General features: G+C 72.8%; 48 protein-coding genes. 37 read left to right on the top strand and 11 right to left on the bottom strand.

Annotated elements, in window-relative coordinates:
* The first annotated feature begins 198 nt into the window (after positions 1 to 198).
* Genes ABD330_RS19370 through ABD330_RS19350 form a run of 5 tightly spaced genes read left to right on the top strand, consistent with a single transcriptional unit; the run spans position 199 to position 7,818 of the window.
* Complete coding sequence (locus tag ABD330_RS19370; RefSeq protein WP_344466724.1) at positions 199 to 1,977, top strand: IucA/IucC family protein; 1,779 nt, start codon at positions 199 to 201, stop codon at positions 1,975 to 1,977.
* On the top strand, positions 1,869 to 2,516 hold the full coding sequence (locus ABD330_RS19365) for a GNAT family N-acetyltransferase (RefSeq protein ID WP_344466791.1): 648 nt from the start codon (positions 1,869 to 1,871) through the stop codon (positions 2,514 to 2,516). Before ABD330_RS19370 ends, ABD330_RS19365 begins: the two co-directional genes overlap by 109 nt.
* A 54-nt stretch (positions 2,517 to 2,570) precedes the next feature.
* Positions 2,571 to 3,932, top strand: a complete 1,362-nt coding sequence (locus ABD330_RS19360) for a lysine N(6)-hydroxylase/L-ornithine N(5)-oxygenase family protein (protein ID WP_344466722.1) — start codon at positions 2,571 to 2,573, stop codon at positions 3,930 to 3,932.
* A 58-nt stretch (positions 3,933 to 3,990) separates the two neighbouring features.
* Positions 3,991 to 5,709, top strand: a complete 1,719-nt coding sequence (locus ABD330_RS19355) for an IucA/IucC family protein (protein ID WP_344466789.1) — start codon at positions 3,991 to 3,993, stop codon at positions 5,707 to 5,709.
* Positions 5,710 to 5,721: 12 nt separating this feature from the next.
* Entirely contained in the window at positions 5,722 to 7,818 is a 2,097-nt protein-coding gene (locus ABD330_RS19350) for an ATP-dependent DNA helicase (protein ID WP_344466720.1), read from the top strand.
* Between the two features lie 246 nt (positions 7,819 to 8,064).
* On the opposite strand, the gene lexA is transcribed toward ABD330_RS19350, so the two are convergent.
* Positions 8,065 to 8,943, bottom strand: coding sequence for a transcriptional repressor LexA (gene lexA, locus ABD330_RS19345; RefSeq protein ID WP_425555580.1), 879 nt, complete (start codon positions 8,941 to 8,943; stop codon positions 8,065 to 8,067).
* Positions 8,944 to 9,255: 312 nt separating this feature from the next.
* Between lexA and nrdR the strand changes: the two genes are divergently transcribed.
* Both nrdR and ABD330_RS19335 read left to right on the top strand, forming a co-directional pair.
* The gene (gene nrdR, locus ABD330_RS19340) at positions 9,256 to 9,753 is read left to right on the top strand and encodes a transcriptional regulator NrdR (protein ID WP_344466718.1); all 498 of its coding nucleotides are present in this window, start codon (positions 9,256 to 9,258) and stop codon (positions 9,751 to 9,753) included.
* A gap of 173 nt (positions 9,754 to 9,926) precedes the next feature.
* Positions 9,927 to 12,803: a vitamin B12-dependent ribonucleotide reductase gene (locus tag ABD330_RS19335; protein WP_344466715.1), complete on the top strand. Its 2,877-nt coding sequence runs from the start codon at positions 9,927 to 9,929 to the stop codon at positions 12,801 to 12,803.
* Between the two features lie 94 nt (positions 12,804 to 12,897).
* Here the strand turns inward: ABD330_RS19335 and ABD330_RS19330 are convergent, their stop codons facing one another.
* Both ABD330_RS19330 and ABD330_RS19325 read right to left on the bottom strand, forming a co-directional pair.
* Positions 12,898 to 13,197 (bottom strand): YrdB family protein, encoded by a 300-nt coding sequence (locus tag ABD330_RS19330; protein ID WP_344466713.1) that lies wholly within the window; start codon positions 13,195 to 13,197, stop codon positions 12,898 to 12,900.
* A complete protein-coding gene (locus ABD330_RS19325; RefSeq protein ID WP_344466711.1) occupies positions 13,191 to 13,595 on the bottom strand; it encodes a hypothetical protein in 405 nt (134 codons plus the stop codon). The genes ABD330_RS19330 and ABD330_RS19325 overlap by 7 nt, the downstream gene beginning before the upstream one ends.
* A 60-nt stretch (positions 13,596 to 13,655) precedes the next feature.
* On the opposite strand from ABD330_RS19325, the gene ABD330_RS19320 reads away from it, so the two are divergent.
* The 14 genes from ABD330_RS19320 (at position 13,656) to ABD330_RS19255 (ending at position 26,114) form a co-directional block, all read left to right on the top strand.
* Complete coding sequence (locus ABD330_RS19320; RefSeq protein ID WP_344466709.1) at positions 13,656 to 14,105, top strand: MarR family winged helix-turn-helix transcriptional regulator; 450 nt, start codon at positions 13,656 to 13,658, stop codon at positions 14,103 to 14,105.
* A 78-nt stretch (positions 14,106 to 14,183) separates the two neighbouring features.
* Positions 14,184 to 14,414 (top strand): RNA polymerase subunit sigma-70, encoded by a 231-nt coding sequence (locus ABD330_RS19315; RefSeq protein WP_280716125.1) that lies wholly within the window; start codon positions 14,184 to 14,186, stop codon positions 14,412 to 14,414.
* 2 nt (positions 14,415 to 14,416) lie between these two features.
* Positions 14,417 to 14,977 carry a Clp protease N-terminal domain-containing protein gene (locus tag ABD330_RS19310; protein ID WP_344466705.1) on the top strand — a complete coding sequence of 187 codons (561 nt, stop codon included), beginning with the start codon at positions 14,417 to 14,419 and terminating at the stop codon, positions 14,975 to 14,977.
* A gap of 209 nt (positions 14,978 to 15,186) precedes the next feature.
* Positions 15,187 to 16,866 carry a sensor histidine kinase gene (locus ABD330_RS19305; RefSeq protein ID WP_344466703.1) on the top strand — a complete coding sequence of 560 codons (1,680 nt, stop codon included), beginning with the start codon at positions 15,187 to 15,189 and terminating at the stop codon, positions 16,864 to 16,866.
* Positions 16,866 to 17,309 (top strand): roadblock/LC7 domain-containing protein, encoded by a 444-nt coding sequence (locus tag ABD330_RS19300; RefSeq protein ID WP_344466701.1) that lies wholly within the window; start codon positions 16,866 to 16,868, stop codon positions 17,307 to 17,309. The genes ABD330_RS19305 and ABD330_RS19300 overlap by 1 nt, the downstream gene beginning before the upstream one ends.
* Complete coding sequence (locus tag ABD330_RS19295) at positions 17,306 to 17,674, top strand: DUF742 domain-containing protein (protein ID WP_344466700.1); 369 nt, start codon at positions 17,306 to 17,308, stop codon at positions 17,672 to 17,674. The genes ABD330_RS19300 and ABD330_RS19295 overlap by 4 nt, the downstream gene beginning before the upstream one ends.
* Positions 17,655 to 18,446 (top strand): GTP-binding protein, encoded by a 792-nt coding sequence (locus ABD330_RS19290; protein ID WP_425555579.1) that lies wholly within the window; start codon positions 17,655 to 17,657, stop codon positions 18,444 to 18,446. The genes ABD330_RS19295 and ABD330_RS19290 overlap by 20 nt, the downstream gene beginning before the upstream one ends.
* Entirely contained in the window at positions 18,443 to 19,687 is a 1,245-nt protein-coding gene (locus tag ABD330_RS19285) for a cytochrome P450 (RefSeq protein WP_344466698.1), read from the top strand. The genes ABD330_RS19290 and ABD330_RS19285 overlap by 4 nt, the downstream gene beginning before the upstream one ends.
* Before the next feature lie 27 nt (positions 19,688 to 19,714).
* Positions 19,715 to 20,926: a cytochrome P450 family protein gene (locus ABD330_RS19280; RefSeq protein WP_344466696.1), complete on the top strand. Its 1,212-nt coding sequence runs from the start codon at positions 19,715 to 19,717 to the stop codon at positions 20,924 to 20,926.
* A gap of 178 nt (positions 20,927 to 21,104) precedes the next feature.
* On the top strand, positions 21,105 to 22,484 hold the full coding sequence (locus tag ABD330_RS19275) for an ABC transporter substrate-binding protein (RefSeq protein ID WP_344466694.1): 1,380 nt from the start codon (positions 21,105 to 21,107) through the stop codon (positions 22,482 to 22,484).
* Between the two features lie 126 nt (positions 22,485 to 22,610).
* Positions 22,611 to 23,612, top strand: a complete 1,002-nt coding sequence (locus ABD330_RS19270; protein WP_344466692.1) for a carbohydrate ABC transporter permease — start codon at positions 22,611 to 22,613, stop codon at positions 23,610 to 23,612.
* Entirely contained in the window at positions 23,609 to 24,556 is a 948-nt protein-coding gene (locus ABD330_RS19265) for a carbohydrate ABC transporter permease (protein WP_344466690.1), read from the top strand. Before ABD330_RS19270 ends, ABD330_RS19265 begins: the two co-directional genes overlap by 4 nt.
* 199 nt (positions 24,557 to 24,755) lie before the next feature.
* Complete coding sequence (locus ABD330_RS19260) at positions 24,756 to 25,439, top strand: ribonuclease HII (RefSeq protein ID WP_344466688.1); 684 nt, start codon at positions 24,756 to 24,758, stop codon at positions 25,437 to 25,439.
* Between the two features lie 117 nt (positions 25,440 to 25,556).
* Entirely contained in the window at positions 25,557 to 26,114 is a 558-nt protein-coding gene (locus ABD330_RS19255; RefSeq protein ID WP_344466686.1) for a hypothetical protein, read from the top strand.
* 199 nt (positions 26,115 to 26,313) lie between these two features.
* On the opposite strand, the gene ABD330_RS19250 is transcribed toward ABD330_RS19255, so the two are convergent.
* Together ABD330_RS19250 and ABD330_RS19245 are read right to left on the bottom strand one after the other, a co-directional pair.
* Positions 26,314 to 26,946, bottom strand: coding sequence for a hypothetical protein (locus ABD330_RS19250; protein ID WP_344466684.1), 633 nt, complete (start codon positions 26,944 to 26,946; stop codon positions 26,314 to 26,316).
* Between the two features lie 311 nt (positions 26,947 to 27,257).
* Positions 27,258 to 29,504: a RecQ family ATP-dependent DNA helicase gene (locus tag ABD330_RS19245; protein ID WP_344466682.1), complete on the bottom strand. Its 2,247-nt coding sequence runs from the start codon at positions 29,502 to 29,504 to the stop codon at positions 27,258 to 27,260.
* Between the two features lie 220 nt (positions 29,505 to 29,724).
* On the opposite strand from ABD330_RS19245, the gene ABD330_RS19240 reads away from it, so the two are divergent.
* Positions 29,725 to 31,275, top strand: coding sequence for a DUF4192 domain-containing protein (locus ABD330_RS19240; RefSeq protein ID WP_344466680.1), 1,551 nt, complete (start codon positions 29,725 to 29,727; stop codon positions 31,273 to 31,275).
* 137 nt (positions 31,276 to 31,412) lie between these two features.
* Here the strand turns inward: ABD330_RS19240 and ABD330_RS19235 are convergent, their stop codons facing one another.
* Positions 31,413 to 32,726, bottom strand: a complete 1,314-nt coding sequence (locus ABD330_RS19235) for an alpha/beta fold hydrolase (protein WP_344466678.1) — start codon at positions 32,724 to 32,726, stop codon at positions 31,413 to 31,415.
* A 537-nt stretch (positions 32,727 to 33,263) separates the two neighbouring features.
* Here ABD330_RS19235 and ABD330_RS19230 point away from each other — a divergent pair.
* The 7 genes from ABD330_RS19230 to ABD330_RS19200 all read left to right on the top strand — a co-directional run bounded on the left by ABD330_RS19230 (position 33,264) and on the right by ABD330_RS19200 (position 42,970).
* Entirely contained in the window at positions 33,264 to 35,573 is a 2,310-nt protein-coding gene (locus ABD330_RS19230; RefSeq protein ID WP_344466782.1) for an amylo-alpha-1,6-glucosidase, read from the top strand.
* An 87-nt stretch (positions 35,574 to 35,660) separates the two neighbouring features.
* Positions 35,661 to 36,449 (top strand): NUDIX hydrolase, encoded by a 789-nt coding sequence (locus ABD330_RS19225; RefSeq protein ID WP_344466676.1) that lies wholly within the window; start codon positions 35,661 to 35,663, stop codon positions 36,447 to 36,449.
* A gap of 212 nt (positions 36,450 to 36,661) precedes the next feature.
* On the top strand, positions 36,662 to 37,966 hold the full coding sequence (locus ABD330_RS19220) for an ATP-binding cassette domain-containing protein (protein ID WP_344466674.1): 1,305 nt from the start codon (positions 36,662 to 36,664) through the stop codon (positions 37,964 to 37,966).
* Positions 37,967 to 37,969: 3 nt separating this feature from the next.
* Positions 37,970 to 38,779 (top strand): hypothetical protein, encoded by an 810-nt coding sequence (locus ABD330_RS19215; protein WP_344466672.1) that lies wholly within the window; start codon positions 37,970 to 37,972, stop codon positions 38,777 to 38,779.
* A gap of 281 nt (positions 38,780 to 39,060) precedes the next feature.
* Complete coding sequence (locus tag ABD330_RS19210) at positions 39,061 to 39,933, top strand: FadR/GntR family transcriptional regulator (RefSeq protein WP_344466670.1); 873 nt, start codon at positions 39,061 to 39,063, stop codon at positions 39,931 to 39,933.
* Between the two features lie 303 nt (positions 39,934 to 40,236).
* Positions 40,237 to 41,838 (top strand): RNA polymerase sigma factor, encoded by a 1,602-nt coding sequence (locus ABD330_RS19205; protein ID WP_344466668.1) that lies wholly within the window; start codon positions 40,237 to 40,239, stop codon positions 41,836 to 41,838.
* A 262-nt stretch (positions 41,839 to 42,100) separates the two neighbouring features.
* A complete protein-coding gene (locus ABD330_RS19200; RefSeq protein WP_344466666.1) occupies positions 42,101 to 42,970 on the top strand; it encodes a S1 family peptidase in 870 nt (289 codons plus the stop codon).
* Positions 42,971 to 43,231: 261 nt separating this feature from the next.
* Here ABD330_RS19200 and ABD330_RS19195 read toward each other — a convergent pair whose 3' ends face one another.
* Positions 43,232 to 43,462 (bottom strand): DUF7455 domain-containing protein, encoded by a 231-nt coding sequence (locus tag ABD330_RS19195; protein ID WP_344466664.1) that lies wholly within the window; start codon positions 43,460 to 43,462, stop codon positions 43,232 to 43,234.
* Between the two features lie 580 nt (positions 43,463 to 44,042).
* Between ABD330_RS19195 and ABD330_RS19190 the strand changes: the two genes are divergently transcribed.
* The 6 genes from ABD330_RS19190 to ABD330_RS19165 all read left to right on the top strand — a co-directional run bounded on the left by ABD330_RS19190 (position 44,043) and on the right by ABD330_RS19165 (position 51,019).
* On the top strand, positions 44,043 to 46,142 hold the full coding sequence (locus ABD330_RS19190; protein WP_344466662.1) for a DNA gyrase/topoisomerase IV subunit B: 2,100 nt from the start codon (positions 44,043 to 44,045) through the stop codon (positions 46,140 to 46,142).
* A 146-nt stretch (positions 46,143 to 46,288) separates the two neighbouring features.
* The gene (locus ABD330_RS19185) at positions 46,289 to 46,774 is read left to right on the top strand and encodes a DUF1453 domain-containing protein (RefSeq protein ID WP_344466660.1); all 486 of its coding nucleotides are present in this window, start codon (positions 46,289 to 46,291) and stop codon (positions 46,772 to 46,774) included.
* A gap of 21 nt (positions 46,775 to 46,795) precedes the next feature.
* A complete protein-coding gene (locus ABD330_RS19180) occupies positions 46,796 to 47,974 on the top strand; it encodes a sensor histidine kinase (protein ID WP_344466658.1) in 1,179 nt (392 codons plus the stop codon).
* Positions 47,971 to 48,627, top strand: a complete 657-nt coding sequence (locus ABD330_RS19175; RefSeq protein WP_344466656.1) for a response regulator transcription factor — start codon at positions 47,971 to 47,973, stop codon at positions 48,625 to 48,627. Before ABD330_RS19180 ends, ABD330_RS19175 begins: the two co-directional genes overlap by 4 nt.
* A gap of 194 nt (positions 48,628 to 48,821) precedes the next feature.
* Complete coding sequence (locus ABD330_RS19170; RefSeq protein ID WP_344466654.1) at positions 48,822 to 49,328, top strand: DUF485 domain-containing protein; 507 nt, start codon at positions 48,822 to 48,824, stop codon at positions 49,326 to 49,328.
* Entirely contained in the window at positions 49,325 to 51,019 is a 1,695-nt protein-coding gene (locus tag ABD330_RS19165; protein WP_344466652.1) for a solute symporter family protein, read from the top strand. Before ABD330_RS19170 ends, ABD330_RS19165 begins: the two co-directional genes overlap by 4 nt.
* 165 nt (positions 51,020 to 51,184) lie before the next feature.
* Here the strand turns inward: ABD330_RS19165 and ABD330_RS19160 are convergent, their stop codons facing one another.
* From ABD330_RS19160 to ABD330_RS19150, 3 genes are all read right to left on the bottom strand, one after another.
* Positions 51,185 to 52,261 carry an ABC transporter substrate-binding protein gene (locus ABD330_RS19160; protein WP_344466650.1) on the bottom strand — a complete coding sequence of 359 codons (1,077 nt, stop codon included), beginning with the start codon at positions 52,259 to 52,261 and terminating at the stop codon, positions 51,185 to 51,187.
* A gap of 75 nt (positions 52,262 to 52,336) precedes the next feature.
* Entirely contained in the window at positions 52,337 to 53,221 is an 885-nt protein-coding gene (locus ABD330_RS19155) for an ABC transporter permease (RefSeq protein WP_344466648.1), read from the bottom strand.
* A complete protein-coding gene (locus ABD330_RS19150) occupies positions 53,218 to 54,078 on the bottom strand; it encodes an ABC transporter ATP-binding protein (protein ID WP_344466646.1) in 861 nt (286 codons plus the stop codon). The genes ABD330_RS19155 and ABD330_RS19150 overlap by 4 nt, the downstream gene beginning before the upstream one ends.
* A 251-nt stretch (positions 54,079 to 54,329) precedes the next feature.
* Between ABD330_RS19150 and ABD330_RS19145 the strand changes: the two genes are divergently transcribed.
* Both ABD330_RS19145 and ABD330_RS19140 read left to right on the top strand, forming a co-directional pair.
* Complete coding sequence (locus ABD330_RS19145) at positions 54,330 to 55,964, top strand: ATP-binding protein (protein ID WP_344466644.1); 1,635 nt, start codon at positions 54,330 to 54,332, stop codon at positions 55,962 to 55,964.
* A complete protein-coding gene (locus tag ABD330_RS19140; protein WP_344466642.1) occupies positions 55,961 to 56,647 on the top strand; it encodes a response regulator in 687 nt (228 codons plus the stop codon). Before ABD330_RS19145 ends, ABD330_RS19140 begins: the two co-directional genes overlap by 4 nt.
* A 44-nt stretch (positions 56,648 to 56,691) precedes the next feature.
* On the opposite strand, the gene ABD330_RS19135 is transcribed toward ABD330_RS19140, so the two are convergent.
* Positions 56,692 to 57,588, bottom strand: a complete 897-nt coding sequence (locus ABD330_RS19135; protein WP_344466640.1) for a ferredoxin family protein — start codon at positions 57,586 to 57,588, stop codon at positions 56,692 to 56,694.
* Positions 57,589 to 57,671 lie beyond the last annotated feature (83 nt).

Below are 57,671 nucleotides of genomic sequence, written 5' to 3'. Positions count from 1 at the left end.
ACCCTTGGAACATCCACCAGGAGAGCCCGGGGGCCCACGTCCCACTCAGGGGTGCGGCGCCGGCACCCCAGCGCCCCGCGCCCCTGAGGTGCTGCCTGGCGGGCCTACTGGCGGAGCCTCCTGCCTGTCGCGTACCGGGCCGGTGCCCGTACGCCCGACTCCCAGCGCCCGCAGCCCCACGCGCCCCAAGGAGCAGCCTTGAGCACCGCCCTCACCGGAGCCCCGCCCGCCCTCCCGCAGCAGCCGCACCGACCCGGGCCGACGGACCAACTGCTCCATCCGGACCCGGCCGTGGCGGCCGAGCAGGCCGGGGTGGAGAGCCTGCTGCGCTGCTGGGTACGGGAGACCGGCGCCCGGCCCGCCGCCGACGGGCAGCTGCTGATCCCGGTGCTGGGCGGCGCCGCGCGGCTCGCCGTGCCCGTCCGGCACTGGTCGCCCTGCGGCTGGCACCGCTTCGGCCAGGTCACCCTGCTGGGAGCCGACGGCCGGGCGGACGCCCCGGTCGACGCCGTCACCATCGCCGCCCTGGTCGCCAGCGCCGCCGCCGAGCGCCCCGACCCGGGCCGGATCGCCGACCTCGCGGCCCGGGTCGCCGACTCGGTGGTCCGCACCGCCGACGTGCTCGCCTACCGCCGCCGCGCCCAGGAGCCGACCGACTGGCCCTTCCTGCGGGCCGAGCAGGCCCTGCTGCTCGGACACCCGCTGCACCCGACCCCGAAGAGCCGGGACGGCCTCGGCCCCGCGCAGAGCGCGGCGTACTCGCCCGAACTGCACGGCTCCTTCCGCCTGCACTGGTACGCCGTGGACCGCGAACTGCTCGCCGCCGACTCGGCGGCCGGCCTGGACGCCGACCAGCTGACCGGGCAACTCCTCGGCGACCCGGGCCTGTTGCCGCCCGGCACCGCCGCCCTGCCGCTGCACCCCTGGCAGGCCCGCGAGCTCGCCCTGCGCCCCGCCGTCGCCGAACTGCTCGCGGCCGGACGGCTGCGCGACCTCGGCCCGCAGGGCGAGCCCTGGCACCCCACCTCCTCCGTCCGCACGGTCTGCCGCCCCGGCACCCCCTGGATGCTCAAGCTCTCGCTCGGCCTGCGGATCACCAACTCCCGTCGGGAGAACCTGCGCAAGGAGCTGCACCGGGGCGTCGAGGTGCACCGGCTGCTGGAGAGCGGCCTCGGCGCCCAGTGGCGCGCCGCCCACCCCGGCTTCGACATCGTCCGCGACCCGGCCTGGATCGGCGTCGACCTGCCCGGACTCGGCGACCCGAACGGGCTGGACGCCGTCCTGCGGCAGCAGCCCTTCGGGCCGGACGAGCGGGTGTTCTGCGTCGCCGGGCTGGTCGCCGAGCGGCCGTTCGAGCGCCTGGACTCGCAGCTCGGCGACGTCCTGCGGACACTGTCCGCCCGCTGCGGGCGCCCGCAGCGGACCGTCGCCGCCGAGTGGTTCCTGCGCTACCTGGACGCCATGGTGCTCCCGGTGCTCTGGCTCGACGGCCGGGCCGGCATCGCCCTGGAGGCCCACCAGCAGAACAGCCTGGTACTGCTGGACGCGGCGGGCTGGCCGGTCGGCGGCCGCTACCGGGACAACCAGGGCTACTACTTCCGCGACTCGCACGCCGCCCGGCTGGACGCCCGGCTCCCGGGGATCGGCCGGGCCAGCGACACCTTCGTCGACGACCACGTGATCGACAAGCACTTCGCCTACTACCTCGCCATCAACCACGTCCTCGGGCTGATCGGCGCGTTCGGCTCGCAGGGGCTCGCCGACGAGCGGGTGCTGCTCGCCGCGCTGCGCCGCTTCCTGGCCGGCCCCGACGCGGCCGCCACCGGCTCGGCCCTGCCGGGCCTCCTACTGGGGTCGCCGACCCTGCACTGCAAGGCGAACCTGCTGACCCGGCTGAACGGCATGGACGAACTGGTCGGCCCGGTCGCCGGGCAGTCGGTCTACGTCGACATCCCCAACCCGCTGGCCGCGCCGTGACCCCGGCGGGCCCGGGCACGATGGCGACCGCCGCCGGGGTGTTCGAGCTGCGCCCCGTCCGGCTCCCGGCCGACCTGCCGCTGCTGGCCGAGTGGATGAACGACCCGGCGGTCGCGGCCTTCTGGCACCTGGCCGGGCCGCCCGCCACCACCGAGCGGCACCTGCGCGGGCTCCTCGACGGCGACGGGCACAGCCTGCCGTGCCTCGGCCTGCTGGACGGCACCCCGATGAGCTACTGGGAGATCTACCGGGCCGACCTCGACCCGCTCGCCCGGTACTACCCCGCCCGGCCGCACGACACCGGCGTCCACCTGCTGCTCGGCCCGGCCGCCACCCGCGGCCGCGGCCTCGGCAGCACCCTGCTGGCCGCCCTCGCCGAACGGATCCTGCACACCGGGCCCGCCGACGGCCGGGTGGTCGCCGAGCCCGACGTCCGCAACACGGCGTCGGTCCGGGCGTTCCGCACCGCCGGCTTCGACCTCACCGCCGAACTCGACCTGCCCGACAAGCGCGCGGCCCTGATGACCCGCTGCCGCTGACGCCGACGGCCCGCCGCCGCGCCCCACACCCGAACCTCCCGAGAACTGGACGGCATGGACAACCCGCAGCCCGACCCCCACGACCTCCTCGGTGTCGGCATCGGCCCGTTCAACCTGTCCCTGGCCGCACTGGCCGACCAGGTCGGCGGCCTCGACGCGCTCTTCTGCGAGGCCAGAGCGGAGTTCCGCTGGCACCCGGGGATGCTGGTCGACGGCGCGCGGATGCAGGTCCCGTTCCTCGCCGACCTGGTCTCGCTGGTCGACCCGACCAACCCCTGGTCCTTCCTCAACTACCTGCGCGACCAGGGGCGGCTGTTCCCCTTCTACTTCGCCGAGCGCTTCCAGCTGCCCCGGCGCGAGTACGACCACTACTGCCGCTGGGCCGCCGAACGGCTGGTCAACTGCCGCTTCGGCACCGCCGTCACCGCACTGCACTGGTCCGCCGAGCACGAGCTCTTCCGGGCCGACACCACCGGCGGCGAGGTCTGGGCCCGCAACGTCGTCCTCGGCACCGGCACCAGCCCCGTCCACCCGGAGCCGTTCGCCGCCCTGCGCGGACACCCCGCCGTCTGGCACTCCGCGCACTACCTGGACCGCCGCCGCACCCTCGACGGCGCCCGCGACATCACCGTCGTCGGCTCCGGCCAGTCCGGCGCCGAGGTCTTCCTCGACCTGCTGCGCACCAGGGGCGCCGACGGCACCCGGCTGCGCTGGCTGACCCGGACGAGGGCGCTCGCCCCGATGGAGTACTCCAAGCTCGGCCTGGAGCACTTCACCCCCGACTACACCCGCTACTTCCACACCCTGCCCGCCGAGGTCCGCGACCAGCTGGTCGCCGCCCAGTGGCAGCTGCACAAGGCCGCCAGCGCCGAGACCCTCGCCGAGATCCACGACCACCTCTACGAGCGGACGGTCGGCCGCCCGGTCGACGCCGACCCGGTCGAGATCATGCCGGGCACGGCCGTCACCGAGGCGCTCGCCGGGCCCTGCGGCGGCTTCGAGCTCAGCTGCCGGCACACCGACTCCGGCGCCGAACACGTCGTCCGCACCGACGCCGTCGTCCTCGCCACCGGCTACCGCGCCGTCCGCCCGGCCGCCCTCGACCCGATCGCCGAGCTGATCGACTGGGACGAGCACGGCCGCTACCGGGTCGACCTGGACCACCGGGTCGCCACCCGCCCGCAGCTCACCGGCGGTCTCTACGTCCAGAACGCCGAACTGCACAGCCACGGCGTCGGCACCCCCGACCTCGGGCTCGGCGCCCACCGCGCCGCCGTCATCCTGAACGCCGTCGCCGGCCGCACCGTCCACGAGCTGCCCGCCCGCACCGCCTGGACCAGCTTCGCCGCCCCCGCCCCCACCGCCGTCCTCCCACGACCCCAGGAGGGGAACCGTGCCGCAACAGCCACCCGCTGACCAGCTCCACCTGCCACCGCAGCTCACCTCCGAGCACTGGCAGCGGGCCCGCCGGGCGATGCTGGCCAAGACGCTCGGCGAGTTCGCGTACGAGGAGCTGATCACGCCGGTGGCCGACGCCGACGGATACCTGCTGGCCCTGCCCGGAGCCGACTACCGCTTCACCGCCCGCCGGGGCGCGTACGGCAGCTGGCGGGTCGACCCGGCCTCCGTCCGCTGCTCCGCCGACCCGGACGCGGACCCGCTGCGCTTCGTCCAGTACGCCCGGCACGCGCTCGGCCTCTCCGGCGACACCCTCGGACACCTGCTGCGCGAACTCACCGCCACCCTGCTCGCCGACGCCCACCAGCTCGCCACCGAACTGACCGCCGCCGAGCTGGCCTGCCTCGGGCACGTGGAGCTGGAGGGCCGGCAGAGCGGCCACCCCTGGATCGTCCCCAACAAGGGCCGGCTCGGCCTCTCGGCCCGGGACACCGCCGACTGGGCGCCCGAGGCCCGCACCCCGCAGCGCCTGCCCTGGCTGGCCGTGCACCGCTCGCTCGCCGAGTACCGGGGCGACCCCCAGCTGTACGCCCGGGAACTGGACACCCTGGAGCCCTTCCGCGCGCTGCTCGGCGACCGGGCCGACGAGTACCTGCTGCTGCCCGTGCACCCCTGGCAGTGGGACGAGATCGTCGTGCCGCTCTTCGCCCCCTGGATCGCCTCCGGCGACATCGTGCCGCTGCCCAGCGACGGAGACCTGAGGCTGCCCCAGCAGTCCATCCGCAGCTTCTTCAACCTCAGCCGCCCGGACCGCTGCACCGTCAAACTGCCGCTCTCCATCCTCAACACCCTGGTCTGGCGCGGCCTGCCGACCGAGCTGGCCCGCGCCGCGCCCGCCGTCACCGCCTGGATCCACGGGCTGCGCGACGGCGACCCCTTCCTGCGCGACGAGTGCCGGGTGATCCTGCTCGGCGAGATCGCCTCGGTGACCGTCGAGCACCCGCTCTACGGCGAGCTGCCCGAGGTGCCGTACCAGTACAAGGAACTGCTCGGCGCGATCTGGCGCGAGCCGCTCGGCCGGTACCTGGAGCCCGGCGAGCGCGCCCGCACGCTGGCCTCCCTGCTGCAGACCGGCTCCGACGGGCGCGCCCTGGTCGCCGAGCTGGTGGCCCGCTCCGGGCTGCCGGCCCGGGACTGGCTGCGCCGGCTCTTCGCGGTGATGATGCCGCCGCTGCTGCACTTCCTGTACCGCTACGGCACGGTCTTCTCGCCGCACGGCGAGAACGCGATCGTGGTCTTCGACGAGCAGGACCGGCCCGTCCGGCTGGCGGTCAAGGACTTCGTGGACGACGTCAACGTCAGCGACCGGGAGCTGCCCGAACTGGCCGGCCTGCCGGCCGAGGCCGCCCGCGTCCTGCCGCGCAAACCGCCGCAGGCGCTCAACCAGTACCTGCACGCCGGGCTGTTCATCGGCGTCTACCGCTTCCTGGCGCCACTGGCCGAGGAGCAGCTGGGCGTGCCCGAGGAGGAGTTCTGGACGCTGCTGCGCGAGCGGATCATGGCCTACCAGCGGCGCTTCCCCGAGCTGGCCGAGCGCTTCGAGCTCTTCGACCTCTTCACGCCCCGGATCGACCGGCTCTGCCTCAACCGCAACCGGCTGCTGCTGGACGGCTACCGGGACCGCGCCGAGCGCCCGTTCGCGGCGGTGCACGGCCAGGTGGACAACGCCCTGCACCCCGGCGGCCCGAGCGCGCGAGCCGCCCGGGCGGACCGGATTGTCAGTGCGGCGCCGTAGGGTGGGAGGGTCATGACGAACGACTCCGAACCCCAGCCCCTGCCCGGCGCACCCGAGGTGCCGGAGGCCGTCCCACGGGCGCAGCTCCCCGAGCTGCTGCACGCCGCCGTCCTCGCCGTCGGCGGCGTCGAGCGTCCCGGCCAGGTCAGGATGGCCGAGGCCGTCTCCGACGCGGTCGAGGCCGGCGAGCACCTGCTCGTCCAGGCCGGCACCGGCACCGGCAAGTCCCTCGCCTACCTGGTGCCCGCTCTCGCCCATGGCGACCGGGTGGTGGTGGCCACCGCCACCCTCGCCCTGCAACGCCAGCTGGTCGAGCGGGACTTGCCGCGTACGGTGGACGCGCTGCACCCCGTGCTGCGCCGCCGCCCGCTGTTCGCGATGCTCAAGGGCCGCTCCAACTACCTCTGCCTGCACCGCGCCAACGAGGGCACCCCGAGTGACGAGGGCGAGGGCCTGTTCGACCCGGTCGACGCGCTCGGCGGCCCGACCGGCAAGCTCGGCAAGGACGTCCTGCGGCTGCGCGAGTGGGCCGGCGAGACCGAGACGGGGGACCGCGACGACCTCTCGCCCGGCGTCTCCGACAAGGCCTGGGCGCAGCTCTCCGTCACCTCCAAGGAGTGCCTGGGCGCGAGCAAGTGCGCCTACGGGCAGGAGTGCTTCGCCGAGCAGGCCCGCGAGCGGGCCAAACTGGCCGACGTGGTGGTGACCAACCACGCGATGCTGGCGATCGACGCGATCGAGGGCGCCCCCGTGCTGCCCGAGCACGCGATGCTGATCGTCGACGAGGCGCACGAGCTGGTCAACCGCGTCACCGGCGCGGCCACCGCCGAGCTGACGGTCGGCGCGGTCAACCGGGCGGTCAAGCGCGCCGCCAGGCTGGCCAACGAGAAGGCGGTGGACGCTCTCCAGGCGGCCGCCGAGAGCTACCACGGCCTGATGGAGACGGCGCAGCCCGGGCGGGTCGAGGAGCTGCCCGAGTACCTCGCCTACGCGGTGGCGGCGATCCGGGACGCCGCCCGGCTGGTGATCACCTCGCTCGGCGAGACCCGCGACAAGGCGCTGACCGACGAGGACGCCGTGCGCAAGCAGGCGATGGCCTCGGCCGAGCAGCTGCACGAGACGGCGGACCGGCTGCTCTCGGAGTCGGCCTACGACGTGGTCTGGATCGAGCGCAGCGACCGCTTCGGGCCCGGCACCGCCTCGCTGCGGGTCGCGCCGCTGAACGTCGCCGGACTGCTGCGGGAGAACCTCTACAAGGAACGCTCGGTCGTCCTGACCAGCGCCACGCTCAAGCTGGGCGGCGACTTCAACGGCGTGGCCGCCTCGGTCGGCCTCCCCGGCGAGGGCCGGCTGCCGGACCTGCGCAGTGCGGACGAGCCCGCCGTCGAGGAGGGCGAGGACGCCCCGCCGTACTGGCGCGGGATCGACGTCGGCTCACCGTTCGCCTACCCCAAGCAGGGCATCCTCTACGTCGCCAAGCACCTGCCGCCGCCCGGCCGGGAGCCGGACCGGCCCGAGATGCTGGACGAGCTGGCGGACCTGATCGGCGCGGCCGGCGGGCGCACGCTCGGGCTGTTCTCCTCGATGCGGGCCGCCCAGAAGGCCGCCGAGGTGCTGCGCGAGCGCCTGGACAACCGGATCCTGCTCCAGGGCGAGGACACCCTCGGCGAGCTGATCCGCGAGTTCGCCTCCGACCCCGAGACCTGCCTGTTCGGCACGCTCTCGCTCTGGCAGGGCGTCGATGTGCCGGGCTCGGCCTGCCAGTTGGTGGTGATGGACCGGATCCCGTTCCCGCGCCCCGACGACCCGCTGATGAGTGCCCGCCAGAAGGCGGTCGAGGAGGCCGGCGGCAACGGCTTCATGGCGGTGGCGGCGACGCACGCGGCGCTGCTGATGGCCCAGGGCGCCGGCCGGCTGGTCCGGGCGGGCGACGACCGGGGTGTGGTGGCGGTGCTCGACCCCCGCCTCGCCACGGCCCGGTACGGCGGCTTCTTCCGGTCCTCGATGCCGGACTTCTGGTACACCAACGACCGCAACCAGATCCGCCGCTCCCTCGCCGCGATCGACGCGGCGGCACCTGCGGTGCGGCCGGTCGCCAAGCGGGGGTAGCTGCGCAGGCGGCGAACCCGCAGGGGCGCGTGGGGGTACCTCCCGGCCGGAGGCTGGGGGAGAACTGCGCGAAATCGGAAGGGCACGGACGGTCTGCCAGGCCCGGTGGGCACGTTGCACCTCGTCGTCTGTACGGCGGGATGGTGCAACTTGCGCTCCGGGGGAGCAGTACAGCGCCGTGCTCTTCCGATTTCGCGCAGTTCCCCGCGCCCCTGCTGTGCTTGCCCGTGTGCCGCGAGGCCAGAGCTAGAGGCGACGGAGGACCGCGACGACCTTGCCCAGGATGGTGGCGTTGTCGCCCGGGATGGGCTCGTAGGCCGGGTTGTGCGGCATCAGCCAGATCTTGCCGTCCTCGCGCTTGAGGCGCTTGACGGTGGCCTCGCCGTCGATCATCGCCGCGACGATGTCACCGTTCTCGGCGACCGGCTGGCGGCGGACGGTGACCCAGTCGCCGTCGCAGATCGCGGCCTGGATCATCGAGTCGCCCTGCACGGTGAGTGCGAACAGCTCGCCCTCGCCGACGAGTTGGCGGGGGAGCGGGAAGACGTCCTCGACCGTCTGCTCGGCCAGGATCGGGCCGCCGGCGGCGATCCGGCCGACCAGCGGCACGTACGAGGTCGAGGGGCGGCCGGCGGCCTCGGCGGTGTTCGGGCGGGTGACCTCGACGCCGCGGACCTCGTACGCGCGGGGGCGGTGCGGGTCGCGGCGGAGGAAGCCCTTGCGCTCCAGGGCCATCAGCTGGTGCGCCACGGACGAGGTGCTGGACAGGCCGACGGCCTGGCCGATCTCGCGCATGCTCGGCGGGTAACCCCGGCGCTGGACGGAGTCCCTGATGACCTCGATGACGCGGCGCTGGCGCTCGGTCAGCCCGGCCTCGTCGGTGCGGATGCCGGGCGGGCGGCCCGGGAGCGAGCGGGCGGGGGCGGCCTGGCCGAGCGCTCCGTCCAGGGCGGCGGCGTGCTCGATCGGCTGGTCCGGGAGGCGGCCCGAGGCGTTCAGGGCGCCGCCGGCCAGGCGGTGGTCTTCGCTGCGGCTCATGCTGTGGTCCACGCTCTGCTGGTCCATGGTGCGCGCGGGACGCTCCTGCACCGGGATGGAGTTGCTCTTGGTTTCTACGGTGTTCACTGGCTGCCCCTCGATAGACAGGCGTTCTCCCTTGTTCCACTCAACTGGCACGCCTATCGAAAGGTTGCGCCAAACACACGTTCGAGTGAATTATTTCGGAGTCGGCTGACTCGATCAAGGCTTTGGGTGTAGATCGATTAAATGTTCGATCGACAGAGTCTATTCACGGGCTGCGAATTTTTCGACTCGCCCCGCGTGGCGCCCCCCGCTGATCGCACATCTAGTGGCAGAGTGCCGGTTTGGGCCCTACATGCTGTGTCCGGTAGGCTGGCCTGGGTCCGAAGTCATGCTGCCGTGTAGGGAGTCTCCAAGGTGCACTGCCCCTTCTGTCGGCATCCGGACAGTCGTGTTGTGGACAGTCGTGCCAGCGACGACGGCAGTTCGATCCGCCGCCGCCGCCAGTGCCCTGACTGCGGTCGCCGCTTCACCACGGTGGAGACGGCAACGCTGATGGTCATCAAGCGCAGTGGCGTGACGGAGCCGTTTTCCAGGGAGAAGGTGATCTCCGGCGTCCGCAAGGCCTGCCAGGGCCGCCCGGTCACCGAGGACGCGCTCGCCAAGCTCGGCCAGCGGGTCGAGGAGTGCGTGCGGGCCAGCGGCAGTGCCGAGCTCTCCACCCACGACGTGGGGCTGGCCATACTCGGCCCGCTGCGTGACCTGGACGTCGTCGCCTACCTGAGGTTCGCCTCGGTGTACCGGGCCTTCGACGATCTCGAAGCTTTCGAGGCCGCTATCGCGGAACTCCGCGCCGTGCGGCCTCTCCCTGCGGCGGACGGCGCCGGCGTGCCCGTCCCCGCCGCCGCGCCCTGACGGGCGGGTAGCACCGCACCACCGGCCCGACAGGGCCCACGCGTGCCCGAAAACAGGGCATAAACACCACATATCGTGCGTTATGGCCGACATCTGGGGCCGTACGCACAGCCACCAACGCAGTACCCCGAGCGAAGCGGGGTGCTGAGGGGTTTGCCCAGGAGGAGTACGAAGTGACAGATACCACGAGCGGTTCCGCACGCGGGTCGAAGTCCGACAAGGCTGCGAAGGGGGCCGGCAAGGCTCCCAAGGGCGGTCTGCGGATCGAGCGCATCTACACCACTCCTGGCGTCCACCCGTACGACCAGGTCAGCTGGGAGCGGCGCGACGTCGTCATGACCAACTGGCGTGACGGCTCGATCAACTTCGAGCAGCGCGGCGTCGAGTTCCCCGACTTCTGGTCGGTCAACGCGGTGAACATCGTCACCTCGAAGTACTTCCGCGGCGCGGTCGGCACCCCGCAGCGCGAGTGGAGCCTCAAGCAGATCATCGACCGGGTGGTGCTCACCTACCGTGCGGCCGGTGAGAAGAACGGGTACTTCACCACCCCGGACGACGCCGAGGTCTTCGAGCACGAGCTGACCCACGCCCTCCTCCACCAGGTCTTCAGCTTCAACTCGCCGGTCTGGTTCAACGTCGGCACCAAGCAGCCCCAGCAGGTCAGCGCCTGCTTCATCCTGGCCGTCGACGACTCCATGGAGTCGATCCTCGACTGGTACAAGGAAGAGGGCATGATCTTCAAGGGCGGCTCCGGTGCCGGCCTGAACCTCTCCCGGATCCGCTCCTCCAAGGAGCTGCTCAGCTCCGGCGGCAACGCCTCCGGCCCGGTCTCCTTCATGCGCGGCGCCGACGCGTCCGCCGGGACGATCAAGTCGGGCGGCGCCACCCGCCGCGCGGCCAAGATGGTCGTGCTGGACGTGGACCACCCGGACGTCGAGGCCTTCATCGAGACCAAGGTGAAGGAGGAGGAGAAGATCCGCGCGCTGCGCGACGCGGGCTTCGACATGGACCTGGGCGGCGACGACATCGCCTCCGTGCAGTACCAGAACGCCAACAACTCCGTCCGGGTCTCGGACGAGTTCATGAACGCGGTCGAGCACGGCACCGAGTTCGGCCTGCGGGCCCGGATGACCGGCGAGGTCATCGAGACCATTGACGCGAAGAAGCTCTTCCGGAAGATGGCCGAGGCCGCCTGGGCCTGCGCCGACCCGGGCATCCAGTACGACGACACGATCAACCACTGGCACACCTGCCCGGAGTCCGGCCGCATCAACGCGTCCAACCCCTGCTCCGAGTACATGCACCTGGACAACTCCAGCTGCAACCTCGCCTCGCTGAACCTGATGAAGTTCCTGAAGGACGACGACTCGTTCGACGCCGCGACCTTCGCCAAGGTCGTCGAGCTGGTCATCACCGCGATGGACATCTCGATCTGCTTCGCCGACTTCCCGACCGAGAAGATCGGCGAGACCACCCGCGCCTACCGCCAGCTGGGCATCGGCTACGCCAACCTCGGCGCGCTGCTGATGGCCACCGGCCACGCGTACGACTCCGAGGGCGGCCGGGCGCTCGCCGGTGCCATCACCTCGCTGATGACCGGCACCGCCTACCGCCGCGGCGCCGAGCTGGCCGGCGTGGTCGGCCCGTACGACGGCTACGCCCGCAACGCCGAGCCGCACCAGCGGGTCATGAAGCAGCACGCGGACGCCAACGCCGCCGCCACCCCGGTGGACGAGTTGGACGCCCCGGTGTGGACCGCCGCCACCGAGACCTGGGGCGACGTGCTCCGGCTCGGCGCGCAGCACGGCTTCCGCAACGCGCAGGCCTCGGTGCTCGCCCCGACCGGCACCATCGGCCTGATGATGGACTGCGACACCACCGGCGTCGAGCCCGACCTCGCGCTGGTGAAGTTCAAGAAGCTCGTCGGCGGCGGCTCGATGCAGATCGTCAACGGCACCGTGCCGCGCGCCCTGAAGCGCCTCGGCTACCAGGACGAGCAGATCGAGGCGGTCGTCGCCCACATCGCCGAGCACGGCAACGTCGTCGGCGCGCCGGGCCTGAAGCCCGCGCACTACGAGGTGTTCGACTGCGCGATGGGCGAGCGGGTCATCTCCGCGATGGGCCACGTGCGGATGATGGCCGCGATCCAGCCCTGGATCTCCGGTGCCATCTCCAAGACGGTGAACATGCCGGAGGCCGCCACCGTCGACGAGATCGAGGAGATCTACTTCGAGGCGTGGAAGCTCGGCGTCAAGGCGCTCGCGATCTACCGCGACAACTGCAAGGTCGGCCAGCCGCTCTCGGCCAAGACCAAGACCCCGGCCGCCGCCGTGGTGGAGAAGGCCGCGCCGGTCGTCGAGAAGGTCGTCGAGTACCGCCCGGTCCGCAAGCGCCTCCCCAAGGGCCGCCCGGGCATCACCACCTCCTTCACGGTCGGTGGCGCCGAGGGCTACATGACGGCCAACTCCTACCCGGACGACGGCCTCGGCGAGGTCTTCCTGAAGATGTCCAAGCAGGGTTCGACCCTCGCGGGCATGATGGACGCCTTCTCGATCGCCGTCTCGGTCGGCATGCAGTACGGCGTCCCGCTGGAGACGTACGTCTCGAAGTTCACCAACATGCGCTTCGAGCCGGCCGGCCTGACGGACGACCCGGACGTGCGGATGGCGCAGTCGATCGTCGACTACATCTTCCGCCGCCTGGCGCTCGACTTCCTGCCGTTCGAGACCCGCTCCGCGCTCGGCATCCACTCGGTCGAGGAGCGTGAGCGTCACCTCGACACCGGTTCCTACGAGCCGATCGAGGCCGAGGAGATGGACACCGAGAGCCTGGCCCAGTCGGCCCCGCTCGCGGCCAAGCCCGTCGTCCAGCCGGTCCCCGAGAAGCCGAAGGCCGCCCCGGCCCAGGCCCACAACTCCACCGAACTGATGGAGATCCAGCTCGGCCTGAACGCCGACGCCCCGCTCTGCTTCTCCTGCGGCACCAAGATGCGCCGCGCCGGCAGCTGCTACCTCTGCGAGGGCTGCGGCTCCACCAGCGGCTGCAGCTGACAAGTAGCTTGTCAGGGCGGGTGGTCGGCGATTCGCCGGCCACCCGCCCTTCGTTTTGGGACCGGGAGGCGTGACGCGACGTGGGACACGGCGGTCAGAGGTGCTGGATCGCGGTGGAGAGCAGGTAGAGCAGGACGAACACGACCGCCGTGCGGGGCCGTCCGGCCAGGACCAGGGCGCCCGCGCCGCCCCCGTACCAGAGGATCTCCAGGACGGCGCGGCCCGGCCCGTGCAGCGGGATCGTGGCGCTCGGGGCGCCGAGCACCCCCCAGGCCGCGGCGAACACGAGGACCAGCCCCACCCCCGCGGTCCAGTGGTGACGCGTCCAGCCGTAGTGGCCGACGGCGGCGTAGACGGCGAGTTCCAGCAGGAAGGCGAGGGTGTCGCTCAGCATGACGGCGCCATCCGGGCTTCGGTGCGGGTCAGCCGGGCGGCCGTGGCGAGGTGGAGGACGGCCAGCGCGCTGCCGCCGACGACCATGCCGGGGTTGTGGGCCGTCAGGCCGATCGCGGCGTCGGCGAGTTGCACGACCCCGGAGACCAGCAGCAGCGGAGTGAGCGCGCGGCTGGTCCGGCCGAACAGCAGCTGCTGGACCAGCGCGGCGCCGAGCGGTACGGCGCGGGCCGCGTACGCCTGCGCGTAGAAGTCGACTCCGGCGGTGACCGCGCTGCCGTGGGCGAGCGCGAGCCCGGGGTCGAGGAGGCCGGCGATGCTGGAGCCGACCGAGAGCAGGGCGCCCCCGACGTTGGCGATCAGCAGGGCGCGGGGGAGCGGAGCGGTGCGCTGAACCATTGAGTCAGTCCTCAAATCGTTCGAGCTATGAATGATTTGAGAGACGATATCATCGTGCTCATGAATGACGTCAACCCCCCGCTGCTGACCTCCTCGCTGGCCTTCCGCCTCGGCACCGTCGGTGCGGTCGTCACCACGCGCTTCACCGAGCTGGTCGAAGGCCGTGGTCTCAAGCCCAAGCACCTCGGGCTGCTCGCCACACTGAGCGCGGGCGCGGCCTCCTCCCAGCTGGAGCTCGCCCGCGTCATGGGGGTCGCGCCCAGCCTGGTGGTGAGCCTGGCCGACCAGCTGGAGGGGATGGGCGCACTGCAGCGGGTGCGCGATCCGGCCGACCGGCGGCGGCAGGCCTTGGTGCTCACCGATGCGGGCCGGGCGCTGCTCGCGGAGTGCGCGGCCCTGGCGCACGGGCTGGACGACGAACTCACCGCCTCGCTGGCGCCGGCCGAGCGGGAGGCGCTGGGCCGGGCGCTCGGCGTGCTGGCGCGGGAGGCGGGGCTGCCGGTCGAGTAAGCCCCTGTCGGCTGCCCGGGTATCCCGCATCCGTCAACTTTGGTTGACAGGTGCGGGATGTCAACCTAAGTTGACAGTATGAGCGAGACCAAGCAGCTCGCGGCAGACGCGAGCAGTCGTGACCCGTCCGTGGGGCTGAGGGCCGTGCGGGCACTGCGGGATCTGGCGGACCGGCTGGAGGATCTCCAGGTCGGGAACGCGCGAGGCCAGGGCTGGTCCTGGCAGGAGATCGCGGTCTGTCTCGGCGTCAGCCGGCAGGCCGTCCACAAGAAGTACGCCCGGCGGGGCTTCGGAGCGGGAGAGGACTGACGATGTTCGAGCGGTTCAGCGAAGGGGCGCGGCGGTCGGTGGTCCTCGGACGGGAGGAGGCGCGGCGGCTGCGGCACGACCACATCGGTACGGAACACCTGCTGCTCGGCATCCTCGGGCAGCCCGACGACCCGGCGGCGGCTCTGTTGATCGACGCCGGGCTGGACGTGGTCACGGCGCGCGGGGTGGTGGCGAGGCTGCTCGGCGCCCCGCACCCGCAGGTGGACGAAGCCGCCCTCGCGGCGATCGGGGTCGACCTGGAGGCCGTCCGTGAGGCGGTGGAGGCGACCTTCGGCGCGGGCGCGCTGGACGCCCCGGCCGGGCCGCCCGGACGGCGGCGGAAGGGGGCGGTCAGGTTCACCCCCCGGGCGAAGCAGGTGCTGGCGCTGGCGGTCCGGGCGGCCGCCGGCGGTGGCGGCGGCCGGATCGAGGTGGGGCACCTGTTGCTGGGGGTGCTGCGTGAAGGCGGCGGGATCGGGGTACGGGTGCTGCGTGAGTCCGGGGTGGACCTCGCGGCGGCCGGGGCTGCCGTCGAGCGGACCCTGCCGTCCCGGGCTGCCTGAGCGGGGCCGCCCGGCGGGTTGCGCAGGGGTGTGCGGAGCGTGAAGAACGGCGACGGATCGTCAACTCTCCCCTTGAGTAAGGGAAGTGAATGGATATGATCTGCTGACCGCGTGTACTGGTCAAAGGCCTGGAGCGTGCTCGGCTGCGCGTTCCAGGCGGTGTGCGCTGTCGCCTGTCCGACGCTGTCGCCGGCCTGAGGATCAGACTGATGAGAGTTCTCGCCCGCCCCTTAGCCGGGGCCGATCGACGCCCGAACGCCAGGGCCGCCTGGTGGGCCGCGGCCGGGATCCTGGTCGGCGGGGGTGCGGGCGCGGCCGCCGTCTCGCAGGCCCCCGCCGCCCACCGGGCGGCCGTGGCGGCCACCGTCGGCGGGGCGCTGCCACTGTGGTGCGCCCTGGTGCTGCTGGCCTCCTGGCAGGCCGCTCACGCCGCCCGAGCCGGGGGTGAACTGCGCACCGCCCGGGACGAGTTGGTGCAGACCGGCGGGCAGGTCCGAGAGCTGCGCGCGGACCTGGCCGCGACACACTCCGCCGCGGCCACCCTGCGGGCCGCACTCGCCACCGCCGAGGCCGAGGCGTACGGCGCGAACGCGGACCTGGCGACCACCCGGACGGCCCTGGCCGTGAGCGAGGCCGAGGCCACCCGGCTGGGCGGGCTCGCCGAGACGGCCCGGGTCGAACGCGAGGAACTGCGGCGGCTCTCCGCCGAGACCCTGCCGGAGGTGGTCCAGCGGCTGCGGGCCGGCTCCTCGGCGGACACCGTGCTGGCCGGGTACCCGGCGGCCGCGCACACCGGGCTGCTGCGGACGGTCGCCGAGGAGATCGGCCGGGGCGAGCGGCAGCGCGCCGCCGCGCTCGCGGTCTGTGCCACGGCGGCCGGCCGGGTGCAGGCACTGGCCACCAGCATGCACGCGGAGCTGCGCGACATGCAGCACCGGCACGGCGAGGACGTCCTCGGCGACCTGCTGAACCTGGACCACGCCACCGCGCAGGCGGGCCGGATGGCCGACAGCATCGCGGTGCTCACCGGCGCCCGCTCGGGCCGCCGCTGGACCAAGCCGATCGCGGTGGAGAGCATCCTGCGCGGCGCGCTCGGCCGGATCGGCGCGTACCAGCGGGTACGGCTGCACTCGGCGAGCACGGCGGCCGTCGCAGGGTACGCGGCCGAGGGCGTGATGCACGCGCTGGCCGAACTCCTCGACAATGCCGCCAACTTCTCGGCGCCGCCGGCCGAGGTGCACGTCTACGTCGAGGAGGTGCACTCGGGGCTGGTGATCACCGTCGAGGACGGCGGGCTGGGGCTGAGCGAGAGCTGGCTGCGCCGGGCCGAGCGGGCGGTCTCGCCCGAACCGCTGGACCTCACCACGCTGTCGGCGGGCACCCGGATCGGGCTGGCGGTGGTCGGTTCGCTGGCCCGTAAGCACGGTCTGTCGATCTCCTTCCGGCCGTCCGCCCGGGGCGGCACCGGCGTGGTGATGCTGATCCCGGAGCAGTTGGTCACCCGCCCGGCCCCGGCTCCGCACGGGGCGCTCGCCGCCTCGCCCGCCTCGCCCGCCGAGGCACGGCAAGGCGGCCCGACGGCCGGTGCGGCAGCCCGGGAGGCCGGCCGCGCGGAGCAGGCCCGCCCTGCGCCGGAACCCCTCCGTGCCGGGCCGGGCCCCGCGGCCGACGGCCTGCCGCAGCGCCGTCGCGGGCAGACGCTCGCCTCCTCCCGGACCGCTTCGGCCACCGGGCCGTCCGCCGTCCCCGCCCAACCTGCCCAACCTGCCCAACCTGCCCAACCCGTACGGACCGACGCCGCCGTCGCGGCGGGGCGGTTCGGCGCCTTCCGCAGGTCCCTCCAGCCGGGGCCCGCCACCACCGACGCTCTCCCGAAGGATGAGTCCTGATGAGCAGCAGCACCGACCGTGATCTCGACTGGCTGTTGGAGAACCTGCTGACCGCGACGCCGGGCGCCCGGCACGCCCTGGTGCTCTCGGCCGACGGCCTCAAGCTCTGTCACACGGCCGGTCTGGGCACGGATCAGGCGGACCAGCTGGCGGCGATCTCCTCCGGCATGCAGAGCCTCGCGCACGGCGCGTCGATCGAGTTCGGCGACCGGACGGGCGGGGTACGGCAGTCGATGACCGAGTTCCACGGCGGCATCCTGTGCATCGTCGCGGCCGGTGAGGGCGCGCACCTCGCGGTGGTGACGGACGAGGACGCCGACGTGGGCGTGGTCGGCCACAACATGTACGGGCTGATCGAGCAGATCGGCGTCCTGCTGAGCGCGCCGCCGCGCGGGGCCGACGCGTTCGAGGACGACCGGATCGACGCCCCGGCGCCGGCATGAGCGCGCAGCCGGCCCGGCCGGGCCGGGACGAGGACCCGGACCGCCTCTACACCGTCACCCGGGGTCGCAGCCGCCCGCCGGAGCACGCCTTCGACCTGGTCACCCTGATCGTCGCGGAGCAGCAGCCGGAGCCCGGCATGCAGTCCGAGCACGCCCGGATCCTGCGGATGTGCGCCGACCCGGTCGCCGTGGTGGAGATAGCGGCGGGTCTCGCGCTGCCCGTGAGCGTGGTCAAGATCCTGTTGGGCGACCTGCTGGAGGCCGGGCGGGTGACGGCGCGGCACCCGCGCTTCGCCCCGGCCAAGGCCCGGCTGCCCGACCTCGACATGCTGAAGCAGGTGCTGCATGGTCTCCACCAGCTCTGACCCGGTCGTGCTGTCGGGGGAGTTACCCGTCGGGCCACCTCCCGGGCCGTCTCTCGGGCCTTCTTCCGGGCCTTCTTCCGAGCCGACCGGTCGGCGGACGCCGCTGCGGAGCACCGCCGACAACGGCCTGAAGGTCGTGGTGGTGGGCGGCTTCGGGGTGGGCAAGACCACCCTGGTCGGCGCGGTGAGCGAGATCCGGCCGCTCGCCACCGAGGAGACGATGACCGTGGCGGGCGAGGGCATCGACGACCCTTCCGGGGCCTGGGGCAAGCGCTCGACCACGGTGGCCTTCGACTTCGGGCGGATCACCCTCGGTGACCGGAACGTGCTCTACCTCTTCGGTGCGCCGGGCCAGGAGCGCTTCTGGTTCCTCTGGGACCGCCTGTTCAGCGGCGCCCTGGGCGCGGTCGTGCTGGTGGACACCCGCCGGCTGGAGGACTCCTGGTACGCGATCGACCGCCTGGAGCACCACGGCACCCCGTTCGTGGTGGCCCGCAACAACTTCGGGGCGCCGGAGCACAGCCTGTCGCAGGTGCGTGCGGCGCTCGACCTCTCGGACGGCGTCCCGCTGGTGGACTGCGACGCCCGGGACCGGGAGTCGGGCAAGCGGGTGCTGATCGAGCTGGTCCGGCACCTCCAGCGGCTCGCCGAAGCGGCCCACGCGGCCGCCGCACCCGGACCAGCCGAAGCAGAGGCACCCGCAGCGGCTGAGGCACCCGCAGCACGCGAGGCACGCGAAGCACCCGCAGGCGAACAGGAGACGACCCCGTGACCGAGCCCGCGAACACCCCGCCGCCGGGCTGCCCCGCGCACTCGGGGGCGACCCCGCTGTACGGCCCGCGCTTCCAGACCGACCCGGGGCAGCTGTACCAGGAGCTGCGGGCGGCGCACGGCCCGGTCGCCAAGGTCGAGTTGGCCGGGGGCGTCCCGGCCTGGCTGGTGATCGGCTACCGCGAGTTGCAGCTGATGACCGGCCAGCCGAAGCTCTTCGGCCGGGACTCCACCCGGTGGAACCTCTGGCCCCGGATCCCGGCGGACTGGCCGCTCAAGCCGATGATGGCACCGGTGCCGTCGATCATCTACGCCGAGGGCGAGGAGCACCAGCGCCGCAAGGGTGCGGTCACCGACGCGCTGGCCGCCGTCGATCCGTACGAGCTGAAGAAGCACTGCGAGGAGATCGCCGACCGGCTGATCGACGAGTTCTCCGGGCGGGGCGAGGCGGATCTGGTGGCCGAGTACGCGCACCGGATGCCGCTGCTGGTGCTCTGCCGCCTGTTCGGCCTGGGCGAGGACGAGGCCCCGCCGCTGATCCGGGGCCTGCTGGCGATGCTGGACGGCGGCGCGGACGCCCAGGCGGGCGCGCAGCAGCTGCTGGACATCATGCTCAGGCTGGTCCGCGAGAAGCGCGAGCGGCCGGGGCCGGACATCACCTCGCGGCTGCTCGCGCACGCGGCCGGGCTGACCGACGAGGAGGTCATGCGCGACATGCGCGTGATGCTGATCGCCGGCCACCAGCCGTGCGCGTACTGGATCGCCAACGCGCTGCGGCTGATGCTGACCGACGAGCGGTTCGCCGCCTCGCTCTCCGGCGGCCGGCGGAGTATCAGCCAGGCACTCTCCGAGGCGCTCTGGGAGGACACTCCGACGCAGATCTTCGCGGGCCGCTGGGCGACCCGCGACACCCGGCTCGGCGGGCAGCTGATCGCCGAGGGCGACCTGCTGCTGCTCGGGATCGCCGGGGCCAACGCGGATCCGTCGGTCCGTCAGGAGGACGGCACCCCGGCCGAGGGCAACCGGGCCTATCTGAGCTTCTCGTACGGCCCGCACAGCTGCCCCTTCCCGGCCCAGGAGTCCGCCGAGGTGATCGCCACCACGGCGATCGAGGTGCTGCTCGACCGGCTGCCCGACCTGCGGCTCGCGGTGGCCGAGCACGCGCTGGTCTGGCGGCCGTCCGCCTGGGTGCGGGCGCTGGTGGCGCTGCCGGCGGCCTTCACGCCGGGCTACGTGGTCTGACCGTCCGTCGACGCACCGAGGAGCACTGTGGACACGCCGTTCGTGATCGATCCGCTGGCGCGCGACAGCGCCGCCGAGGGCGCGCTGCTGCGCGCGGCCGGGCCGGTGGTGGCGGTGGAGCTGATGGGCGGGGTGCGGGCCTGGGCCGTCACCCGGGACGCCGCCGCCCGCGAACTGCTGACGGACCCCCGGCTGGTGAAGGACGCCGGGCACTGGGCGGCGTACCAGCGGGGCGAGGTCCCGGCCGACTGGCCGCTGATCGGCCTGGCGGTGCCGGGCCCGAGCATGGTCACCACGGACGGGCCGGAGCACCGGCGGCTGCGCGCGCTGGTCGCACAGGCGTTCACGCCCCGGCGGGTGGAGCTGATGCGGCCCAAGGTGGAGCAGGTGACGGCCGCGCTGCTGGACCGGCTCGCGGCGGCCGGGCCGGTGGCCGACCTCAAGACCGTGTTCGCCTTCCCGCTGCCGATGACACTGATCGGCTGGCTGCTCGGGTTGCCCGAGCAGGACCACGCGTACGTACGGGAGTTGTACGAGCGCTTCTTCAGCAGCGTCCGGTCGGACGTCCGGGCGACGATCGCCGCGCTGAACGCCTTCGTCCTGGGCCTGGTCGCCCAGCGGCGCGCGGCGCCGGGGGCGGACCTGATCAGCGCGCTGCTCGCCGCCGACACGGAGGGCGGGGCGCTGACCGACGCGGAGGCTGCGGCGACCCTGCGGGTGATCATCGCGGCGGGCCACGAGACCACCGTCAACCTGATCACCAACGCCGTCCGGGCCCTGCTCGCCCACCCGGACCAGCTGGCGCTGGCCCGGTCCGGGCGGGTGCCGTGGTCGGCGGTGGTCGAGGAGTCGCTCCGCTGGACGCCGCCGACCAGCAACTTCCTGTTCCGCTTCGCCGCCGAGGACGTCACGTACGAGACCTCGGTGATCCCGCGGGGCGACGCCGTGCTGATCTCCTACAACGCGATCGGCCGTGACCCGGCGCGGCACGGCGCCACCGCCGAGCTCTTCGACATCACCCGCGAGCCGACCCGCCACCTCTCCCTCGGGTACGGGCCGCACGTCTGCCCGGGGGCTCCGCTGGCACGTCTGGAGGCCACCGTGGCGCTGCCCGCGCTGTTCCGGCGCTTCCCGGAGCTGGCACTTGCCATCGGCGACGGCGAGCTGCGGCCCAACCCCACGATGGTGGTCAACAGCCTGCGGGAGCTGCCCGTCCGGCTTGAACGCCGGGGCGACTGAGGGGATCCGGCACCTTGGCGCGAGATGAGCGCTACGTTAACGTCTTGAACCCGGCATCCGCCGGGTACGGATCGGTCTCTGGTACAGCGCAGTGTGTTCTGTCTTATTTGCTGGCATGTCATGCCCTGGCAAGGAGGACCGCATTGACTTCCCTCTCGATCGCGATCGAAGGCCGCCGATGACCCTTCATCCCCGGCCGAAGAACCTCAGACGGCAGCTGCTCGCCGTCCCTGCCGTCCTGGCCCTGGCCCTCACCGCGGCCTGCTCCAACAGCTCCGGCAAGTCCGGGGCCGACGCCTCGGCCGCCCCGACGCTCAGCGGCGACTGCGCCAAGTACCAGCCGTACGCCGGGCACGCGGGGACGAAGGTGAGCATGTACGCCTCGATCCTCAGCCCGGAGTCCGACTCGCTGGAGAAGTCCTGGTCCGAGTTCAGTTCCTGTACGGGCATCAAGATCTCGTACGAGGGCTCGAACGACTTCGAGTCACAGCTCCAGGTCCGGGTCACCGGCGGCAACGCCCCCGACCTCGCGATCATCCCGCAGCCGGGCCTGCTCGCGCAGATGGTGAAGACCGGCAAGGTGGTGAAGCCGCCGGCCCAGACCGTCGCCAACGAGGACAAGTGGAGCCCGGTCTGGAAGACCTACGGCTCGGTCAACGGCACCTTCTACGCGGCGCCGATGAGCGCCAACATGAAGTCGCTGGTCTGGTACTCGCCGAAGTACTTCAAGCAGGCCGGGTACCAGGTGCCGACCAGCTGGGCCGATCTGATGGCGCTCAGCGACCGGATCGCCAAGGCGGGCGGCACCGGCAAGCCCTGGTGCGGCGGCATCGGCTCCGGCACGGCGACCGGCTGGCCGGCCACCGACTGGCTGGAGGAGGTGGTGCTCGGCTCGTACGGCGGCGACGTCTACGACCAGTGGGTGAGCCACCAGGTCAAGTTCGCCGACCCGAAGATCACCGGCGCGATGCAGACCGTGGCCGGCTGGATGCAGAACCCGGCCTGGGTGAACGGCGGCATCGGCGACGTGAAGTCGATCGCCACCACCACCTTCCAGGACGCCGGCGCGCCGATCCTCACCAACAAGTGCTGGATGCTGCAGCAGGCGTCCTTCTACCAGGCACAGTGGGCCAAGGGCACCAAGATCGGCCCGGACGGCGACATCTTCGCCTTCCGGCTGCCCGCGGTGACGCCCTCGGTGGCCAACCCGGTCGAGGGCGGCGGGGAGTTCCTCGCCGCGTTCTCCGACCGCCCCGAGGTGCAGGCCGTGCAGAACTACCTCTCCACCGCGGACTGGGCGAGCAGCCGGGTGAAGGTCTCCACCGGCTGGGTCTCCGCCAACCAGGGCGTCGACAAGAGCCTCTACACCGACCCGATCGACAAGCTCTCCGCCGACGCGCTGACCGACCCGGCCGCGACCTTCCGGTTCGACGCCTCCGACCTGATGCCGGCCGCGATCGGCGCCGGCCAGGAGTGGAAGTCGCTGACCGCCTGGTTCGCCGAGGGCCAGTCCATCCCGAAGGTGGCGGCCGACATCGACGCGGCCTGGCCGCAGTAGCCGCTCCGCGCGGCTCCCACCCGACCAGGGGCGCGCGAGGTGCGGTGCCGTTCCGGCTTCGTGCGGCTTCTCGCGCCCCTGGCGGGTGCACGGTGCGCTGCGCCTTTCCAGAGAAAGGACGTCCGCATGCAAACGGACCGGCTGGCCGACTCGGCGTGGACCGACGCCGCCGTCAAACTCGGCAACAGCCTCATCGCGGTCGGGCTCTTCCTGGTGCTGCTGGCGGTGGTGTTCCTGCTGGCGAGCCTGGTCTCCGGCCGGATCAGCCGCCCGCTCGCCATCCTCGTCCTGTTGGGCCCCGCAGTCCTGCTGCTGATCGTCGGACTGGTCGCGCCACTGGTCCGGACGGTGTACCTGAGCTTCTACAACGACGACAGCACCCGCTTCCTCGGCGGGAAGAACTACGGCTGGGCACTGACCACCGACGCGATCCACCAGGTGCTGCTGAACACCCTGACCTGGCTGGTGGTCGCGCCGCTCGCGGCCACCGGGCTCGGTCTGGTGCTGGCCCTGCTGGTCGAGCGGATGCGGTACCAGGCGCTCTTCAAGTCGCTGATCTTCATGCCGATGGCGGTCTCGCTGGTCGGCGCCAGCATCATCTGGAAGTTCGTCTACGAGGCCCGGGACCCGTCCCAGCAGCAGGTCGGCCTGCTCAGCCAACTGGCCGTCAGCCTGGGCTGGCGGCAACCGCCGAACTGGATCCTCTCCCACCCGCTCAACAACTTCCTGCTGATGGCGGTGATGGTCTGGGTGCAGACCGGCTTCGCCATGGTGGTGCTCTCGGCCGCGATCAAGGCGATCCCGGACGAGGTGACGGAGGCCGCCCGGCTCGACGGCGCGCGCGGACTGAAGCTGTTCTGGTTCGTCACGGTCCCGATGATCCGCACCACGCTGGTGGTGGTGCTCACCACCGTCATGATCACCACGCTCAAGGCCTTCGACATCGTCCGCACCATGACGGGCGGCAACTTCGGCACCCAGGTGCTGGCCAACGAGATGTACTCGCAGTCCTTCGTGCAGTTCAATGTGGGCCGGGGCAGCGCGCTCGCGGTGCTGCTCTTCCTGGCCGTGCTGCCGCTGGTGGCCTACAACATCGTCCAGCTGCGCAAGGAGCGTGAGACCAGGTGACCACCACCCAGCCCGCGACCGTTCCGGCGAAGGCCGTCCGGCCCGCGAAGGCCGTCCGCAGGTCCCTCGGCGGCCCGCTCGGCTCGCTGTTCGTGATCGTGGTGACGGTGCTCTGGACGATCCCCACCTTCGGCCTGCTGGCCACCTCGTTGCGGCCCAAACAGGCCGTGGCGGGCAGTGGCTGGTGGGAGGTCTTCGTCCACCCGCAGCTGATCCTCTCCAACTACCACACCGTGCTGTTCGAAGGCGGGTTCGGCGTCAGCGCCGGGATGATGCCCTTCCTGGTCAACTCGCTGGCGATCAGCGTCCCGGCCACGATCTTCCCGCTGGTGATCGCCGCGATGGCCGCGTACGCGCTGGCCTGGGTGCGGTTCAAGGGCAGCGACACCGTCTTCTTCGTCATCTTCGCGCTCCAGGTGGTGCCGCTGCAGATGGCGCTGATCCCGCTGCTGCAACTGTTCTCGGGCGGCGCGCACCTCGGCGGCCTGACCATCGTCCCGGCGCTCGACCTGCACGGGACGTACCTGCCCGTCTGGCTCGCCCACACCATGTTCGCGCTGCCGCTGGCGATCTTCCTGCTGCACAACTTCATCTCGCAGCTGCCGCGCGACCTGATGGAGGCGGCGGTGGTGGACGGGGCGTCACACTTCAGGATCTTCTGGTCCATCGTGCTGCCGCTCTGCACCCCGGCCCTGGCCTCGTTCGCGATCTTCGAGTTCCTCTGGGTCTGGAACGACCTCCTCGTCGCGCTCACCTTCGCCGGCGGCACCCCGGAGGTCGCGCCGATGACGGTACGGCTCGCCCAGCTCTCCGGTTCGTTCGGCGGGCGCTGGGAGGTGCTCACGGCCGGGGCGTTCCTGTCGCTGATCGTGCCGCTGATCGTCTTCTTCAGCCTCCAGCGGTACTTCGTCCGGGGGCTGCTGGCGGGGTCGGTCAAAGGCTGAGCGGGCCCGGTGCTCTCCGGGGTCCCCGGGCTGGGGGACCCGGGGGCGCCCCCGGGGGTTCGCGCGGGGGTTCGCGCGGGGGGTCTCGGGCGGTTCTCAGGTGGGCTCAGGGGTGGTTCCCGGGCAGGACGTACCCTGGAGTCGCCTGCGGAACCGCAGCCACTTGAGCCGCCCGAGCCAACCGCCGAATGGACCCCTGATGCCGTACGAACCCCCGACCCACTCGGTCGAGCGCTCGCTGCGCCGGGCCGGCGCCCAGGTGGTGGCGGGGCTGGACGAGGTCGGGCGCGGCGCCTGGGCCGGGCCGGTGACGGTCGGCGCGGCCGTGACGGGCCTGCGCAAGCCGCCGGAGGGGCTCACCGACTCCAAGCTGCTGACCGAACGCCGCCGCACCGCGCTGGCCCCGGTGCTGGCCGACTGGGTCACCGCGTACGCGCTCGGCCACGCTTCGCCCGAGGAGTGCGACGAGCTCGGGATGACGGCCGCCCTGCGGCTCGCCGCGCTGCGCGCGCTGGAGGCGCTGCCCGTCCGGCCGGACGCGGTCATCCTCGACGGGAAGCACGACTACCTCGGCGGTCCCTGGCGGGTCCGCACCGTGATCAAGGGCGACCAGTCCTGCGTCTGCGTCTCGGCGGCCTCGGTACTCGCCAAGGTGCGGCGCGACGCGATGATGGCCGAGATCGGGGCCGGCCACCCGGCGTTCGCGTTCGAGGACAACGCCGGCTACCCGTCGCCGGTGCACCGGGCGGCGCTGGAGGAGTTCGGGCCGACGGAGCACCACCGGCTGTCCTGGTCGTACCTCGACGCGCTGCCCCGCTGGAGCCACCTGAAGCGCGGACGCTCGCTGCCCGACGAGGCGGAGCAGCTCTCACTCGGTTTCTGATGATTCGTCCCCTGGACGGCGGCGCCCAAGGGGTGGGCGGCTGTGCGCGCCCGACCGGCGTTTGATAGATATCCGGGCATGCCTGTTGTGCCCGAGGAGCCGGAGATTCACGAGCCCGTGTCGCCCGTCCCAGCCAAGCCCCCCGTCGCCGGCGCCGTCCTGCCCGGCCCCCGTCCCGCACCGCCCCGCGCCGCCCGGCCGGGCCCGCCCGCCCGGGCGGCTCAGCCCCCCAAGCCCGGACCCTCCCCGCGCCGGGCCGGGCCCGCCGTGCAGTTGGTGGCGGCCTCCGTCCAGGGCGCCGTCGAACAGGCCGACGAGGCGGTGGACCGGCTGCTGGAGTCCGGCCGCCGTCCGGCCGACATCCTGGTGCTGACGGCCGGTGAGCCGCACCCGTGGCAGCAGCACGAGCTGTCGTTCGGCGAAGCGCGCTACTGGGCGCAGCTCACCGAAGGGGACGACGTCTTCTACGCGGCCGCCGCCCGCCCGGACGGCTCCACCACGCATCCGCTCGGTCGTGCGGTGGTGGTGCTGGTCGTCAACGACAGTGCCCCCGCCCGGGTCGAACGCGCGCTGCGGACGGCGCTCGGCCTCGCCGGTGCGCTGCTGGTGGTGTGCGGCCGCCCGGACGTGGTGACGCCGCTGCTGCCGGCCGGGAGCAGGCCGACGCCGGCCTGACCGTGTGACCTGTGTGACCTGCTTGACCTTGTGCGGTGGGTGGCGCGGGGGTGGGGCCCGGCGGTCCGGCCCCCACCCCGGGTCGGCCGATTCCCGCTCTGGCGCCTTGGCCGATTCCGTGCGCTCCGTGCGCTTTCCTGCGCTTCCTGCGCCGGTTTCCCGCGCCGGTTCCCGGTTCCCGGTTCGTGCCGGGCAGGGCTCAGCGGGTGCCGGTCGGGCGGAGGGCTTCGAGCGGTGTGACCGGGGCCGGTCTCCAGGCGCGCTCCTCGCCGGCCTCGCGTCCGGCGCGCGGGGTGAGCTCGGTGACGGTGTGCAGTGGCCCGTCCGCCCAGGAACCCGAGTTCGGCAGCTGTCCGTGCCTGCCGTCGCCGAGCGACTGCCACCCGCCGGGCGTCAGCACGATGTAGGGGCCGCAGCGCAGGCCGTGCAGCGCGGCGGCGTCGCGCAGCGCCCACATCCACGCGCCGTCCTGCCGCGTCCAACCCGCAGAACCCTCCCGGCAGCGCAGCAGCACCGCGGTACGGCTGGGGTCGGCCAGCCGCAGGTCGTGCGGGGTGATCCGGCGCAGCTGGGTGAGGATCGCGTTGCGGTGCAGCCAGCCGTCGTCGGCGTGCGGCCGGGGGCTGAACGACGCGGAGGCGGTGACGTGGTGACAGGCGTCCAGGACGGCGACCACGGTCGTGCCGGGCTGCGGGAGGTGCCGTTGGTGCAGCTCGGTGACGAACTCGCGCGGGGCGGGCAGCAGCGGGATGCCGGAGTCCGTCCAGTCCTCCGGGCCGAGTGTCCGGGTCCGGGGCGAGGAGAAGTGAGCTCGGTCCGCGCCGTTGATCACGATCCTCCGTTTCCACGGCCCGCAGGGCGCGCGGGCGCTCGCGTACGCCGAAACCCGGGAGGGGCCGATCGGGAGCGGGGTACGGTCCAATTCTCAGGGCAGACGAGCTCGACCGGCAACGATGAAATGATGAACGTCACTCGAAAGCCATTGTTCTGTCAGGTATATCCCACTCCTGGCCCCCTGGCATTCGGCTGACGGGCCATCGGATCGAGCCATCGTGCCCGCGTCGGTACAGGCTGGGTGCTGGCGGTGCTGCTGCTGCCGGTGCCGGTGCGGGCTGAGCGCTGTCACGGGCCGGGCGTGAGCCGCTACGCCTGTACCGCCAGGACCAGCGGCAGCACGGCGCTCGCCCCCGCCTGCCGGAGCAGTCGCGCCGCGACTGTGACCGTCCAGCCGGAGTCCACCAGGTCGTCGACCAGCAGGACCGGACCGGGGGTCGCGGCCAGGGCGGCGCGGAGCCCGTCCGGAACCACCAGGGTGCCCGCCAGTGAGTGCAGCCGTTGGGCGCTGTTGCTGCGCGGACCGTGCGGTGGCCGCCCGGCCGCGTACTCGACCCGGCCGAGCAGCGGCATCCGGCCGATCGCGGCGAGCTGGGCGCCCAGGCTCTCCAGCAGGGTCGGGCGGGTGCCCGAGGCCATCGTGACCACGCCGACCGGCCGGGCCGGCCGGGCGCCGTCGACGCCCTCCGGGCCCGCCCAGCCGCCGGGGCCGCGCGCCCAGTCGGCCAGCACGCTGACCAGGGCGTCCAGCATCTCGGCCGGCACCGGGCCGTCCGGCGTCTGCTCGGCGAGCAGGGCGCGCAGCCTGGTGCCCCAACCGATGTCGGAGAGCCGGCCGAGGGCCCGCCCGGTCTCGGCCTGATCGCCTGCCGGGATCCGGCCCTTCAACTGGACGCCCAACGCCTCCATGCCCGTCGGCCACAGCCGACGCGGCTCGAAGGTGATCCCGGGCCGCCCGAGCGCTGCCGTCGCGGCGCCCAGCGCCTCGGCCGACAGCTCGGCCCGGTGGCGGGGCCCGGCGCAGTTGTCACAGCGGCCACAGGGGGTGGCGGCGTCGTCGTCGAGCTGACGGCGCAGGAACTCCATCCGGCAGCCCGACGTCGTGGCGTACTCGCGCATCGCGCGCTGCTCGGCCTCGCGGGACGCGGCGACCTTGGCGTAGCGCGCCGCGTCGTACGCCCAGGGGTTGCCGGTGGCCGTCCAGCCGCCGCGCACCCGGCGGACCGCGCCGTCCACGTCGAGCACCTTCAGCATGGTCTCCAGCCGCGCCCGCCGGAGGTCCACCCGGGTCTCCAGAGCGGCCGTGGAGAGCGGCCGGTCGGCGGCGGCGAGCGCGTCGATCGTCCGCCGGACCTGCTCCTCCGCCGGGAAGGCCAGCGAGGCGAAGTAGCGCCAGATCGCCTCGTCCTCGCGGCCGGGGAGCAGCAGCACCTCCGCGCGCTCCACACCACGCCCGGCGCGGCCGACCTGCTGGTAGTAGGCGATCGGAGAACTGGGGGAGCCGAGGTGCACCACGAAGCCGAGGTCGGGTTTGTCGAAGCCCATGCCCAGGGCCGAGGTGGCGACCAGCGCCTTGACCCGGTTGGCCAGCAGGTCGGCCTCGGCGCTGCGGCGCTCCGCGTCCTCGGTGCGGCCCGAGTACGAGGCGACCGGGTAGCCGCGCTGGCGCAGGAAGGCGGTCACCTCGTCGGCGGCGGCGACGGTGAGGGTGTAGATGATCCCCGACCCGGGCAGCTCGGGGAGGTGGTCGGCGAGCCAGGCCAGTCGCTGGGCCGGATCCGGCAGCATCAGCACACCGAGACTCAGGCTCTCGCGGTCGAGCTCGCCGCGCAGCACCAGGGCACGCTCGTCGGTGCCGGTGGTGTGCCCCGTCCCGAGCTGCTCGGCGACGTCGGCGGTGACCCGGGCATTGGCGGTGGCGGTGGTGGCCAGGACGGGGACGCCCGGCGCCAGCTCGGCGAGCATGGTGCGCAGGCGGCGGTAGTCGGGGCGGAAGTCGTGGCCCCAGTCGGAGATGCAGTGCGCCTCGTCGACCACCAGCAGGCCGGTCGAGGCGGCGAGCTTGGGCAGCACCTGGTCGCGGAAGTCCGGGTTGTTCAGCCGCTCCGGGCTGACCAGCAGGATGTCGACCGCGCCGGCCGCCACCTCGGCCTGGATGACGTCCCACTCCTCGGGGTTCGCCGAGTTGATGGTGCGGGCGTGGATACCGGCCTTGGCCGCCGAGTCGACCTGGTTACGCATGAGGGCCAGCAGCGGGGAGACGATCACCGTCGGGCCCGCGCCGCGGGCCCGCAACAGCGCGGTGGCGATGAAGTAGACGGCCGACTTGCCCCAGCCGGTCCGCTGGACGACGAGAGCCCGGCGGTGGTCGATGACCAGCGCCTCGATGGCCAGCCACTGGTCCTCCCGCAGCACCGCCGCCGGGCCGGCCAGCTCGCGGAGCACCGCCTCGGCCCGGGCGCGGACGGCGGCGCGGTCCGGGTGCCCCGGGGCGGGGTGGTCGGTGAGGGACGGGGTGGAGTGGGACTGGGCGGGGTGGGGCGTGGGCTCGTCCATGGGTCCATCAATACCGCTTTCGACCGACAGTCCGCGAACAGCTGCCGTCGAGGCTGTGGGCCTGTGGATGACGGACTGTCCCTTTTAGTGGAATTCATAACGTTATGTGCGGAATTCTGGACTGGGCCATTCGGGGGAGCAAATGCTGGACCCCCGGACTTGTCCACAGGGTTGAGGCAGTTTCGGCCGGGCAGTGGCCAGGTGCGTCAGTCTTCCCGACATGAGCGCTGACATGGATCCCGAGCTGAACCCCGAGCTGAACCGCGAGCTGAACCGCGAGCTGAACCCCGAGCTGAACGCTGAGGCGAGCCCCGAGCGGAAGGCCGAGGCGGTCCTCGGCCTGGACGAGGCGACCACCACGCATCCTCCCGGTCCGTTGCCCGGCCGACCGGCGGTCCGGATGCGCGGACCGGCCGACATGGCCGAGATGCTCCCTTTCCTGCTGGGCTTCTTTCCCGACGACAGCATCGTCGCCGTCGGGTTGCACGGCTCCGCGCTCCAGCAGGGCGGGGTGATCAGGGTGGACATTCCCGACGATCCCGCGTGCTGGCAACAGCTCGCCACCGAGACGGCCCGGCTCCTGGTCGTACTCTCCGAGCAGCGCGACCGGCGCCCCGAACAGGTCCTGCTCTACATCTGCCGGGACCCGGCAGATGCCTCGGCCCCGCCGGTCGTCAACGGACTCGCGCCGCTCGCCGAGCAGCTGGCGCAGGCCTTCAGGTCCGAACACGTCAACGTGAAGGAGTCGCTGTGCATCTCGGCGGGCCGTTGGTGGTCGTTCCTCTGCAACGGGACGGGGTGTTGCCACCCCGGCGGCACTCCGCTCCGTTCCCCCGAGCTCCCCGGTCCGATCGCCGCGGCGGCGACCTTCGCCGGATTCGCACCGAGGGGCAGCCGCAAGGCGATCGTGGCCGGGCTCACGCCGATCGGGCCGCCCGGTGCAGCGGCTCACCGAGCGGCGATCGAACGAGCCGGCCCCCGGTTGCTCCGGGAGCTGGACGGGCCCGGCGGCCGACCGGCGGTGCTGGACCGTACGGGTGCCCTGCTCGGTGAGGCGATGGCCGCCCTCCGGTCCGGCGCCGGGGAGATCGAGCCCGAACGCACGGCCCGGCTGCTGGTCGGCCTCCAGGACAGGCTGGGCCGCGACCGGGGCGCCGAGTACGCGGAGCCGGCGGAGCTGGCTCCCGCCCAGGCGCTCTGGCGCTACCTCGCCCAGCGGTGCGTGCCGCCGTTCGAGCACTACGGAGCCGCCCCGCTCACCCTGCTCGCCTGGACCTCCTGGCTCGCCGACGACACCGCGACGACCCGTGTGGTCCTGGCCAGGGCGCTCGAACTCGACCCCGACTACACCTTGGCGCAGCTGCTCTACGAGTCGTTGAACGGCGGGCTGACGCCGGATCAGCTGCGGGAGAGCGTCCGCAGGGAGCGGGTGAGGCGGCTGGCCTCGGCGGCGGAACGCCGGAACACCGGCCCCGCCGGGCCTGATGCCGACGGCCCCGGGGCCGACCGGCGGGAGCCGGCGCCCCCCGGGCGGGGGACGGCCTCGGCCTGCCCGTCGGCGGTCGGCCACGCCCGCCCGCCGCACCGCCGGCCCGCCGACCCCGGGGCGGCTCCCACCGCCGCTGCCCCTGCCGACGACGCCCCTGAACGGCCGGGCCCGGCCCGGCACGGGCGGCTCCGCCGGCGCGCGGAGCGGGCCCGCCGCCGCCTCGGCGGCGTTCCGAAGGCCGAACGCGTTCCGAAGGCCCGACCGATCGGAGAGCCGACGTGACGGATGTGACCGATGTGACGGACGGGACGGACGTGACCGACATGACGGACCCGACCCGGAGGAGAGCGCCCGCGGCTCGGCCGCGCAGGCCCCGCAGCGGCTTCGGCACGCGGCTCCGCCGACTGCTCGCCGGATGGCTACAGCTCGCCGCGCGCCATCTTGATCAGGTGGTCGAGTACCTGGCCGCCGCTCGCCCACAGGCCGTCGTGCTCCCATTCGTTGGTCACCCAGGCCCGCAGCCCCCGCACGGCCCGCCCGGTCTCCAGCGAGTCGGCGGTGTCCACGTACATGTCGTCGTGGTAGACGGCCGCCAGCACCGGCACCTGGTTGGCGGCCAGCCGCTCGGAGTCGTACAGGTCGGGCCAGTCGGTCCGCTCCGCGAGCAGCTGCGCCGTTTCACGCAGCGGCTGGAGAGCCGGGTCGGTCTCGAACAGCCACGGGTAGATCATCTCGCCCGTGAACAGCACCGGCCGGTCCTCCGCCAGCGCGGACCCGGCGTCGAACTCGGGGAACTCCGCGCGCACCCGCTCCGCGGCCCAGCCCGTCCCGGCCACGTCCACCGAGCGCTGCCCGTAGATCGACTCGTGCAGCACCGCGTACAGCGGTCCCCGCGCGAACGAAAGCTGCGCCTGGACGCCGGCCAGGAAGGTGTCCGACAGCTCGGGACCGTCCACACCTTCCACCCACGCCTCCGCCAGCAGGTGGTGCAGGGCGTGCGAGCCCGTCCCCGAGCCGAGCATCAGACCGAGCCCCTGGAAGGCCCGGACGGTCAGCAGCCCGCCGTCCGGCAGCCGGGCCGGAGCCTCGGCCAGGTGCGCGGCGATCCCCCGCACCACCGCCACGTCCTGCGGGTAGCGCGCGTAGTGCGCCGCGTTCTTCCGGGCCACCCTCGGGTACGCCGCGCGGTACACGTCGTCCGCCGAGCTGCGCAGGCCCGCGAGGCCGCCCGTCACGAACGCCTCCCGCAGCCCTTCCGGAGCCAGTGAGAGGTAGGTCAGCGTGCAGAAGCCCCCGAAGCTCTGGCCCAGCAGGCTCCAGCGCCCGTCCGCCCCCAACACCCGACGCCGGATCAGCTCCGCGTCCCGCACGATCGAGTCGGCGCGGAAGTGGGCCAGGTAGTCGGCCTGCTGCCGCGCGCCGCCCCGTCGGCCGAGGGTCTGACGGGTGGCCGGCGTGGACCGGCCGGTGCCGCGCTGGTCGAGCAGCAGCACCCGGTAGTCGTCCAGCGCCCGCACCAGCCAGCCGTCCCGGCCAAGCGGCCGGTTCGCCTTGCCGCCGGGCCCGCCCTGCAGGAACAGCAGCCACGGCAGCTCGTCGCCCTCGCGGCCCGCGGCCACCACCTCACGGGCGTAGACCTCGATCTGCTCGCCGTCGGGCGCCTGGTGGTCCAGCGGCACCAGGAAGAAGTGGTCGGTCGTGACGATCCCCGGCAACCGGCTGGCGGTGGACATGCGACTCCTCGGTACGTGCTGTTGCTGACTGGTAACGGTGCGGCAGCAGGCGACGGGTCCTCCCGATGTGACACCGCGTGCGCACCGTATCCTGGCGGCGGCCGGAACACGGCCGAGGGAGAGCCGGAACAGGCGGCCGGCCGGGCAGGGGTCTGTCCGCCGGGCGCCACGGCACGGGTCCGCCCGCTCGGCGGAGGTCCGGCCGGTTCGCCGTCGGACCGACAGTCGGCGGATCGGCGTGACCTGGGGCAGGTGCGGTGCGTTCATCTTGCGGGGTATCGCCGCCGAGCCGGAGGGACCGCGCCGGTCGCACCGATCGGTGCACGGGCCTCGGGCAGGCTGAGGTGCCCCGGCCGGGTGCACCCGGTCACCGTGCCGTACCCGCTCGCCCCGTTCCCGTCCTCCGTCCCCCAGCCCGGGCTGCCCACCCGCACGGGAGCCCCGCAGGCCAGCCCTGCACCGCAACACCGCAACACCGCAGCCACAGACCGTGATCGAGCATGCGCTCGGCCGAAGGAGGAGAGCCAGGTGACCGCCATGAGGCCACCACAGGCCGTGCCGGGGGAAGCGCCGCCGACCGCACAGATCGGACCGGCAGCACCGGCAGCACCGGCCGGAGCGCCGTCACCGGCCGGTCCGCCGCTCGCCACGCCGCCGTACGGCACTCCGGTGCCCGGCCTGCCGCTCGGTACGCCGCCGTACGGCACTCCCGTACCCGGCCAGCCGCTCGCCACCCCGCCGTACGGCACCCCCGTGCCCGGCCAGCCGCTCGGCCCGCCGTCCGGTGGGCCGATGGTGGCGGGTCAGTCCCGCCCGTCCGCTCCGGCGCGTCCGCAGCCCGCTGCCGCGCACGGCGAGGTGCTCTGCGTGAACGCTCCCGCGATGGCCGTCTCCGGTCCGGACGGACAGCTCCGGGGCCACCACCTGGACGGCTTCTACCGGGCCGGCGTGCGGACCTTGGCGAGGATGGAGTTGCGGCTCGGCGGCATCGAACCGCTGGCCCTCCAGGGAACGCTGACCTCGGCGGCCGAGGCGCGCTTCGTCGGTGCCGTCCGGGTGCCCGGCGATCCCGACCCGGATCCCGCGCTCACCGTCGAACGGCTCAGGCACGCCGACGGGGTCGAGACCGTCACGGTCCGGAACACCGGCGGCCGCCCGGCCCGCCTCCCGCTGGAGATCACGTTCGGGACGGACCTCGGCCGGCTGGCCGACATCGCCGGAGGCCAGCGCTCGGCCGACCTGCCCGGCCAGGTGCAGTCGTCCGGCCTGCGCTGGGCCGGGCCGCACCACAGTGCCACCGTCTCGGCCCGGCCGTCGCCGCACTCGGTCCTGGCCGGGGCCGGCGTGCTGCGCTGGGATCTGGAGGTGCAGCCGGGGGCCCGATGGTCGGTCGAGCTGCGGACGTCGCTGGAGGCCGTGGCTCCGGCGGCCGTCCGCCCGCCGACCGGGCGCGGCCAAGGGATCGCGCCGCCGTGGTCGACGCCCGAGGTGCGGTGCGACGACTCGCGCGTCGAACTGCTCGTGCCGCGCTCCCTCGACGCGCTGGGCGGGCTGCTGCTCGCCGACGCGGACCGTCCGACCGACCTCTACGCGGCTTCCGGGGTGCCGTGGCGGTTCGGGCTGACCTCGGCCGACGCACTCTGGGCGGCCCGGCTCACACTGCCGCTGGGCACTCGGTTGGCGGCCGGGACCCTCCGGGCCCTGGCGCGGCGTCAGCAGGTCGGCGGCGCGGGCCGCCCCGACGGGCTGATCCCGGGTGCCCTGCGGCACGCCGGCCCCGAGCTGCCGCCGTCCTGCACGGCCACCGAGGCCACCCTGCTGTTCGTCACCCTGCTGGCCGAGGCCTGGCGCTGGGGGATGCCCGGCTCCGAGGTGGCCGAGCTCATCCCCGCCGCCGAGCGTGCTCTTGCGGCGCTGCGCGCCAACGCGGGCGACGGTGCGCCCGGCTCCGGCGGCCAGGACGGGTTCGTCACCGACCTCGGCCGGACGCCCGAGGAGCGCAGCGCCCGCCCGGTGCCGGCCCGCTGCGAGGTACAGGCCCAGGCCCACCGGGCGGCGCTGCACGGGGCCGAGCTGCTGGCGGCGTTCGGGCGCCCCGGGGCCGAGGAGTGGCGCGGTTGGGCGGCACGGCTGGCCGAGCGCTTCCGGGAGCAGTTCTGGATCGACGACCTGTCAGGGGGCCGCCCGGCCGCCGCTCTCGCGGGCCCGGGCCGTCCGCTGCCGGCCGTGGTCTCCTCCTTCGTCCACCTGCTCGACCTGGGCCTGGCGGCCGACGGCGACCACCACCCGGGCCTGCTGGACCGGGAGCAGACCAGGATTCTCGCCCAGCGCCTGGCCGCGCCGGAGTTCGACTGCGGGTGGGGCCTGCGCACCCTGAGCGCCAAGTCCCCCCGTTTCAACCCGATCGGGCACCGCAGCGGAGCCGTCCGGGTGCACGAGACCGCGCTGGCCGTCGCGGGCCTGGCCGGAGCCGGGTTCGAACGGGAGGCCGGTGCGCTGCTGACCGGTCTGCTGGACGCCTCGGCGCACTTCGAGGGCCGGCTGCCCGAGATGTACGCGGGGGAGCAGCGCGTCACGGGCTGCCCGCCGGTGCCGCATCCGGCGGCCTGCCGTCCGGCGGCTGTGTCGTCGGCGTCGGTGGTGCACCTGGTCGCCGCGCTGGCCGGGGTGCGTCCCGACGTCCCGGCCGGGCGGGTGCTGGTCCGGCCCGCCAGTACGGCTCCGCTGGGGGAACTCGAACTCACCGGCCTGCGGGTGGCGGGTGAGCCGTTCTCGGTCCGGGTCAGCCGGATCGGTGTCGCGGTGGTGGAGGAGGCCTCGCCGCAGCTGCAGCTCGGTGCACGGTGACCGGCGGCGGGCCGCACTCAAGTCGTACCGAGAGTGATTCCGGTGCGACCCTGTGCTTATCGTCAGAAAGACGACTATCATCGTCCCATGTCGCGTTATGACCCGTCGGCCTTCCCTCCGTTCGCTGTCACGGTCGACCTGGTGGTGCTGACGGTGCGCGAGCACGCGTTGTGCGCCCTGCTGGTCCGACGAGGAGAGCCCCCCTTCCAGGGGTACTGGGCGCTGCCCGGCGGCTTCGTCCGCCCGGACGAGGGCCTGGCCGAGGCGGCCTCCCGGGAGCTCTCGGAGGAGACCGGCCTGCGCGCCCACCCCACGCCGGGGCAGGGGGCGGACGGCGCGGTCGCGGACGGTGTCCACGTGGTCGGCGCCCAGGCGGCCGGTGCCCACCTGGAGCAGCTCGCCACCTACGGGCACCCGCAGCGCGACCCCCGGATGCGGGTCGTCAGCGTCGCGCACCTGGCGCTGGCGCCGGACCTGCCGACGCCGCGCCCCGGTGGCGACGCCAGCAGCGCCCGCTGGGCCCCGGCGGGGGAGCTGATCGGGCAGAACCCGGCCGACGGCGTGCCGCTCGCGTTCGACCACGGGCGAATCCTCGCGGACGGCGTCGAGCGCGCCCGCTCGAAGATCGAGTACTCCTCGCTCGCCACCGCCTTCTGCCCGCCCGAGTTCACCGTCGGAGAGCTGCGCCAGGTGTACGAGGCGGTCTGGGGCGTCGCCCTCGACCCGCGGAACTTCCACCGCAAGGTCACCGGCACCCCCGGCTTCCTGGTGCCGACCGGCGGTACCACGACCCGTCAGGGCGGCCGCCCGGCGCAGCTCTTCAAGGCCGGCGGCGCCACCGTCCTCAACCCCCCGATGCTGCGCCCGGAGGCCTGACCCCCCCCCGGGCGGCGCCCGTCGCCCGAACAGGCTCTCCCACAGCCGGAGGATGTCCCCTGATCGGGTGAGCTGGGTGACCACGCGGCCCACGAACCATCCGTAATGCCCGAATTCTCCACCTCCGCGGCCTACTGTGCTGGCGCGGGTACGCACGGGAAGCATCCGTGTTCCGCGGACCAGGTCGGCCGAGGACGTGGGAGCAGGCAGCGATGATCCAGATCACCGGACTGACCAAGATCTATCGCAGGGGCCGCCCACCGGCCCTGCTCGATCTGGCCTTCGACACCCGCCCCGGCATGGTGACCGCCCTGCTGGGAGCCGAAGGGGCGGGCAAGACCACCGCCCTGCGGCTGATGGTCGAGCTCGAACGCGGCCAGGGCGTCACGCTGTTCGACGGCCGGACGTACCGTCGGCTGCGCCGTCCCGAGCGCGAGGTCGGCGTACTGCTCCCCGGCGGGCGCTCGTCGGCCGGCCACCCCGGGCGGCGGGCCCGTAGTCATCTGCGGATGCTGGCGGGTGCGGTCGGCGTACCGGCCCGCCGTGCGGACGAGCTGCTCGAACAGACCCGGCTGGCGACCGTGGCGGGCCACCGCCTGCGTTCCTTCTCTCCCGGGATGCACCGGCGCCTCGCCCTCGCGGCTGCCCTGCTCGGTTCGCCGGGCGCCCTGCTGCTGGACTGCCCCACCGAGGACCTGTCGCCGCGCAACACCGAGTGGTTCCATTCCTTCCTGCGCTCCTTCGCGGCTTCCGGCGGGACGGTCCTGGTGACCACCAGGGCTCCGCAGGAGGCATCGGATCTGGCCGACCGGGTGGTCACGCTGGACCGGGGCAGGATGCTCGCCGACCAGCCGGTCACCGACTTCCGCCGGACCAGGCTGCATCCGGAGGTCGCCGTCCGGGGGCCGCAGATGGCCCGGCTCGCCGACCTGTTGACGGACCAGGGTGCGCGGGTCCGGCGGGACGGCGGCGCCGGTATCGCGGTGAGCGGCGTCGGCCGGACCGAGATCGGTGAACTCGCCTACCGGCACGGCATCCTGCTGCACGAACTCGCCGACCGGGTGGTCGAGCAGCCCGTCCCGCACCCGGCCCTCCCCGCCGCATCGGGCCGCTCCGGCCACGTCCGGCTCCGGACCGGTCGGGCTGAGCGCGACCAGGTCCACGGCGACCACATCCACGGCGACCACGTTCACGGCGACCACGTTCACGGCGACCACGTCCACGCCGACCGTGGGGCCGACCGTGGGGCCGACCACGTCCGGACCGAGCCGGAGCAGAGCCTCCCCGGCCAGGTCGAACCGCACCAGGGCCTCCCCGACCACAGGCTTCCGGACCAGAGCCTCCCGGAGTACCTGTCGCCCGGCCATCTGCCGTCCGACCAGGTTCTGCTCGACCAGGTCCTGCCCGAGCAGGCACTCCCCGAGCAGGTCTTCACCGCGCGGACCCTGCGGGCGGTCGGGCTGACCGCCCCCCACCCCGCTCCCCAGTCCGTCCAGCCCGACCACCGGAGCGAGTGAACCGTGCGCGTACTGCTCTACGAGGTGCGGCGGCTGTCCGGCCTCCGTTCCACCTGGTTCGTCCTCGCCGCCGTCCTGCTGGCCGACGCGGCCGTGGCCGCCGTGCTGGCCCGGCAGCTGCCCGCCGGGCCGCTGTCGGCCGCCGCCGCGCTCCGGTCCGTCACGGCCGTGGTCCCGCTGCTGCCGCTCCCGATCGCCGCGCTGGGGGCGGGCGCGCTGGGCGCGCTCTCGTACGGCCACGAGGTCCGCCACCCGGGGCTCGCGGCCTCCCGGGTCGCCTGCCGGCGGCGGCTCGGACTGCTCGCCGGGAAGCTCGTGGTGACCGGGCTGCTGGCCGCGCTGCTGGCGCTCGGCACGGTGCTGCTGGACGCGGTGGTGCTGCGCGTCTCGCTCGCGCCCGGCGTCCGGCCCGGGCGGCTGCTCGCGCTGTCCGTCGGCGGTGACCCGCAGGCCCTGGCCGACGGCGCCCGGCCGCTCGCGGTGTTCGCGGTGCTGGTCGTCCTGGCGGGTTGGACGGGTCTGCTGACCACCTCGCTGGTGCGCAGCGCGGCGGCGGGCCTGCTCATCCTGTGCGCCCTGCCGGCCCTGCTGGAGCCGGTCCTCTCGCTGGTCCTGCGGCTGACCGGACGCGGCTGGCCCGTCCAGGTCCGGGAGTCGCTGCCGTTCCAGTACGGCCTGGACGCCGTTCGCGGGGCCGACCTGCCGAGCGCGGCGACGCTGCTGGACCCGGTGCTGCTGACGGCCGTACTCGCGTCGTTCGGTCTGCTCCTGCTCGCGGCCGTGCTGGCCCAGGCCCGGCGCCGCACTCTCTGAAGCCCCAGCCCCAGCCCCAGCCCTAGCCCCAGCCCCCATCTCAGCCCCCATCTCTGCCCCCGCCGAGCCGTCGTGCGCTCGCCCGGCGCGAAGCCGTGGAAGCGTCACCGTCCCTACCAGGTAGACAGAATGACGAGCAGTTAGGATGATCGCCCAAGTGTGCCCGAAATATCTGCTTCTTGCTGATAAGCGGTCAATTATCCAGTCACGGGCGATCACCCTTTCGTGTGCTTTTCACGAGAATTCTCAAGCCGGGCCCGCCGATCGCCGACAAAGGACGTGTGAGTACCCTTGCGCACCCCACCATGACCGCAGCTCGCCCGACCGACGCAGTCGGTCCGGCGGAGCTGGACCGTTTCTCCTACGCCGATCGGCCTGCCCCGCCCGCCCCCCGGTGGGAGGGCGGCGAGAGCGACCTCTCCCGGGTCGGCCGCAAGACCACCAGCAGCCGTGGGCGCGGCCTGCACGGCCAGCTGGTCCAGCAGCTCGGCCAGATGATCGTCTCCGGCGACCTCGGCGCCGACCGCCCGCTCGTCCCCGAGGAGATCGGCCAGCGGTTCGAGGTCTCCCGCACGGTCGTCCGCGAGTCGCTGCGCGTTCTGGAGGCCAAGGGCCTGGTGAGCGCCCGGCCGAACGTCGGTACCCGGGTCCGTCCGGTCAGCGACTGGAACCTGCTCGACCCGGACATCATCGAGTGGCGCGCCTTCGGCCCGCAGCGCGACGAGCAGCGCCGCGAGCTGTTCGAGCTGCGCTGGGCCATCGAGCCGCTGGCGGCCCGCCTGGCGGCCGGCCACGGCCGGGAGGACGTCCAGCAGCGGCTGGCCGAGCTGGTCGAGATCATGGGCCACGCCGGCGCCCAGGGCGACCTGGTGAGCTTCGGCCGGGCCGACACCGAGCTGCACATTCTGGTGTTGCAGATGGCGGGCAACCGGATGCTGGAGCACCTCTCGGGCATCATCTCCAGCTCGCTGCAGGTCTCCGGCGGCCAGGCGCTCTCCTGCGAGCGCCCGTCCGACTCCTCGGTGAGCCTGCACTCCCGGCTGGTCGATGCACTGGGTACCGGCGACGGCACCGCCGCCGAGGCCTCGGTCCGTGCCCTGCTCACCGTCCACCCGGAGGTCGAGCTCTCGGTGCCGGCGCCCCGCGAGCACTGACCCGCCAGGCCGACCCGCGACCAGCCGGACGACTCGTGGCGCCGGTGTGACCGGCGCCACGAAGGCTATGCGTAACACTTGAGGGGCGGCAGCGATGTGTACGGAGCGGAGGCAGCTCCGGGAATACCACCACCGTGTCAGAATGCTGTGTTGGTCCGCGGCGCTGCTGCCGTCCTGCAAATCCAGTCCTCAAGCCCGAGCCGGTCGGAATCGACAGCGCGTGCGTCTGCGCGTGATCTTTCCCCGCCCCCTCGGGCGGCCCGGTACTGGGTTCGAGTCCACTCATCGTCCGAGAGGTTGTTCGTGTCGGCCAGCACATCCCGTTCGCTCCCCCCCGAGATCGCCGAGTCCGCAGCTCTGCTCGCGCTCATCGAGCGGGGCAAGGCCCAGGGGCAGATCGCCGGTGACGACGTGCGTCAGGCTTTTGAGGCGGACCAGATCCCGGTCACCAAGTGGAAGAACGTCATGCGCAGCCTCAACCAGGTTCTGATTGAGGAAGGAGTGGACCTCATGGTCAGCGCGGCAGAACCCGCCGGCTCCAAGCGCAAGAGCGTCGCGGCCAAGAGCACCACCAAGCGCACGGCGACCAAGGCGGTCACCACTCGCACGCCGCAGACCAAGCCCCCGGTGCGGATCGCCCCCGCGGCGAACGCGTCCGTCCCGTCGGTGACGTCGGCGGTCGAGGTCACCGTCGTGGACAGCATCGAGATGGCCGAGGCCAGGGTCGCTGCCAAGAAGGCCGCCGCCCCCGCCAAGAAGGCCGTCGCGAAGAAGGCTGCCGCTCCGGCGAAGAAGACCGCCGCCAAGAAGACCACCGCCAAGGCGGGCAAGGGCGACGACGAGCTGCTCGGTGACGAGGAGGTCGAGGACGTCGCGCTGCCCGGCGACAAGCCCGCCGCGACGGAGGGTGACGCTCCCGAGGAGGAGTCGGAGGGTTTCGTCCTCTCCGACGACGACGAGGACGACGCCCCCGCGCAGCAGGTCGCGGTCGCCGGTGCCACCGCCGACCCGGTCAAGGACTACCTGAAGCAGATCGGCAAGGTCCCGCTGCTCAACGCCGAGCAGGAGGTCGAGCTCGCCAAGCGCATCGAGGCCGGCCTCTTCGCCGAGGACAAGCTGAGCGCCGCGGACAAGCTGGCCCCCAAGCTCAAGCGCGAGCTGGAGATCATCGCCGAGGACGGCCGCCGGGCCAAGAACCACCTGCTGGAGGCCAACCTCCGCCTGGTGGTCTCGCTGGCCAAGCGCTACACCGGTCGCGGCATGCTCTTCCTGGACCTGATCCAGGAGGGCAACCTCGGTCTGATCCGCGCGGTCGAGAAGTTCGACTACACCAAGGGCTACAAGTTCTCCACGTACGCCACCTGGTGGATCCGGCAGGCGATCACCCGCGCGATGGCCGACCAGGCCCGCACCATTCGTATCCCGGTGCACATGGTCGAGGTCATCAACAAGCTGGCCCGCGTCCAGCGCCAGATGCTCCAGGACCTGGGCCGCGAGCCCACCCCGGAGGAGCTGGCCAAGGAACTCGACATGACCCCCGAGAAGGTCATCGAGGTCCAGAAGTACGGCCGCGAGCCGATCTCGCTGCACACCCCGCTCGGCGAGGACGGCGACAGCGAGTTCGGTGACCTCATCGAGGACTCCGAGGCCGTCGTCCCGGCCGACGCGGTCAGCTTCACCCTGCTCCAGGAGCAGCTGCACTCGGTGCTCGACACCCTGAGCGAGCGCGAGGCGGGCGTGGTCTCGATGCGCTTCGGCCTCACCGACGGCCAGCCGAAGACGCTGGACGAGATCGGCAAGGTCTACGGCGTGACGCGTGAGCGCATCCGCCAGATCGAGTCGAAGACCATGTCCAAGCTGCGCCACCCGTCGCGTTCGCAGGTCCTGCGCGACTACCTGGACTAAGCACCGACTCCCTGGACCGTGCACCAGGGAAGTGCCGTCGAAACGGCCCGGAGCCCCGAGCTCCGGGCCGTTTCGCATGCGTGGGCCCGGAGGGCGGGGCCACGCGGAGGAGCGCGGAGGATCACGTCGGTGCGTGCCGGACCGCGCGGCGGGACCCCCGTGATCACTCGTCCGGGTGGCGCGGGCCGAGTTGACGGCACTTCAGGTGACAGGTCGATTACGCTGAGTCGATTGCCTGTCGTCGGACACCTTGGAGACATCGGTGCTGCCCACCCTGGACGCTTGCTCGGCTCCGCCGCACCACGGGCGCCGCCGTCGGACGGTTGCCCTGGCGCTGCTGGCCACCCTCCCCGGGCCGCTGCTCGCCTTCGGTGCCGCCGCTCCCGCCCAGGCCCAGCGGCGCATCGTGGGCGGCCAGGTGGCCACCGTCGCCGACCATCCCTGGATGGTGGCGCTGGCCAGCCGGCCACAGTTCGGCAACGGGCGCTCGGGGCAGTTCTGCGGCGGCACGCTGGTCGCGCCGACCAAGGTGGTGACGGCCGCGCACTGCTTCTACGACGAGCGCGGCAACCGGACGGACCGCCCGGAGCTGAGGGTGATCGTCGGCCGGGACGACATCACCGGCCGCAAGGGCCGGGAGCTCACCGTCGTGCCCAGCGGCATCTGGATCCACCCCGACTACTCGTTCGCCACCAACACGCAGGATGTGGCGGTCCTCACGCTGGCGGATCCGCAGAGCGGGCCCTTCCTCGACCTGGTCGGCCAGGGGGAGGCGGAGCCGTACGCGGCGGGCACCCCGGCGCAGGTCTACGGCTGGGGCGACACCAGGGGCAACGGGAGCTACTCGCGGACGCTGCAGGGCGTCGAGGTGCCGATCGTGGCGGACGGCGTCTGTGCGCGGGCGTACCCGGCGGGCACCGGCGACGGCGTCTTCGACGCCCGCTCGATGGTCTGCGCGGGCGAGCCCGAAGGCGGCAAGGACGCCTGCCAGGGCGACAGTGGCGGCCCGCTGGTGGTGGCCGGCCGGCTGGCCGGGCTGGTCTCCTGGGGTACGGGTTGTGCCGAAGCCGCGCACCCGGGGGTCTACACCCGGATGTCGGCGGTGGCGGACGCGGTGCACGCCCAGCTGTGACGGCTCGCCCGGCGGTGACGGCATGCCCGGTTGTGACAACCCGCCCGGCGGTGACGCCGGGCCCGGTCGCGAGGGCGCATCCCGCCATGGTGACCGCGCTCCGAAGTCAGGGCCTCACGATCCGTCAGGGCACCGAGAGTCAGCCCCTCGTTGCACTGCGTAGGTGCGGAAAACGCCAGAGCCGGGCGGCGGGCCCCCGAGGGGGACCTGCCGTCCGGCTCCACGCCTAGCTCGACGGAGCTCGCCGAGCGAGCCGCGAGATCAGCGTTCGTCGTCGGGGACCGTGGCGCTGGCCGTCGTGAGACGACCACTCTCGTCCTGTATCTCGACGGCGATCTTCTTGAGTTCAGGCTCGAACTTCCGCCCGTGGTGGGCGCAGAAGAGCAGCTCTCCGCCGCTCGCGAGTACGACGCGCAGGTAGGCCTGGGCGCCGCAGCGGTCGCAGCGGTCAGCCGCGGTCAGCGGGCTCGCAGGTGTCAGAACAGTAGTCACGTCGCCTCTTCTCTAGCTCGACGAGCTGTCGTACCAGGGTCAACATCCAACCAGGCCGAAAACGTTCCCGCTCGTGGCTTTTCTTCTCTGAGGATTCTGCATGTGGTGTTGCTGAGGACGTGCCCAGAGCGCCGGTGATTCATGCGTACCGGTTCTCAAGGTCCGCCGTACAGCTCGAACGTCCGATCGAGGCGACGTCCGGGATCCGCGTAGCATAATCCTCCGCTGGGTTGGAGCATAAGCCCCGGCTCCGGCCCGGGTAGCCTGCATCTCAGCAGTTCGGCCGCCTGTGCCGCACGCTACGGTTCGCCAGGACCCGTGGCGACAGGTGGAGATGGCGCTCCGGAGTCCCCGTCCCCGGCGAAGGTCTTGTTCGCGCAGCGCGTACAAGCCGAGAGGGCTCCAACCGTCTCTGTCTCAGGCATTGGGAACACTGTGGGAGCCGGCCGGGCCGGCCGGACCAGACGTCAGACGAGTCAGAACTTCATTGAGGAGTGCGCCGCGTGAGCGAGCGGAGCAAGCGAACGGTGGGAACGAGCACGGTGCGTGAGACCCCGGTTACGGGTTGCGAGGTGAGCGCATGAGCGCCGACGCGACCGGCCGGCTGGTCGACGACGGTTCCAACTACACCGCCCGGCACCTGCTCGTCCTGGAGGGCCTGGAGGCCGTCCGCAAGCGCCCCGGCATGTACATCGGTTCCACCGACAGCCGCGGTCTCATGCACTGCCTCTGGGAGATCATCGACAACTCGGTCGACGAGGCGCTCGGCGGCTTCTGCGACCGGATCGAGGTGGTCCTGCACAACGACTCCTCGGTCGAGGTCCGCGACAACGGCCGTGGCATCCCGGTCGACGTCGAGCCGAAGACCGGGCTGTCCGGCGTCGAGGTGGTGCTGACCAAGCTGCACGCCGGCGGCAAGTTCGGCGGCGGCTCGTACGCCGCCTCCGGCGGCCTGCACGGCGTCGGCGCCTCGGTGGTGAACGCCCTGTCCGCCCGCCTCGACGTCGAGGTCGACCGCAGCGGCCACACCCACGCGATCAGCTTCCGCCGCGGCGCACCGGGCATCTTCACCGAGCTCACCCCGGACGCGCCCTTCGAGCCGGCCAACGGCCTGACCCGCAAGGGCAAGGTCCCCAAGGGCCGGACGGGCACCCGGATCCGCTACTGGGCCGACCGGCAGATCTTCCTCAAGGAGGCGAAGCTCTCCCTCGAAGGCCTGCACAGCCGGGCCCGGCAGACCGCCTTCCTGGTCCCCGGCCTCACCATCATCGTCCGTGACGAGCGGCTGACGGAGAGTGAGAAGGTCCAGGAGGACACCTTCCGCTTCGACGGCGGCATCGGCGAGTTCTGCGAGTTCCTCGCCCCCGACAAGGCCGTCTCCGACGTGCTGCGGCTGCAGGGTGAGGGGAGCTTCAAGGAGACCGTGCCCGTCCTGGACGAGCTCGGCCACATGACCCCGACCGAGGTCACCCGCCAGCTCGGCGTCGACATCGCACTGCGCTGGGGCGCCGGGTACGACACCACGTTGCGCTCCTTCGTCAACATCATCGCGACGCCCAAGGGCGGCACCCACGTCACCGGTTTCGAGCGCTCGCTCGCCAAGACCGTCAACGAGGCGCTCCGGGCGAGCAAGCTGCTGCGGGTCGCCGAGGACGACGTCACCAAGGACGACACCACCGAGGGCCTCACCGCGGTGGTCACCGTCCGGCTCGCCGAGCCGCAGTTCGAGGGCCAGACCAAGGAGGTGCTCGGCACCTCTGCGGCCAACCGGATCGTCGCGGCCGTCGTGGCCAAGGAGCTCAAGGCCTTCCTGACCTCCGCCAAGAAGGACGAGAAGGCCCAGGCCCGGGCCGTCATGGAGAAGGTCGTCGCCGCCGCCCGCACCCGGGTGGCGGCCCGCCAGCACAAGGAGGCGCAGCGCCGGAAGACCGCGCTGGAGACCTCCTCGCTGCCCGCCAAGCTCGCCGACTGCCGCAGCGACGACGTCGAGCGCAGCGAACTCTTCATCGTCGAGGGCGACTCCGCGCTCGGCACCGCCAAGCTGGCCCGCAACTCGGAGTTCCAGGCGCTGCTGCCGATCCGCGGCAAGATCCTGAACGTGCAGAAGGCGTCCGTCGCCGACATGCTCAAGAACGCCGAGTGCGCCTCGATCATCCAGGTGATAGGGGCCGGCTCCGGCCGGACCTTCGACATCGACCAGGCCCGCTACGGCCGGGTCATCTTCATGGCCGACGCCGACGTCGACGGATCGCACATCCGCATCCTGCTGCTGACGCTCTTTCAGCGCTACATGCGGCCGATGGTGGAGCAGGGCCGGGTCTTCGCCGCCGTCCCGCCGCTGCACCGGATCGAGCTCACCAACCCCAAGCGCGGCCAGGAGAAGTACCACTACACCTACTCCGACTCCGAACTCCGCAGCACGATGCTGGAGTTCCAGCGCAAGGGGCTGCGCTGGAAGGAGCCGGTGCAGCGGTACAAGGGCCTCGGCGAGATGGACGCCGACCAGCTGGCCGAGACCACCATGGACCCGCGCCACCGGACGCTGCGCCGGATCAACCTGGGCGACATGGAGCTGGCGGAGAAGACCTTCGACCTGCTGATGGGCAACGACGTGGCACCCCGCAAGGAGTTCATCGTCGACTCGGCGGCGACCATGGACCGCTCGCGCATCGACGCCTGAGCCCGCGGTCACCCCGGAGGGGCTCTCCACCTGCGGGTGGAGAGCCCCTCCGCCGTCGGTTCCACCCTGGCGCCGATCACCCGGAGGCCCGCGATCCCTAGCGTGGGAGACGTCGGACAGTCCCCTCCCGGTACGGAGCCCACCCCATGAACGGCACGCTGAACATCCTGGCAATCGTCGCGGTGATCGCCCTGGTCGTCGCCCGCCAGTTCAAGGCGCGGAAGTTCGACACCGAGCGCCGCGTCTGGCTGATCCCGGTGATCCTCGCCTTCCTGGCGCTGCGCGACCCGCACCTGCTGGACCCGCACCACCAGGCCGCGTCCGTCGCGCTGCTCGCCGCCGGTGTGCTGGTGGAGATCGCCCTGGGCAGCGTCTGGGGCTGGACGGCCCGGCTCTGGTACGCCGAGGACGGCAGCCTCTGGACCAAGGGCAGCCCGGCCGCACTCGCCGCCTGGGCCGGCATGATCGTGCTGCGCGGCGGACTGTACGTGCTCGGCTCCGCGCTCGGAGTGCACCAGGGGACGAACTCGCTGATGCTGGCGCTGGCCGCGCTGCTGCTGGTGCGTGGCGTCGTCCTCGGGTGGCGGGCCCGCACGCTGGAGCCGTCGTACCGTGTCCCTGCCGCCCGCTGACGGCCGCCGAACCTCCCCGGAATGGACCTCCCCGTGCCGCTGCTGCCGACCGGCTGGACCCGCTGGCCGCCCCGGGAGGGGCTGAACCGGGAGGCCCAGAGTCCGGCCAGGGCGACGCTGATGCTGCTCACCCGGCTGGTGCTGCTGGTGGTGCTGGTCTGGGGGACGTACTCACGCGGGCACTTCACCGGTTGGCACGCGGTCTGGGCGGGAGCAGGGCTGGTGGCGGCCGTCGCGTCGGCCGTCGTGTTCTTCCGGTACACGCTGGCCCACCGGCTCGGGCCCGGCATCGCGGCGGCGGCCGGTCTGCTGGCCGTCGCCACGACGGCCGAGTGGGGGCACGCCTACCTGCTCTCCGACATGGTCTGGCTCGGGCTCGGAGTCATCGCGCTCGTCCGGCTGCCGCTGGTGTACGCGGTGCCGACGGCCGGCGCGGCCTTCGGCTCGTACACGCTGGCGAGCTGGGACAGCTGGCTGGGTGTCACGTCCACGGTCGGCGGGCTCGCACTGCTCGGCTACCTGCTCCGGCTGGACGCCGAGGCGCGGGGCACCGCGCACCGGCTGCTGGCGCAGGAGCGGGCCGCCCGTGCGGCGGAGGCGGAGTCGGCGGCCCTCGCCGAACGGGCCAGGATCGCCCGGGAGATCCATGACGTGCTGGCGCACAGCCTCTCCGCGCAGCTGGTCCACCTGGAGGCGGCCCGGCTGATGCTGGACGGCGGGGCGAGCCGGGAGCAGGTCCGCGAACGGGTGGTGGCCGCGCGGCGGATGGCGCAGGACGGGCTGGCCGAGACCCGCCAGGCGCTGTCGGCGCTGCGCGGCGAGTTCACGCCGGTGGGGGAGTTCCTGGCCGGACTGACGCAGCGTGAGGGGGCCGTGCTGACCGTCGAGGGGACGGCCGCCCCGCTCGACGCCGAGACCGGGCTGGCCGTGCGCCGCACGGCGCAGGAGGCGTTCACCAACGTCCGCAAGCACGCCCCGGGCAGCCGGGTGACGGTGCGGCTGGCCTACCCGGAGGGCGCGGTCGAACTGGAGGTCCGCAACAGCCGTCCGCCGCGCGGCGAGGCGTCCGGGGAGCTGGCGTCGGCGGGCAGCGGGTACGGTCTGCTCGGGATGCGCGAACGCGCGGAGTTGCTCGGTGGCACGCTGGTCGCGGGCCCCGACGAGGGAGGATGGCGTGTGCTGCTGCGGGTGCCCCGATGAGTGACAGGCCGATCAGGGTCCTGGTGGCGGACGATCAGACGGTGGTGCGCGAGGGGATCGTGATGCTGCTGGGGCTGTTGCCCGGGATCGAGGTGGTCGGCGCGGCGGCCGACGGCGAGGAGGCCGTCCGGCTGGTCGAGCGGTACGGGCCGGACGTCGTCCTGATGGACCTCAGGATGCCCCGCTGCGACGGGGTCGAGGCCACCCGGCGGATCCGGACGGCGCACCCCGCGACCGAGGTGGTGGTGCTCACCACCTACGCCGACGACGAGTCGCTCTTCCCCGCCCTCCAGGCCGGGGCGCGCGGATACCTCACCAAGGACGCCGGGGGCGAGGAGATCGCCCGGGCCATCGCGGACGTCCGCTCCGGCGCGGCCGGCCTCTCGCCGCAGGTGCAGCGGCGGCTGCTGGAGCGGCTCTCGGCCGCGCCGGCCGGTCCGGCCGAGCTGCCGGACGGCCTGACGGCCCGGGAGGCGGAGGTACTGGCGCTGATCGCGGACGGACTGTCGAACACCGAGATCGCGCAGCAGCTCTTCGTCAGCCCGGCGACGGTGAAGACCCACATCAACAACCTCTTCGCCAAGACGGCCGTCCGGGACCGGGCACAGGCGGTGGCGTACGCGTTCCGGCACGGCATCCGGCGAAACTCGTGATCTTACCCGCCGATCCGGCGGATCGTCACCTGATTGGCCCTCACCTGTTTGAGTGAACGTATCTGCCTGGGCTCGCTAGGGCGTGCCCGGCCCGACCATCCTGGTCCGGATACCGTGCGACCGGAACCGACCCCTCCGGCGCCGACCCACCGACGCCTGCCCACCCATGAAGGCGTCCCGGTTCAGGAGCAGCATTGGCACAGCAGGAGAGGTTCGACTGGTGGGCCGCCCAGCCCATCGGGCGTACCGCGGTCCGCAAGGCAGCGAAGGCGCGCCTGACCGCCCCCACGGCGCGTCCGACGGCGGTGCCCGCGCAGGCGGCGGTGCCGGTGGCAGCGGCCCCGGCCGCGACGACCACCCCGGCGGTGCCCGAGCCGCCGGCCGTGGACGCCGCCGAGGTCTACCGGACGGTGCAGGCCAGCGCGGCGTTCCAGGAGATCCGGGACGGGTACCGCGGCTTCGTCTTCCCCGCCACCGCGGTCTTCCTCGGCTGGTACCTGCTCTACCTCGGCGCGCAGGCCGCCGCGCCGGAGCTGATGCGGCGACAGGTCGCCGGCCCGCTCAACGTCGCCTGGCTGGTCGGCCTGCTCCAGTTCGTGTCGACCTTCGTGCTGACCTGGCTCTACGCCCGCAACGCCCGCACCAAGCGCGACCGCGCCGCCCTCGGGCTGCGCTGGGACACCCAGGACCAGCTCCGATGACCCCCGCCCTGCGCCCCGTCCCGGACACCGTGCCCGGGCCGGCCCCCGCGCCCGCACCGCTGCCCGCCGCCGCCCACCTCGCGCCGGTGACCACCGGCCAGCACCACGACCTCGCCCTCGTACTCTTCGCGGTGGTCGTCCTGGTCACCCTCGGCATCACCCTCTGGGTCGGCCGACGGGGCCAGGCCGCCGAGGACTTCTTCGCCGGCGGGCGCGGCTTCACCCCCCTGCAGAACGGCTTCGCCCTCTCCGGCGACTACCTCTCGGCCGCCTCCTTCCTCGGCGTCACCGGCCTGATCGCGCTGTACGGCTACGACGGGGTGCTCTACAGCATCGGCTTCCTGGTCGCCTGGCTGGTGGTGCTGATGCTGGTCGCCGAACTGGTCCGCAACTCCGGCCGCTACACCCTGGCCGACGTGCTGGCGCTGCGGATGCGCGAGCGCCCGCTGCGGGCCGCGGCCGGCAGCGCCAGCGTGGTCGTCACGCTGCTCTATTTGATCGCCCAGATGGTCGGCGCGGGCAGCCTGGTCACCCTGCTGCTCGGCACCAGCAGCGGGCAGGCGAAGACCTGGGCCATCGTCGGCGTCGGCGCCCTGATGATCATCTACGTGACGGTCGGCGGGATGAAGGCCACCACCTGGATCCAGATCGTCAAGGCCTTCGTGCTGATCGCCGGAGCCGTGCTGCTCACCGCACTGGTGGTGATCCGCTTCCACGGCAACCTCGCCGAGCTGATGCGCTCCGCCGCCCACGGCAGCGGGCACGGCCAGGCGTACCTGGAGCCGGGCCTCAAGTACGGCGCGACCACCACCAGCCGGCTCGACTTCTTCAGCCTGGGCCTCGGCCTGGTGCTCGGCACGGCGGGCCTGCCGCACATCCTGTCCCGCTTCTACACCGTCCCCACCGCCCGGGCCGCCCGGCGCTCCACCATGTGGGCGATCGGGCTGATCGGCGGTTTCTACCTGATGGCGATCGTGCTCGGCCTCGGCGCCACCGCGCTGGTCGGCGCGAAGGCCGTGAAGGCGGCGAACCCGGCGGGCAACACCGCCGTCCCGCTGCTGGCACTCGACCTCGGCGGCGGCGCGGCCAGCACGGCGGGCGTGGTGCTGTTCGCCCTGATCTCGGCGATCGCCTTCGCCACCATCCTGGCCGTGGTCGCGGGGCTCACCCTGGCCGCCTCGGCCGCGTTCGCGCACGACCTCTACGCACGGGCCTGGCGCCGCGCGGACCGGCCGGAGGCGACCGAACGCGAGGAACTGGTGGTGGCCCGGGCCGCCGCGGTGGTGATCGGCGCGGCGGCGATCGTGCTCAGCCTCTTCGCGCAGCAGCTGAACACCGCCTTCCTGGTCGGCCTGGCCTTCGCCGTCGCGGCCTCCGCCAACCTCCCGACCCTGCTCTACAGCCTGTTCTGGAGCCGCTTCACCACCCGCGGCGCGGTCTGGTCGGTCTACGGCGGGCTGATCCCCGCCGTCCTGCTGGTGGTCTTCTCGCCGGTGGTCTCCGGCGCGAAGACGGCGATCTTCCCCGGCGTCGACTTCCACTGGTTCCCGCTGGAGAACCCCGGACTGGTCTCCATCCCGCTGGGCTTCCTGGCCGGCTGGCTCGGCACGCTGACCTCCCAGGAGGCCGCCGACCCGGACAAGTACGCCGAGCTGGAGGTCCGCTCCCTCACGGGCGCCGGAGCGGCATAGCCGGCTCCGCCGGCCACAGACGCGGGGGATTGCGCGAAGCGAAGGGTGCGGGTTGGTGCCTTCCGGTTTCGCGCAGTTCCCCGCGCCCCTGTTGTGGCCGGTCGGCTGCCAAAGGGCCCCCGGGCGCGGTGGGGGTCGCGCCCGGGGGTGTTCGAGGGGGCCGGTTCAGCCGTTGGCGTCGGCCGGGGTGGTGGTGGGCGTGACGCCCAGGGTCTTGTTGGCGTTGATCGCGAACTCGTTGGTGAAGGTCGTGCCCAGGTTCACCGCGTCGGTCTTGGTGCCGACCAGCTTCTCGGTCGCCAGGACGTTCTTCGGGCCACCGGCCGGCATGATGCCGTCCGGCAGGAACTGGCCCTTGTCCTGGGTCAGCGCGGCGATGTAGTCGTCCTTGCTCACCGAGCTGTTGCTGACGAAGGACGGGGGCAGCGCGTTCGCGATGTCGGCGGCGGAGTGCGCGTCCATCCAGTGCATCGTGGCGACCAGTGCCGTGACGACCTTCTGGGCGGTGTCCTTGTGGGAGTTCACCCACGCGGTCTTCGCGAGTGCGGTGGCCGACGGCCAGGTGCCGCCCAGCAGGGCCTTGGCGCCGTCGGTGGTGGCCAGGTCGACCGCCGAGTAGCCGATGCCCTTCTTCTGGATGGCCGTCACGGTCGGCTGGGTGGTCATGACGCAGGCCGTCTTGCCGTTCTGCAGCGCGGCGACCGCCGTGGCCCCGGCGCCGACCCCGATCCGGCTGAACTGGCTCGTCGTCAGCTTGCTCTGGGCGGCGACCAGCTGGGTGAGGACGTCGGTGCCCGAGCCGAGGTCGGTGACGCCGAGGGTCTTGCCCGCGAAGTCCGCACCGGAGTGGACGCCGCTCTTGGTCCCGCACATCTCGCGCTCGCCCGGTGCGCCGGAGAGCTGGACGATGTCCTCGACCGACTTGCCCTTCGCCTGGAGCTCGATGGTGTGGTTGTACCAGGCACCGGCCATGTCGACCTGGCCGGACAGCATGGCGTCCTCGGCACCGATGGAGGCGTCCTCGGTGCTGAGCACCACGTTGACGCCGTACTGCTTGTAGAAGCCGAGCTGCTGGGCCAGCTGGAACGGCAGGTAGATCTGCTTGTCGACACCGCCGACCATGATCTTCACCGTCGGCACGCCGCCGCCGGCGCCGTTCGTGGAGCCGGAGGAGCAGGCGGTGAGGGTGAGGCCGAGCGCGAGAGCGCCGACCAGCGATCCGGTGAGAGTCCGCTTGAACATGGCTGTCCCTTCGGGGGTGGTACTGCGTGGGGGAGTTGCTCGGGGTGGCGAGCTGTGGGGACTGCTGGACGACCGCTAGATGACGCCGCTCTCGGACGGGGACGGCGGGCGCCAGGAGAGCAGCCGTCGTTCGAGCTTGGTGATGAGCCACTCGGCGAGCAGGACGATGACCGCGATCACGAACATCGTGGCGAACACGCCGTTCGGGTCGAACTGGTTCTGCGCGGTCTTGATGACCAGCCCCAGCCCGGCCTGCGCGCCGAGCACCTCGCCCACCAGCGCGCCGACGATGGCGAAGCCGAAGGCGGTGTGCAGGCTGGCGGTGATCCAGGTGAGCGCCGACGGCAGCACGACGTGGCGGACGATCTGCAGCGGCGACGCGCCCAGTACCCGGGCGTTGTTGAGGATGTTGCGATCGACCTCCCGGACGCCCTGGAAGGCGTTGAAGAAGACGATGAAGAACACCAGCACCGCGGCGAGCAGCACCTTCGGCGTCTCACCGATGCCGAACGCGACCACGAAGATCGACCCGAGCACGATGCGCGGAATGGCGTTCACGATCTTGATGAACGGGCCCAGCACATCGGCGAGGAACCGGTTCTGACCGAGCAGCACACCGAGGACCACACCGGCCGAGGCGCCGACGGCGAAGCCGAACACCGCCTCCCTCAGGGTCGTCTCGATCTGCAGCCAGAACGAGCCGAACTCGGTGGCCTGGTCGCCCTTCGAGAAGAAGTCGGCCAGCCGCTGGGCGATCCCGCTGGGCTGCCCGAAGAAGAACGGGTCGAGCCAGCCCAACGTGGTGACCAGCTGCCAGCCGCCGACGATGAAGCCGGCCAGACCCAACTGGGCCGTCAGGACCAGCAGCTTGCGCCGCCGGACCGCGCGCACCCCGGCACCCGCGGCAGCGGTGTCCGTGGGCGCCGCCTTGACCTTCGCGACAGCGGAGGCACTGCTCATGACGTCTCTCCCGTCGTGCGTGCATAGGCGCGCTCCACCTCTTCGCGGAGCGAGGCCCAGATCTGGTGGTGGAGTTCGAGGAAGCGCGGCTGGAACCGGATGTCCTGCACCGAACCGCGCGGGCGCGGCAGGTCGATGTCGTAGACCGCCTTCACCGAGCCCGGGCCGGAGGTCATCACGACCACCCGGTCGGCGAGCGCCACCGCCTCCTCCAGGTCGTGGGTGATGAAGACGACCGAGGGGCGCAGCTGCTCCCACAGGCCCAGCAGCTCGTTCTGCATGATCGCCTTGGTCTGGACGTCCAGGGCGCCGAAGGGCTCGTCCATCAGCAGGATCGACGGCTCGTTGATCAGCGCGGCAGCCATCGCCACCCGCTTGCGCATGCCGCCGGAGAGCTGGTGCGGGTGGTGGTCCTCGAACCCGACGAGGCCGACCCGGCGCAGCCAGTCCCGCGCGGCGGCGTTGGCCTTCGCCTTCCCCACGCCCCGGAACACCGGACCCATCGCCACGTTGCCCAGCACCGTCTTCCACGGCAGCAGCGCGTCCGCCTGGAACATGAAGCCGATGCCGTCGGTGATCCCGTCCACCTCGCGCCCGCCGACCCGGACGGAGCCCTCGCTCGGCCGGTCCAGGCCGGACACCAGGCTCAGGGTCGTCGACTTGCCGCAGCCGGTCGGTCCGACGACCGCGCAGAACTGCCCCGGCTCGACGGTGAAGTCCACCCCGCGGGTCGCCGTGAAGGCCTCGCCGCTCGGGGTCAGGAACCGCTTGGTCACACCCGAGATCTCGATCCGGGCACCGTCCCGGACGGTACGTCCTGCGGCCGGGCTCGTCGCGACGTCGTTTCGCGCAGCCATCGAATCCGCCTCCTTGGTCTCCTCAGCCACCCCTTCCGTGTTTCCGGGGTGTTGCGTGGTGCCGAGAAGGTAGGTCGGCGCGCCGGGGTGGCGGGAGTCTTGCGAGCGTTGCGCGGCTTCACCGCGTTCCGGGGGGTTCTGCTCGTTCTGCTCACCGTCCCGGGGCTGGGCAAAGGACGTTTCACCAGGCACACTCGGCTGACACACGCAGGTGCGCGACGGGGGGTATGCGCGGTACGGAGGTAAGCCCGATGGCCCGACGGCCCGGCCGGCGCAGGAAACTGTCCGCCCGCATCCTGGTCAGCCAGCTGCTCATCCTGGCCATCACCAGCGCCATCGGCTTCGTCCTGTTCGCCTACGCGCAGCGGGACGCGCTGGACCACGAGTACCAGAGCCGCGCGCTCGCCATCGCGCAGACCGCCGCCACCGACCCGCAGATCGTCCGGGCGATGGCCGACGGCGCCGGCGGGGACGTGGTCCAGACCGTCGCCGGCCGGATCGAGCACGCCTCCGGAGCCACCTACGTGGTGGTGATCGACCTGCACCGGATCCGGCACTCCCACCCGCAGCCCATCCTGATCGGCAAGCGCGTGGAGGAGCCGCTCGCGGTGCTGGACGGCCGCACCTACACCGGGATGGACAACGGCGCGACGGGCCGGTCGGCCAACGCCAAGGTGCCGCTGCGCGACCCGGCCGGGACCGTGATCGGCGAGGTCTCCGTCGGCATCGCCGAGAAGCAGGCCGTCGGCCGGCTGCTCGGGGAACTGCCGACCTTCGCCCTGTTCGCCGCGATCGCCCTCGCCGTCGGCGCCGCCGCCTCCTACCTGCTCGCCCGGCGGCTCAAGCGCTCCACCTTCGGCCTCGAACTGGAGGAGATCGCCGGGCTGCTCCAGGACCGCGAGGCGATGCTGCACGGCATCAAGGAGGGCGTGATCGCCTTCGACCCGCAGGGCAGGATCAGCGTGGTCAACGGCGAGGCCCGCCGACTGCTCGGCCTCGGCACCGCGCTCGGCTCCCGGCTCGACGAGGTGCTGCCGGAAGGCCGGCTGCGCCGCGCGCTGGACGGCACCCTGGAGGGCGTGGACATCACCGTCCTCACCGACGGCCACTGCCTGGCCGTCAACCACATGCCGGTCGTCCTGCACGGCCGTAAGCTCGGCGCGGTCGTCACCGTCCGCGACCGCACCGAGCTGGTCGGCCTGCTGCGCGAACTGGACTCCGTACGCGGTCTCACCGACGCGCTCCGCGCCCAGCAGCACGAGTTCGCCAACCGGATGCACACGCTCGCCGGGCTGCTGGAGCTCGGCGACCACGAGGCCGCGCTGGAGTACGCCGTCGAGCTCGGCCAGGCCGAGCCGGCGCTCGCCGAGGGCGTCCGGGAGCGGATCGCCAACCCGCTGATGATCGGACTGATCGTGGCCAAGACCGCGGTGGCCGCCGAACGCGGGGTCCGCGTCGTGCTGACCGAGGACTCCCGGCTCGGCGAGCAGCCCGGCCACCTGCGCCGGCTCCTCACCATCGCGGGCAACCTGCTGGACAACGCCGTGGAGGCGGTGGGCAGTGGCGGGCAGGTCAGGCTCGCACTGGTCGAGTCGCCGTACGAGATCCTGCTGCGGGTCAGCGACGACGGGCCCGGCATCCCGCCCGGCGCCGCCGAATCGATCTTCGAGGACGGCTGGTCCACCAGCCCGGACCGGGGCACCGCCCGGCGCGGGCTCGGGCTGGCGCTGGTCCACCGGCTGGTGCAGCGGCACGGCGGCACGATCACCGTGAGCGAGGGCCCGGGGGCCGTGTTCACCGTGGTGCTGCCACTGCCGGACGACGACCCCGCCCCGCTCGGAGCGGTCTTCACGGTGGTGCCGAACGTACTGGAGGGTGTGCGGTGATCAGGACGCTCGTGGTGGACGACGACTTCCGGGTGAGCGCCATCCACTCGGCCTACGCGGCCCGGGTGCCGGGCTTCGAGGTGGTCGGCCAGGCGGGATCGGTCGCGGCGGCGGTGGACGCCGTCCGCGAGCTCCGGCCGGACCTGCTGCTGCTCGACGTCTACCTGCCGGACGGCAGCGGCCTGGAGGTGCTGCGGCGTCTGCTCGCGGAGCTGGACGGCGACCGCCCCGACACCCTGATGATCACTGCGGCCCGGGACGTCGCCTCCGTCCGCTCCGCGATGCAGCTCGGCGCGACGGGCTACCTGGTCAAGCCCTTCGGCTTCGCCGCCCTCGAAGAACGGCTGGCCGCCTACCGCGAGCTCCGCGAGCGGGTCGCGGCACTGGACCCGGTCGCGGAGAACGGCCAGGCCGAGGTGGACGCCCTCTTCAGCGCCACCCGCCCGACCGCCCTCCCCGCCGTCCCGGCCAAGGGCCACTCGGCGCCGACGCTGTCCCTGGTCCTGGCAGCCGTCCGCGCCGGCGGCCGCGACCTGTCGGCCGCACAGGTCGCCGAACAGACCGGCGTCTCCCGGGCGACGGCGCAGCGCTACCTCTCCTACCTGGTCCGCGAGGGCCTGGCCCGCCTGGAACTGCGCTACGGCACCACCGGCCGCCCGGAACACCGCTACCGGGTGACCTGATCCGTACGCAATCGGGTGCCCCCACGCGCCCCTGGGGGTAACCGTCAGCGCACGTTGAGGACGTCCATGCGGGCCGGGTTGCCGACAGGCTTGCCGCAGCTTTCCGGGCGGGCCGGTTCGCTCGGGGTCTGGGCCACTTCGACCTCCCAGGTGCGGCCGTCGGTGTGCCGGACCGTCACACTCCAGCGGCCCTCGCCGGCCGGCTGCTGGGTGAGCGTCAGCGCCTCCGCGCCGGTCTCCCCGGTCAGCAGCCGGACGGCCTGCTCGGCGGCCTGCCCCGGCCGCTCCCAGCAGGAACGCCCGCGCGACCACTCGGGCACGGTACGCCCGGTGGCCGTCGCCGCCAGCACCTCCTTGGCGGAGGTGCCGGTCAGCCGTCCGTACGCGTAGCCGTACGGCAGCACCAGCATCGTCGGCGAGAAGCGGTGCCCGCCGAGATGGGTGACCTCCCAGACCTCGCCGTGCCCGGCCGCCGCCAGCTCCGCCGCGAGCGGGCGGCCGAGCAGCGCACAGCAGCGGTCGCGGCGGCCGTTGGTGCACACCAGCGCGATCGGGCCCCCCGGGTGGGCGGTGCCCAGGCCGCCGTGCTCGCCCGCGCCGAGCGCGGCGAAGTCCACGGCGAGCAACTCGGCGGGGTCGGCGACCCGGTGGCGCCGTACCCAGGAACGGCCCGGCGCGGTGTGCGCGACGATCACCTCGTGGTGCCCGTCCGGCCCGGCGTCCGGGTGCCGTCCGGGACGCCGGATCAGCGCCGCCCGCACGCCCGTACCGGCACACGCCGTGTCGAGGGCCCTGCCGACCGCGGGATCCAGGTGGCTCTCGGCGAGCGCCTTGGCGCCCCAGGGCCCGCTCTGCTCGATCAGCAGCCAGGTGGTGGCGGTCGCGGCGGTGGCGGCCAGCGGCTCGGTCAGTTCGCTCGACAGCGTGCTGCAGGTGATCACCCGCGCAACCCTACCGGGGGTGGTGCAGCACAGAAGGGGCGCGTGGGGGCACCTCCCAGCCTTCGGCCGGGAGGTGCCCCCAC

Source organism: Kitasatospora kazusensis (genome assembly GCF_039529945.1).
In the GTDB taxonomy this organism is placed as follows: domain Bacteria; phylum Actinomycetota; class Actinomycetes; order Streptomycetales; family Streptomycetaceae; genus Kitasatospora; species Kitasatospora kazusensis.
Note: the sequence above shows the minus strand (reverse complement) of the source record. Positions and strands in the feature narration are given on the sequence as shown.

Bases quoted from the DNA above. Each gene is read 5' to 3' on its own strand.
- ABD330_RS19360 (WP_344466722.1), top strand. From the start codon at position 2,571: ATGGACAACCCGCAGCCCGACCCCCACGACCTCCTCGGTGTCGGCATC.
- ABD330_RS19355 (WP_344466789.1), top strand. From the start codon at position 3,991: ATGCTGGCCAAGACGCTCGGCGAGTTCGCGTACGAGGAGCTGATCACG.
- ABD330_RS19350 (WP_344466720.1), top strand. From the start codon at position 5,722: ATGACGAACGACTCCGAACCCCAGCCCCTGCCCGGCGCACCCGAGGTG.
- ABD330_RS19330 (WP_344466713.1), bottom strand. From the start codon at position 13,197: ATGCTGAGCGACACCCTCGCCTTCCTGCTGGAACTCGCCGTCTACGCC.
- ABD330_RS19325 (WP_344466711.1), bottom strand. From the start codon at position 13,595: ATGGTTCAGCGCACCGCTCCGCTCCCCCGCGCCCTGCTGATCGCCAAC.
- ABD330_RS19320 (WP_344466709.1), top strand. From the start codon at position 13,656: ATGAATGACGTCAACCCCCCGCTGCTGACCTCCTCGCTGGCCTTCCGC.
- ABD330_RS19315 (WP_280716125.1), top strand. From the start codon at position 14,184: ATGAGCGAGACCAAGCAGCTCGCGGCAGACGCGAGCAGTCGTGACCCG.
- ABD330_RS19310 (WP_344466705.1), top strand. From the start codon at position 14,417: ATGTTCGAGCGGTTCAGCGAAGGGGCGCGGCGGTCGGTGGTCCTCGGA.
- ABD330_RS19305 (WP_344466703.1), top strand. From the start codon at position 15,187: ATGAGAGTTCTCGCCCGCCCCTTAGCCGGGGCCGATCGACGCCCGAAC.
- ABD330_RS19300 (WP_344466701.1), top strand. From the start codon at position 16,866: ATGAGCAGCAGCACCGACCGTGATCTCGACTGGCTGTTGGAGAACCTG.
- ABD330_RS19295 (WP_344466700.1), top strand. From the start codon at position 17,306: ATGAGCGCGCAGCCGGCCCGGCCGGGCCGGGACGAGGACCCGGACCGC.
- ABD330_RS19290 (WP_425555579.1), top strand. From the start codon at position 17,655: ATGGTCTCCACCAGCTCTGACCCGGTCGTGCTGTCGGGGGAGTTACCC.
- ABD330_RS19275 (WP_344466694.1), top strand. From the start codon at position 21,105: ATGACCCTTCATCCCCGGCCGAAGAACCTCAGACGGCAGCTGCTCGCC.
- ABD330_RS19270 (WP_344466692.1), top strand. From the start codon at position 22,611: ATGCAAACGGACCGGCTGGCCGACTCGGCGTGGACCGACGCCGCCGTC.
- ABD330_RS19260 (WP_344466688.1), top strand. From the start codon at position 24,756: ATGCCGTACGAACCCCCGACCCACTCGGTCGAGCGCTCGCTGCGCCGG.
- ABD330_RS19245 (WP_344466682.1), bottom strand. From the start codon at position 29,504: ATGGACGAGCCCACGCCCCACCCCGCCCAGTCCCACTCCACCCCGTCC.
- ABD330_RS19240 (WP_344466680.1), top strand. From the start codon at position 29,725: ATGAGCGCTGACATGGATCCCGAGCTGAACCCCGAGCTGAACCGCGAG.
- ABD330_RS19235 (WP_344466678.1), bottom strand. From the start codon at position 32,726: ATGTCCACCGCCAGCCGGTTGCCGGGGATCGTCACGACCGACCACTTC.
- ABD330_RS19230 (WP_344466782.1), top strand. From the start codon at position 33,264: ATGAGGCCACCACAGGCCGTGCCGGGGGAAGCGCCGCCGACCGCACAG.
- ABD330_RS19225 (WP_344466676.1), top strand. From the start codon at position 35,661: ATGTCGCGTTATGACCCGTCGGCCTTCCCTCCGTTCGCTGTCACGGTC.
- ABD330_RS19220 (WP_344466674.1), top strand. From the start codon at position 36,662: ATGATCCAGATCACCGGACTGACCAAGATCTATCGCAGGGGCCGCCCA.
- ABD330_RS19190 (WP_344466662.1), top strand. From the start codon at position 44,043: ATGAGCGCCGACGCGACCGGCCGGCTGGTCGACGACGGTTCCAACTAC.
- ABD330_RS19185 (WP_344466660.1), top strand. From the start codon at position 46,289: ATGAACGGCACGCTGAACATCCTGGCAATCGTCGCGGTGATCGCCCTG.
- ABD330_RS19180 (WP_344466658.1), top strand. From the start codon at position 46,796: ATGGACCTCCCCGTGCCGCTGCTGCCGACCGGCTGGACCCGCTGGCCG.
- ABD330_RS19175 (WP_344466656.1), top strand. From the start codon at position 47,971: ATGAGTGACAGGCCGATCAGGGTCCTGGTGGCGGACGATCAGACGGTG.
- ABD330_RS19165 (WP_344466652.1), top strand. From the start codon at position 49,325: ATGACCCCCGCCCTGCGCCCCGTCCCGGACACCGTGCCCGGGCCGGCC.
- ABD330_RS19160 (WP_344466650.1), bottom strand. From the start codon at position 52,261: ATGTTCAAGCGGACTCTCACCGGATCGCTGGTCGGCGCTCTCGCGCTC.
- ABD330_RS19155 (WP_344466648.1), bottom strand. From the start codon at position 53,221: ATGAGCAGTGCCTCCGCTGTCGCGAAGGTCAAGGCGGCGCCCACGGAC.
- ABD330_RS19150 (WP_344466646.1), bottom strand. From the start codon at position 54,078: ATGGCTGCGCGAAACGACGTCGCGACGAGCCCGGCCGCAGGACGTACC.
- ABD330_RS19145 (WP_344466644.1), top strand. From the start codon at position 54,330: ATGGCCCGACGGCCCGGCCGGCGCAGGAAACTGTCCGCCCGCATCCTG.